Origin of the sequence: Streptomyces sp. NPDC101165 (assembly GCF_044768135.1) — a bacterium.
GTDB lineage: Bacteria > Actinomycetota > Actinomycetes > Streptomycetales > Streptomycetaceae > Streptomyces.
In genome coordinates this window covers 1-56,474 of sequence record NZ_JBIWPG010000032.1, presented here as the reverse complement: position 1 = coordinate 56,474, position 56,474 = coordinate 1, and the positions used below count along the sequence as shown (strand labels likewise).

General features: G+C 70.9%; 50 protein-coding genes and 4 tRNA genes (1 of these 54 running past the window's edge). 19 read left to right on the top strand and 35 right to left on the bottom strand.

Going from position 1 to position 56,474, the window contains the following annotated elements:
- The 8 genes from ACIRVH_RS43070 to ACIRVH_RS43035 all read right to left on the bottom strand — a co-directional run.
- On the bottom strand, positions 1–127 hold the start of the coding sequence (locus tag ACIRVH_RS43070; RefSeq protein ID WP_403965540.1) for a low temperature requirement protein A. 1,073 nt of this gene lie to the left of the window's left edge; only the first 127 of its 1,200 coding nucleotides appear in the window; its start codon is at positions 125–127; its stop codon lies beyond the left edge, outside the window.
- A 38-nt stretch (positions 128–165) separates the two neighbouring features.
- On the bottom strand, positions 166–552 hold the full coding sequence (locus ACIRVH_RS43065) for a nuclear transport factor 2 family protein (protein WP_403965539.1): 387 nt from the start codon (positions 550–552) through the stop codon (positions 166–168).
- A 52-nt stretch (positions 553–604) separates the two neighbouring features.
- On the bottom strand, positions 605–1,210 hold the full coding sequence (locus ACIRVH_RS43060; protein WP_403965537.1) for a DJ-1/PfpI family protein: 606 nt from the start codon (positions 1,208–1,210) through the stop codon (positions 605–607).
- Between the two features lie 4 nt (positions 1,211–1,214).
- On the bottom strand, positions 1,215–1,640 hold the full coding sequence (locus ACIRVH_RS43055; protein ID WP_403965535.1) for an ester cyclase: 426 nt from the start codon (positions 1,638–1,640) through the stop codon (positions 1,215–1,217).
- 94 nt (positions 1,641–1,734) lie between these two features.
- The gene (gene mftG / locus ACIRVH_RS43050; protein ID WP_403965534.1) at positions 1,735–3,243 is read right to left on the bottom strand and encodes a mycofactocin system GMC family oxidoreductase MftG; all 1,509 of its coding nucleotides are present in this window, start codon (positions 3,241–3,243) and stop codon (positions 1,735–1,737) included.
- Positions 3,244–3,280: 37 nt separating this feature from the next.
- On the bottom strand, positions 3,281–3,754 hold the full coding sequence (locus tag ACIRVH_RS43045) for a VOC family protein (RefSeq protein ID WP_403965532.1): 474 nt from the start codon (positions 3,752–3,754) through the stop codon (positions 3,281–3,283).
- Positions 3,755–3,776: 22 nt separating this feature from the next.
- Positions 3,777–4,070 carry a putative quinol monooxygenase gene (locus tag ACIRVH_RS43040; protein WP_403965531.1) on the bottom strand — a complete coding sequence of 98 codons (294 nt, stop codon included), beginning with the start codon at positions 4,068–4,070 and terminating at the stop codon, positions 3,777–3,779.
- A 31-nt stretch (positions 4,071–4,101) separates the two neighbouring features.
- On the bottom strand, positions 4,102–4,809 hold the full coding sequence (locus ACIRVH_RS43035) for a DJ-1/PfpI family protein (RefSeq protein WP_403965529.1): 708 nt from the start codon (positions 4,807–4,809) through the stop codon (positions 4,102–4,104).
- A 298-nt stretch (positions 4,810–5,107) separates the two neighbouring features.
- Between ACIRVH_RS43035 and ACIRVH_RS43030 the strand changes: the two genes are divergently transcribed.
- From ACIRVH_RS43030 to ACIRVH_RS43010, 5 genes are all read left to right on the top strand, one after another.
- Positions 5,108–6,499 carry an MFS transporter gene (locus tag ACIRVH_RS43030; RefSeq protein WP_403965527.1) on the top strand — a complete coding sequence of 464 codons (1,392 nt, stop codon included), beginning with the start codon at positions 5,108–5,110 and terminating at the stop codon, positions 6,497–6,499.
- A 61-nt stretch (positions 6,500–6,560) separates the two neighbouring features.
- Complete coding sequence (locus tag ACIRVH_RS43025) at positions 6,561–7,724, top strand: ferritin-like protein (protein WP_403965525.1); 1,164 nt, start codon at positions 6,561–6,563, stop codon at positions 7,722–7,724.
- 22 nt (positions 7,725–7,746) lie between these two features.
- Entirely contained in the window at positions 7,747–8,430 is a 684-nt protein-coding gene (locus tag ACIRVH_RS43020) for a type 1 glutamine amidotransferase domain-containing protein (protein ID WP_403965523.1), read from the top strand.
- Positions 8,427–10,037 carry an MFS transporter gene (locus ACIRVH_RS43015; RefSeq protein WP_403965521.1) on the top strand — a complete coding sequence of 537 codons (1,611 nt, stop codon included), beginning with the start codon at positions 8,427–8,429 and terminating at the stop codon, positions 10,035–10,037. Before ACIRVH_RS43020 ends, ACIRVH_RS43015 begins: the two co-directional genes overlap by 4 nt.
- On the top strand, positions 10,037–11,005 hold the full coding sequence (locus ACIRVH_RS43010) for an aldo/keto reductase (RefSeq protein ID WP_403965519.1): 969 nt from the start codon (positions 10,037–10,039) through the stop codon (positions 11,003–11,005). The genes ACIRVH_RS43015 and ACIRVH_RS43010 overlap by 1 nt, the downstream gene beginning before the upstream one ends.
- A 13-nt stretch (positions 11,006–11,018) precedes the next feature.
- Here the strand turns inward: ACIRVH_RS43010 and ACIRVH_RS43005 are convergent, their stop codons facing one another.
- From ACIRVH_RS43005 to ACIRVH_RS42935, 15 genes are all read right to left on the bottom strand, one after another.
- Positions 11,019–11,936, bottom strand: coding sequence for an NAD(P)/FAD-dependent oxidoreductase (locus tag ACIRVH_RS43005; RefSeq protein WP_403965517.1), 918 nt, complete (start codon positions 11,934–11,936; stop codon positions 11,019–11,021).
- A gap of 15 nt (positions 11,937–11,951) precedes the next feature.
- Entirely contained in the window at positions 11,952–12,386 is a 435-nt protein-coding gene (locus ACIRVH_RS43000) for a CoA-binding protein (protein ID WP_403965515.1), read from the bottom strand.
- Positions 12,383–14,617 carry a 1,4-alpha-glucan branching protein GlgB gene (gene glgB, locus ACIRVH_RS42995; RefSeq protein WP_403965513.1) on the bottom strand — a complete coding sequence of 745 codons (2,235 nt, stop codon included), beginning with the start codon at positions 14,615–14,617 and terminating at the stop codon, positions 12,383–12,385. Before glgB ends, ACIRVH_RS43000 begins: the two co-directional genes overlap by 4 nt.
- On the bottom strand, positions 14,614–16,662 hold the full coding sequence (locus ACIRVH_RS42990) for a maltotransferase domain-containing protein (RefSeq protein WP_403965512.1): 2,049 nt from the start codon (positions 16,660–16,662) through the stop codon (positions 14,614–14,616). Before ACIRVH_RS42990 ends, glgB begins: the two co-directional genes overlap by 4 nt.
- A 217-nt stretch (positions 16,663–16,879) precedes the next feature.
- Entirely contained in the window at positions 16,880–17,674 is a 795-nt protein-coding gene (locus tag ACIRVH_RS42985; RefSeq protein ID WP_403965510.1) for a MinD/ParA family protein, read from the bottom strand.
- A 20-nt stretch (positions 17,675–17,694) separates the two neighbouring features.
- Positions 17,695–18,930 carry a PP2C family protein-serine/threonine phosphatase gene (locus tag ACIRVH_RS42980; RefSeq protein WP_403965508.1) on the bottom strand — a complete coding sequence of 412 codons (1,236 nt, stop codon included), beginning with the start codon at positions 18,928–18,930 and terminating at the stop codon, positions 17,695–17,697.
- Between the two features lie 10 nt (positions 18,931–18,940).
- Positions 18,941–19,450, bottom strand: a complete 510-nt coding sequence (locus tag ACIRVH_RS42975; protein WP_403965506.1) for an ATP-binding protein — start codon at positions 19,448–19,450, stop codon at positions 18,941–18,943.
- Positions 19,451–19,462: 12 nt separating this feature from the next.
- The gene (locus ACIRVH_RS42970; RefSeq protein WP_403965505.1) at positions 19,463–19,774 is read right to left on the bottom strand and encodes an STAS domain-containing protein; all 312 of its coding nucleotides are present in this window, start codon (positions 19,772–19,774) and stop codon (positions 19,463–19,465) included.
- A gap of 52 nt (positions 19,775–19,826) precedes the next feature.
- Positions 19,827–21,971, bottom strand: coding sequence for a glycogen debranching protein GlgX (glgX, locus tag ACIRVH_RS42965; RefSeq protein WP_403965503.1), 2,145 nt, complete (start codon positions 21,969–21,971; stop codon positions 19,827–19,829).
- Positions 21,968–22,309 carry an STAS domain-containing protein gene (locus tag ACIRVH_RS42960; protein WP_403965501.1) on the bottom strand — a complete coding sequence of 114 codons (342 nt, stop codon included), beginning with the start codon at positions 22,307–22,309 and terminating at the stop codon, positions 21,968–21,970. The genes glgX and ACIRVH_RS42960 overlap by 4 nt, the downstream gene beginning before the upstream one ends.
- On the bottom strand, positions 22,306–24,144 hold the full coding sequence (locus tag ACIRVH_RS42955) for an AGE family epimerase/isomerase (RefSeq protein ID WP_403965499.1): 1,839 nt from the start codon (positions 24,142–24,144) through the stop codon (positions 22,306–22,308). Before ACIRVH_RS42955 ends, ACIRVH_RS42960 begins: the two co-directional genes overlap by 4 nt.
- A 145-nt stretch (positions 24,145–24,289) precedes the next feature.
- A complete protein-coding gene (locus tag ACIRVH_RS42950; protein WP_403965498.1) occupies positions 24,290–25,738 on the bottom strand; it encodes a maltokinase in 1,449 nt (482 codons plus the stop codon).
- A gap of 469 nt (positions 25,739–26,207) precedes the next feature.
- Entirely contained in the window at positions 26,208–27,485 is a 1,278-nt protein-coding gene (locus ACIRVH_RS42945) for an IS701 family transposase (protein ID WP_403965496.1), read from the bottom strand.
- Between the two features lie 192 nt (positions 27,486–27,677).
- A complete protein-coding gene (locus ACIRVH_RS42940; RefSeq protein ID WP_403965494.1) occupies positions 27,678–28,373 on the bottom strand; it encodes an SDR family oxidoreductase in 696 nt (231 codons plus the stop codon).
- Positions 28,374–28,421: 48 nt separating this feature from the next.
- Entirely contained in the window at positions 28,422–29,765 is a 1,344-nt protein-coding gene (locus ACIRVH_RS42935) for a sugar phosphate nucleotidyltransferase (RefSeq protein ID WP_403965492.1), read from the bottom strand.
- 471 nt (positions 29,766–30,236) lie between these two features.
- On the opposite strand from ACIRVH_RS42935, the gene ACIRVH_RS42930 reads away from it, so the two are divergent.
- Entirely contained in the window at positions 30,237–31,082 is an 846-nt protein-coding gene (locus ACIRVH_RS42930) for a LuxR C-terminal-related transcriptional regulator (RefSeq protein WP_403965490.1), read from the top strand.
- 149 nt (positions 31,083–31,231) lie between these two features.
- Here the strand turns inward: ACIRVH_RS42930 and ACIRVH_RS42925 are convergent, their stop codons facing one another.
- Both ACIRVH_RS42925 and ACIRVH_RS42920 read right to left on the bottom strand, forming a co-directional pair.
- Complete coding sequence (locus ACIRVH_RS42925) at positions 31,232–32,035, bottom strand: hypothetical protein (protein WP_403965488.1); 804 nt, start codon at positions 32,033–32,035, stop codon at positions 31,232–31,234.
- Positions 32,036–32,263: 228 nt separating this feature from the next.
- On the bottom strand, positions 32,264–32,998 hold the full coding sequence (locus ACIRVH_RS42920; protein ID WP_403965486.1) for a methyltransferase domain-containing protein: 735 nt from the start codon (positions 32,996–32,998) through the stop codon (positions 32,264–32,266).
- 303 nt (positions 32,999–33,301) lie between these two features.
- On the opposite strand from ACIRVH_RS42920, the gene ACIRVH_RS42915 reads away from it, so the two are divergent.
- Positions 33,302–35,230 carry a helix-turn-helix domain-containing protein gene (locus ACIRVH_RS42915; RefSeq protein WP_403965485.1) on the top strand — a complete coding sequence of 643 codons (1,929 nt, stop codon included), beginning with the start codon at positions 33,302–33,304 and terminating at the stop codon, positions 35,228–35,230.
- Between the two features lie 84 nt (positions 35,231–35,314).
- Here the strand turns inward: ACIRVH_RS42915 and ACIRVH_RS42910 are convergent, their stop codons facing one another.
- From ACIRVH_RS42910 to ACIRVH_RS42900, 3 genes are all read right to left on the bottom strand, one after another.
- On the bottom strand, positions 35,315–37,456 hold the full coding sequence (locus ACIRVH_RS42910; RefSeq protein ID WP_403965483.1) for a DEAD/DEAH box helicase: 2,142 nt from the start codon (positions 37,454–37,456) through the stop codon (positions 35,315–35,317).
- Positions 37,457–37,671: 215 nt separating this feature from the next.
- Complete coding sequence (locus ACIRVH_RS42905) at positions 37,672–38,178, bottom strand: hypothetical protein (protein ID WP_403965481.1); 507 nt, start codon at positions 38,176–38,178, stop codon at positions 37,672–37,674.
- A 99-nt stretch (positions 38,179–38,277) separates the two neighbouring features.
- A complete protein-coding gene (locus ACIRVH_RS42900) occupies positions 38,278–38,628 on the bottom strand; it encodes a metallopeptidase family protein (RefSeq protein ID WP_145885161.1) in 351 nt (116 codons plus the stop codon).
- Positions 38,629–38,722: 94 nt separating this feature from the next.
- Between ACIRVH_RS42900 and ACIRVH_RS42895 the strand changes: the two genes are divergently transcribed.
- The 9 genes from ACIRVH_RS42895 (at position 38,723) to ACIRVH_RS42855 (ending at position 45,802) form a co-directional block, all read left to right on the top strand.
- Positions 38,723–40,291: a metallophosphoesterase gene (locus ACIRVH_RS42895; RefSeq protein ID WP_403965479.1), complete on the top strand. Its 1,569-nt coding sequence runs from the start codon at positions 38,723–38,725 to the stop codon at positions 40,289–40,291.
- 81 nt (positions 40,292–40,372) lie between these two features.
- Positions 40,373–40,445, top strand: a tRNA-Glu gene (locus tag ACIRVH_RS42890).
- Positions 40,446–40,483: 38 nt separating this feature from the next.
- A tRNA-Asp gene (locus tag ACIRVH_RS42885) sits at positions 40,484–40,558 on the top strand.
- Positions 40,559–40,582: 24 nt separating this feature from the next.
- Positions 40,583–40,656: transfer RNA gene (locus ACIRVH_RS42880), tRNA-Phe, on the top strand.
- A gap of 63 nt (positions 40,657–40,719) precedes the next feature.
- Positions 40,720–40,902 (top strand): hypothetical protein, encoded by a 183-nt coding sequence (locus ACIRVH_RS42875; RefSeq protein ID WP_403965477.1) that lies wholly within the window; start codon positions 40,720–40,722, stop codon positions 40,900–40,902.
- A 78-nt stretch (positions 40,903–40,980) separates the two neighbouring features.
- Positions 40,981–41,292, top strand: a complete 312-nt coding sequence (locus ACIRVH_RS42870) for a hypothetical protein (protein ID WP_403965476.1) — start codon at positions 40,981–40,983, stop codon at positions 41,290–41,292.
- Positions 41,293–41,350: 58 nt separating this feature from the next.
- On the top strand, positions 41,351–45,295 hold the full coding sequence (hrpA, locus tag ACIRVH_RS42865) for an ATP-dependent RNA helicase HrpA (protein WP_403965474.1): 3,945 nt from the start codon (positions 41,351–41,353) through the stop codon (positions 45,293–45,295).
- Positions 45,296–45,391: 96 nt separating this feature from the next.
- Positions 45,392–45,466 (top strand) — tRNA-Asp (locus ACIRVH_RS42860).
- 141 nt (positions 45,467–45,607) lie between these two features.
- Positions 45,608–45,802: a DUF6274 family protein gene (locus tag ACIRVH_RS42855; RefSeq protein WP_403965473.1), complete on the top strand. Its 195-nt coding sequence runs from the start codon at positions 45,608–45,610 to the stop codon at positions 45,800–45,802.
- A gap of 461 nt (positions 45,803–46,263) precedes the next feature.
- Here ACIRVH_RS42855 and bldC read toward each other — a convergent pair whose 3' ends face one another.
- Both bldC and ACIRVH_RS42845 read right to left on the bottom strand, forming a co-directional pair.
- Positions 46,264–46,470, bottom strand: a complete 207-nt coding sequence (bldC, locus tag ACIRVH_RS42850) for a developmental transcriptional regulator BldC (protein ID WP_003949541.1) — start codon at positions 46,468–46,470, stop codon at positions 46,264–46,266.
- 519 nt (positions 46,471–46,989) lie between these two features.
- Positions 46,990–47,832, bottom strand: a complete 843-nt coding sequence (locus tag ACIRVH_RS42845; protein WP_403965471.1) for a hypothetical protein — start codon at positions 47,830–47,832, stop codon at positions 46,990–46,992.
- A gap of 200 nt (positions 47,833–48,032) precedes the next feature.
- On the opposite strand from ACIRVH_RS42845, the gene ACIRVH_RS42840 reads away from it, so the two are divergent.
- Entirely contained in the window at positions 48,033–49,127 is a 1,095-nt protein-coding gene (locus tag ACIRVH_RS42840) for a Leu/Phe/Val dehydrogenase (protein ID WP_403965469.1), read from the top strand.
- A gap of 306 nt (positions 49,128–49,433) precedes the next feature.
- The gene (locus ACIRVH_RS42835) at positions 49,434–49,685 is read left to right on the top strand and encodes a DUF3073 domain-containing protein (RefSeq protein ID WP_393474305.1); all 252 of its coding nucleotides are present in this window, start codon (positions 49,434–49,436) and stop codon (positions 49,683–49,685) included.
- Between the two features lie 66 nt (positions 49,686–49,751).
- Here the strand turns inward: ACIRVH_RS42835 and purM are convergent, their stop codons facing one another.
- From purM to ACIRVH_RS42810, 5 genes are all read right to left on the bottom strand, one after another.
- Positions 49,752–50,846 (bottom strand): phosphoribosylformylglycinamidine cyclo-ligase, encoded by a 1,095-nt coding sequence (gene purM, locus ACIRVH_RS42830; RefSeq protein ID WP_403965466.1) that lies wholly within the window; start codon positions 50,844–50,846, stop codon positions 49,752–49,754.
- 34 nt (positions 50,847–50,880) lie between these two features.
- The gene (purF, locus tag ACIRVH_RS42825; protein ID WP_386580405.1) at positions 50,881–52,410 is read right to left on the bottom strand and encodes an amidophosphoribosyltransferase; all 1,530 of its coding nucleotides are present in this window, start codon (positions 52,408–52,410) and stop codon (positions 50,881–50,883) included.
- Positions 52,411–52,611: 201 nt separating this feature from the next.
- Complete coding sequence (locus ACIRVH_RS42820) at positions 52,612–53,052, bottom strand: META domain-containing protein (protein ID WP_403965464.1); 441 nt, start codon at positions 53,050–53,052, stop codon at positions 52,612–52,614.
- A 92-nt stretch (positions 53,053–53,144) separates the two neighbouring features.
- Positions 53,145–53,942 carry a sterol carrier family protein gene (locus ACIRVH_RS42815; protein WP_403965462.1) on the bottom strand — a complete coding sequence of 266 codons (798 nt, stop codon included), beginning with the start codon at positions 53,940–53,942 and terminating at the stop codon, positions 53,145–53,147.
- Positions 53,943–54,031: 89 nt separating this feature from the next.
- Positions 54,032–54,670: a TetR/AcrR family transcriptional regulator gene (locus ACIRVH_RS42810; RefSeq protein ID WP_403965461.1), complete on the bottom strand. Its 639-nt coding sequence runs from the start codon at positions 54,668–54,670 to the stop codon at positions 54,032–54,034.
- 96 nt (positions 54,671–54,766) lie between these two features.
- On the opposite strand from ACIRVH_RS42810, the gene ACIRVH_RS42805 reads away from it, so the two are divergent.
- The gene (locus ACIRVH_RS42805; protein WP_403965459.1) at positions 54,767–56,302 is read left to right on the top strand and encodes an MFS transporter; all 1,536 of its coding nucleotides are present in this window, start codon (positions 54,767–54,769) and stop codon (positions 56,300–56,302) included.
- Positions 56,303–56,474 lie beyond the last annotated feature (172 nt).

Below are 56,474 nucleotides of genomic sequence, written 5' to 3'. Positions count from 1 at the left end.
CCACGAAGACCAGGTCGAAGAACAGCTCCAGGGGCGAGGCGGCCCGGTGGTGCCCCTCCTCCGGCACCCTGAGCCGCACCCGCCCCCGGTGCAGGTGCACCTTGCCGGTGTACGTGCCGCGCGCCACACCCGCCTCCGGCGCGCCCGCCGCCCCCCGCACGCCGATCAACCCCCGGCGACCTGGGTGTGGGCGTCGTCGTGGTAGCCCTTGATCTCGGTGATCAGGCCGTCGTCGCCGACCCGGAAGGTGTCGATGCCGCGGTCCTCGACCACCCCGCCGTCCTTCTTGTGGGCGGTGATGTGGAAGGTGAACGCGGCCTCGTCCCCGGTGATCACCAGGTCGGTGACGCGGAACTCCACGCGGTCGATCACCTCGAAGACGCCGTCGAAGAAGGCGGTCACCGCGGCCCGGCCACGGTTGGCGGGCCCGCCGACCGGCTCGTACTGGACCACGTTCGCGGCGAGCAGGGCGGCGAACCGCTCCCGGTCCTGCTTCGTGAAACTCTCCGCGTACCCCTCGACGGCGGCGCGGATCTGCTGCTGCTCTGGCATGACACTTCTCCGTACGTGATGACGTGGGTACGTGGGTGTGGGGGTGTCGGGGTCAGGCGGCCGCCTCGATCTCGCGCACGAAGGCGGCCATGAACTCCCCCGTCACCTGCGGGTGCTTGGCCGTGATCAGGTCGCCGTCGATCACCAGGTCCGCGGTGCCGTTGCCCGCGTAGACGATCTCGGCGCCGGCGTTCTCCACATCGCAGACGATGTTGTGGGCGCAGGTCACCCTGCGGCCCGCCAGCAGGGCGCGGTCGGCGCACAGCAGCCACAGCGAGTGGCAGATGGTGCCCACCTTGAAGCCCGGCGCGGCCATCGCGGCGCGCAGGAACTCCACGGCGGGTGCCTTGTTGCGGCTGCCCGGACCCGGCACCTCGACCTGGTAGCGCAGCCGGTCCATGGCGTACGCGCCGATCAGGATCACGCCCGCGTAGTCGGCCAGGTCCAGCGAGCCCACCTCGATGGTGACGGTGACGTGCTCCTCGACATAGCCGTTGTCGGGGTTGCTGCCGAAGGTCAGCGAGGGCTGGCCCCACAGGTGGGAGACGTAGTCGACGGCGTAGCCCTGCGCGGGGAAGTACGCGTTGAAGTCACGGAACTCCGACGGGTCGAAGTGCTCCTCGATCAGGACCGCGATACGGCCCTTGGGCGCCGGCACCGGTTCACGCCCCCAGGCCGAGCGGGCCGAGCAGCTGGCGCGGGTCGAAGAAGGCGTGGACCTCCTTGATGCGCCCCTCCTCGATCCGGAAGATGTTCGCGCCGCGGACCGTGATGTGCTCGCCGGTGGGGGCCGCGCCCATGAACACACCGTTGTGGGTGCCGGTGATGGTGAAGGACGCGGCGACCTTGTCCCCCTGCTCCAGCAGCTCCTCGATGGTGAAGACACGGTCCGGGAAACCGCCGTACCAGCGCAGCGCGAACTCCTTGTACGCGGGCAGGCCGTGGATGCCGTCCGGGGAGATCGGGTTGTCGAACACCACGTCGGCGGCGAGGATCTCGTCCGCGATCTTCAGATCGCCCGGAGCGGTCAGGAACTGCTCGTAGTACGTCCGGACGAGCTTGGAGCCCTCGTCGGAAACTTCGGCCATGGGTCAACTCCTTTGGCTTCATGGGGTCACCGGGTCCGGACCGTCCGGGACTGCGCCGGCGGTCCGGACCCGGCCGGGTGGTCCGGGCGCCCGCTCAGGCGTCCGCGAGGAACCACTCGGCGGCGCGCTCGCCGATGACGTAGCAGGTCAGGTTGGGGTTGGCGCTGACGTGCGTCGGCATCACGGAGGCGTCGACCACGCTCAGGTTCTCCAGGCCGTGCACCCGCAGCCGCTGGTCCACGACCGCGCTCTCGTCGCTGCTCGGGCCCATCTTCGTGGTGCCGACCGGGTGCCACAGGGTGGCGGAGTTCTCCCGGATGTACTGCAGCAGCAGGGCGTCGTCGTTCACCTGGCGCTGCGTCAGTTTCTCGGACAGGCCGCTGGAGAGGTCGCGGATCTGCTTGGAGTTGGCGATGTCCCAGGCCTGCCGGACCCCGTCCAGGGCGATCCTGCGGTCGGCGTCGGTGCCGTAGGAGTTGAGGAAGATGTCCGGCTGCACCGTGGGGTCGGCGCTGCCGAGCGAGACCCGGCCGCGGCACTCCGGCTTCTGCAGCACGCTCATCACGCTGATCGGCCGGTGGGTGACCTCGACATAGCGGCTGACGAAGTACATCTGCATGTCGTTGAAGTTCTGCGAGCCCGGATTGGTGTACCGGACCAGGACCTGGACGTCCGGGTCGTCCGGGTCGGTGACGCCGTCCCTGGGCAGCAGGCCCACCGTGATCTGCTGGTGCTCGATCAGGTTCTCGCCGACGTTCGGCTGGTCGAGGACGACCTCGATGCCGAGGGCGCGCAGCTGCTCCTTCGGGCCGACGCCGGAACGCAGCAGGATCGCGGGCGAGTTGAGGGCGCCGGCGGAGAGCGTGACGTGGTCGGCGCTGATCTTCTCCAGTCGGCCGCCGGTCTCCACCTCGACGCCGACCGCCCTGGTGCCCTCGAAGAGCACCCGGTGCACGGTCGCGCCCGAGCGGATGGTGAGGTTCTTCCGCCTGCGGGCCTCGGTGAGGTAGGCGACGGCGGTGGAGACCCGCAGGTCGCCGCGGCGGTTCATGGGGATCATGCCGACACCGGTGGACTCCGGGTCGTTGTGGTCCTCGACGTAGCCGAAGCCCTGGTCGATGCAGGCCTCCAGGTAGGCCGCCTGGAAGGGCACCAGCTGGTCCCGGGTGTGCCGGACGATCGGAGTGGGGCCGCCCTTGCCGTGGAACGGGCCGTCGAAGTCCTGGTCGTCCTCGATCCGGCGGAAGTACGGGAGGAGTTCGTTCCACGACCACGAGTCGTTGCCCAGCTGGGCCCACTCGTCGTAGTCCGCCGGGATGCCGCGCAGCGCGATGGCGCCGTTGACGGCCGAGCAGCCGCCGGCCACCTTGCCGCGGGCGTACGTCAGCGAACGGCCCGGCACGGCCTCGGCCGTGTAGCCCCAGTCGTGCTCCTCCACGGACACGGTCCGCGCGTTCGTGATGTCGCCGGGGATCTGGGAGACGTCCGCCCAGTCGGGTCCGGCTTCGAGGAGCAGGACGTTGACGCCGGTGTCCTCGGTGAGTCGGCTCGCGAGCACGGCACCCGAGGAGCCCGCGCCGACGACTATGTGGTCATACTTCATGGGTTCTCCCTCTCCGAACCGCTACCGGGGTCCGGGTTCACAGGCCCGGGAACTCATCGGTCTCGATCCAGGTCTCGATGGCCGGCTTCTCGGCGAGATCGACGTACTCGTACCGGACCCCCAGGGCGTCGGGCTCCGTGATGATCCAGCCCGGGGTGGCGCCCTCCGCGCTCCGGGAGGCCGCTTCGACGGCGATCCCCTCGGCCTGCAGGGCCTCGAGCCGGCCTTCCATGTCCGGCTCCCAGAGCCCCAGGTAGAGGATCCGGCCCTCCTTGTCGGACGAGAAGATTCCCTCGTCCCCGTCGGACTCGATCAACTCGTAGTACGGCGGGCCCTGTTTCGAGAAGGCCACATGCACGACCTGCTCGTGCGGGTGCGGATCCTCGAGTCGCGGATTCGTCACGTGCGCGGGCTTGGTGAATTCGAGCCCGTGTATCCGCGAGTAGTATTCGATCGCCGCCTCCAGATCGGGCACGACCACACCGATGTGGAAGTAGGGCTGCTCGCTCATCTCCGCTCCCTGAATTTCCCGTTCACTGGTCGACCGGGTCGTACGCGTCGAGCTGCGGCGGCTGCGCGAGGTACGTCAGCATTTCCGGGACGATTTCCTTGAGGTATTCCTTGGCGCTGTGCTCGGCGAGAGCCGCGTCGTCCACGTACTGCTCGACGACGAGATACCGGCGGGGCGTGGTCCGGTGGCGTACGAACTCGAACACCGGAGTGCCGGGCTCGTTCTCCCTGACCTGCTTCACCAGGAGCCTCAGCACCCTCTCGAAGGGCTCCTCACTGCCCTCGGCGACGTCCAGGACGGTGGTGCACGTGATCACTGGTCCTCCAGTCTGCTCGGCCGGCGGGGCGTCAGTGCAGCGGCGGCAGCAGGATGTCCGCGGTCTCGTCCTGGATCTTGGCCTCGGCCTCGGGGTATCCGAACAGCTCGGTGCCCACCGGGCCGAACAGGGCGTGGCCCTCGGCGGCGCGGGTGTCGAACCACATCGACATCTCCTTGCCGACCTCGTCGCCGAACAGGTGGTTGACCATCGCGAGGGTGCCGGCGTTGATCGACGCGGCACCGGCGGTGGTCCAGATGCGGTCCTCCGGCGCGCCGAGCCACATCCGGCGCGGCTCCACGACGTTGGCGCCCTCCTCCTTGAGCCGGCGGGAGATGGGCGGGCTGCAGGTCACCGGGGTCTTGCCGAGGATTCCGGCGCGCTGCAGGATGCCGACGCCGACGCAGTTGGCGCCGATGAACTTTCCGTTGACGTGGTGGTGCCGGATCGTGTCGAGGATCCGCTCGTTCTTCGTGGCGACACCGGAGCCGCGGCCACCCGGGATGTACAGCACGTCGTAGAGGTCGTCGTCCTGGAGCACCGCGTGCGGCTCGACCTTCGCGCCCATCTGCATGGTGACCGGACCCTCTTCCAGGGCCACCAGCTTGACCTCGATGTCCTCGCCGGTCGTTTCCTTCAGATAGACCGCGACACCGATCAGGATCTCCCAGGGAATGATGGTGTCCGACTCGCTGCAGCGGTCGTACGCGAGCACACCGATGCTCTTGATCTCAGTCATGGAATCCTTCTCCGCTCCACTCCGGATTACCGGCCCGCGGCATTCGCCCAATGTCCCGGCGCTGCACGGAATTCCCGGTCTCTGGTGGCGAAGCTAGCGCGCCCCGGAATATCCTCAGAGCCTCCCGCGGCTACTTCCTGAACTCGGCTGCGCTTTCTGGTCCGCACAGTTCGCAGCCGCATCCGGTACGGCGGTCGGAGCTGCGGCGACGGCTGCCGACGGCACGCGCATCAGGCCGAGTTCACGAAGTCCATCCGGGTTTCTGGCCGCCCGCACGCGGGCCGGGAAGCCTGGCGCCATGACTTCTGAGAGCTCTGAGCTGCTGACTCGGCCGGCCGGCGAGAGCCGGCGGGCACGACGGAGCACGCGCACGGCGGGTCGCTTCGCAGGCATCGTCGTGGGCAACTTCCTGGTCCTGCTCGACGCCTCCATCCTGAACGTGGCGGTGCCGGACCTGCGCGCCGACCTGCACGCCTCGGCAAGTGCGCTGCCGTGGACGGTGGACGCGTACACCGTGGTGTTCGCCGGCCTGATGCTGGCCGCCGGTTCCATCGCGGACCGCTGGGGACCGCGCCGGATCTACCGTGCGGCCCTGATCTCGTTCGGCGTCGTCTCGGCGCTGTGCGCGGCGGCGAACTCCGCCGGGCTGCTCATCGCCGGACGTGCGCTGCTGGGCGTCGCCGCGGCGGGGCTGGTGCCCGCCTCGCTGGCCCTGCTCGCCGGGCTGTACCCGGACCCCGCCAAACGCTCCCGCGCCGTCGGTGCCTGGGCGGCGATCAGCGCGCTCGGTCTGGTCTCGGGACCCGTGCTCGGCGGTGCCCTGGTCGCCCTCGGCGGCTGGCAGCTGGTCTTCCTCGTCAACCCGCCGATCGCGCTGATCACCGTGGTCCTGGCGCGGAACCTGTCGGCCGACCGGCCCGCCACCCACCGCCCGATCGACTACCCGGGCCTGCTGCTGTCCGTCGTCGGCCTGGGCTCACTCACCTTCGGCCTGGTCGACGGCGGCACCGACGGCTGGGCGCGCGCCGTGCCGGTGGCCGCCATCGCGATCGCGGTGCTGGCCTTCGTCGCGCTCGCCTTCGTGGAACGCCGTGCCCAGGACCCGGCGCTGCCCCCGGCGCTGCTCTCGCTGTCCCGGGTGCGAGCCGACCTGGTGGCCGGCTCCGCCGCCTCGTTCGCCTTCTACGGGCTGCTGTTCGCGATGACCCAGTGGATGGTCGAGGAACGGCAGATGTCGGCGCTCCGGACCGGGCTCGCGTTCCTGCCCATGACGCTGCCGCTCGCAGTGCTGCCGTTCTTCACCGGCCGCCTGGTCGCGAAGATCGGAACCCGGCCGCTGATCCTCTTCGGTCTCTCCGCCGGTGCCCTCTCCGGCCTGATCCTGTCCTTCTCGGGGACCGAGACCCCCCTCGCGCTCCTCGTCGCGGCCCAGCTGGCCCTCGCCCTGTGCGCCACCACGTCGATCCCGGCCTCGACCGCCGACATGGCGACGGCCGCGCCGCAGCAGTTCGCCGCCACCGCCCAGGGGGCGCTGAACGCCTCCCGCCAGGCCGGCTCGGCGCTGGGCGTCGCCGTACTCGGAACGCTGGTCTCGATGCACCGGATCGGCCTCGCCGTCCTCGTGCTCGGCCTCGGCTCGCTGCTCCTGGTGGGCCTGCTCAGCCGGGCGAAGGCCGCGCAGGACGCCTGAACGACCGGGCGGCACACGCCCCTTCCCCTCGCCCGACCCACCCGATGAAAGGAAGCGCGCCATGACCACCGCCCAGGACGAGCCCGTCAAGGCCCCGGTCCGGCACAACGTCGCCTGGATCCGCTCCGCACTCCAGACGGCGATCGAGCTGGAGCACTCCACCCTGCCCATCTACACCTCGGCGATGCTCTCGCTGGAGGTGCAGAACTTCACCAGCTACAACACGATCCGCAGCGTGCTGATGGAGGAGATGGTGCACATGTCCATCGCCGCCAACATGCTCGCCGCGATCGGCGGCCGGCCCAGGATCAAGGACCTCGACCCGAAGTTCCCGTCGCACGGCCTGCCCGGCGGTGTGGAGCCGGACCTGCACATCGGGCTCGCCAGGCTCTCCAAGCCGCAGCTGCGCAACTTCATGCGGCTGGAGTCCCCGCTCTTCCTGCTGCCGGAGGAGTACGGCCACGAGGACTTCCCGACCATCGGCAAGCTCTACGCCCAGATCAAGAACGCCATCGTCGCCAACGCCGCCGAACTCCGCGCCGCCGTGCAGGGTGGCGGGGTGGCCAACCAGGTCGGCGACAACATCGGCTTCAAGACCATCGTGCCGACGCCGGGGGTCGACCCGGTGGACCAGCTGCTCGAGGGCATCGACGAGATCCTGCAGCAGGGGGAGGGCGCGACCAGCGGGACGATCCGCACCGGCGCCGCCTACCAGCACGAGGAGTCCCACTACGGGAAGTTCGCGGAGCTCTGGTACGGGCGCACCTACCGTGAGCCCGAGCCGGCGGTCGAGCTGACTCCCGAGACCGAGGCCGTGCACTTCCAGGGCGCGAAGATCGACTGGCCCTCGGTGATCAACACCCTCGCGGTCCCGGCGGACGGCTACGACAAGCTGCTGGCCGAGGACCCGGACGGCAAGGAGGTCACGGAGGCGCTGCTCGTCTTCGACCAGGACTACACCGCCATGATGGCCCACCTCGACGCGATGTGGAACGGCGATCCCGAGCAGCAGTGGCCGACCTTCGGCGAGGCGGTCCACAACATGATGAAGCTGCGGGTGTTCTCCTCCTTCACCTTCATGCAGCGCCAGATCCCGCCCGCGCTCATCGACGACCTGCCGCGCCTGTACCCGGCCGAGTTCGGCTTCCTGCACAACTACACCGACCTCGACCGGCCGGTGTTCTACGGCCCCCGTTTCCGCAACCTCGCCGCTCCCCAGGCCTGACGTCCCCCTCAGGAGACCGACCATGTCCCGTACGAAGACGGTCCTCATCGTCCTCACCAGCCACGCGGAGCTGGGCGACACCGGCCGCGCCACCGGCTACTACATGCCCGAAGTCGCTCACCCGTGGCGGGTGTTCAGCGAGGCCGGCCACCGCGTCGACCTCGCGTCGGTGCGCGGCGGCCGCCCCCCGGCCTCCGGCGTCGACATGGACGACAGGGTCCAGAAGGCCTTCCTGGAGGACCCGGAGATGAGCGCGAAGCTGGCCGACACGCTTCGCGCCGAGGACGTGGACCCGGCCCGTTACGACGCGGTCTTCTTCGCGGGCGGCCACGGCACCATGTGGGACTTCCCCGGCAACGAGGCCCTGGCGGAGCTCGCCCGGGACGTCTACGAGGCCGGCGGCGTGGTCGCGGCCTTGTGCCACGGCCCGGCGGCACTGGTCGGGGTGCGGCTCTCCGACGGCCGCCCGCTGGTCGAGGGCAAGCGGCTGACCGGGTTCAGCAACGCCGAGGAGGCCGCGATGGGCCTGACCGGCGTCGTTCCCTTCGCGCTCCAGACCGCCCTGGAGGAGCTGGGCGGCAAGCACGAGAGCGCCCCCGAGTTCGCCGCCCACGCGGTGACCGACGGCCGTCTGGTCACCGGTCAGAACCCGGCCTCGGCCACGGACACGGCCGTGGCGACGGTCCTGGCCCTGGCGTCCGCATGACGGCACCGACGACCGGGGAGGCGGTCGGGGCAGCCGATCCGGACGCGCCCCTCACCGCCGCGCCCACCGGCCGCGCCCGCTGGTTCGTCCTCGCCGTCGGACTCACCTGCACCTTCCTGGTCGTCGGCGGAGTGTCCATCGCCAACCTCGCGATGCCGTCCCTCCAGGCGACCCTGCACGTCGGGTTCGGAGCCGTGCAGCTCGTGGTGGCCGGGTACGGGCTGGTGTACGCCGTCTTCCTGATCACCGGCGGCCGGCTCGGTGACGTCATGGGCCGCCGGCGCGTGCTGCTCGGCGGACTCGTCCTGTTCACCGCCGCCGTGCTGGTCAGCGGCCTCGCGCCCAACGCGCCCGTGCTCATCGGGGCCCGGCTGGTGCAGGGCTTCGGCGCCGCGCTGATCTACCCGCAGATTCTGTCGATCATCCAGGACACCTTCGAGGGCGCCGAACGCAACTTCGCGCTCGGCCTGTTCGGCGCCACCATCGGCGTCGCCATCGTCGTCGGCCAGCTCGTCGGCGGCGCACTGATCCAGCTGAACCTGGCAGGGCTGGCCTGGCGCCCCGCCTTCCTGGTGCTGGTCCCGCTCGGCACCACCGCGCTGCTCACCGGCCGCCGGGTCATGGCCCGGGACAAACCCGCCGGCCGCCCCCACATCGACCTCGCCGGCACCGGCCTGCTCGGCGGCGCCCTGCTGCTGCTCGTGCTGCCGCTGCTGATCGGTCCCGGCGTGGGCTGGGCCTGGTGGACCTGGGTGATGTTCGCCGCCGCCGTCCCCGGGTTCACCCTGTTCGTCCGGTACGAGCAACGCCTGGACCGGACCGGCCGCACCCCGCTGCTGCGCCCGTCCCTGTTCCGGCAGCGGGCGTTCGGCGTGGGCATCGCGATCGGCGTCCTGTACTTCATCACCATCGTCGGCCTCGCCGTCTACACCTCGCTGACCTTCCAGGTCGGCCTCGGACTCGACCCGCTCCAGGCGGGGCTCGCGTTCGCCCCGGTCGGCATCGCGTTCTTCGCCTCGTCCCTGGTGGTGCCCCGGCTCGTCCCGCGACTCGGCCGGTCCGTGCTGGTGCTCGGGCACGTGCTGCTGCTCGGCGGTCTGATCGCCGCGTGGGCCACCGTGCACCGCGCCGGCACCGGCCTGTCGGCGGGCGAGCTGGCCCTGCCCCTGCTGCTGATCGGCACCGCCCAGGGCCTGACGATGTCCCCGCTGATCGGTGTCGTCCTGACCGGTATCCGTCCCTCCGACAAGGGCTCCGCCTCGGGTGCGCTGACCACCGCGTTCCAGATCGGCCAGGCTCTCGGGGTGGCCGGAATCGGTACGGTCTTCTCCGTCCTCGGCGCCCGTCCGGGCACGGCCACAGCGTCAAGCCGTTACCAAGTCGCCTATCAATCGGCCCTGTTGCTCATGGCGGCGCTTAGTCTGGTGTCGTTCGTCCTGGTCTATGCACTTCCGAACCCGCACGACAGCCGGCCCCACCACCACTTCCTGTGGGTGCGGCACGGCCGGCGGACCGGGCTCGCGCACGCGTTCTACCTGCTGACCGGCGGCCACGCGGTGGGCCGCCGGCTCAGCCACTGGTTCCATCACCACGAAGGGAAACACTGATGCGTCAGGTCGCTCTGGGCAGCCAGGGTCTGCGGGTCTCCGCACAGGGACTCGGCTGCATGGGCATGAGCCAGTCGTACGGAGTCGGCAACGACGAGGAGTCGATCAGGACCATCCACCGGGCCCTCGATCTGGGCGTCACCCTGATCGACACGGCCAACGTGTACGGGGCGACCGGCCTGTACGGCGTGGGCGCCAACGAGAAGCTGGTCGGGTACGCGCTGCGGGAGCGCCGGGACGAGGTGACCCTCGCCACGAAGTGCGGCATCGTCGACGTGAAGCCCGGCACGGGCATGGTGCTGCGGGCCGACCCGGACTACATCCGCGGCTGCATCGACGAGTCGCTGGAGCGCCTCGGCGTGGACCACGTCGACCTGTACTACCTGCACCGGGTGGACCCGAAGACGCCCATCGAGGAGTCCATCGGCACCATGGCGGAGCTGGTGCAGGCCGGAAAGGTCCGCTACATCGGCGTCTCCGAGATGTCCGCGGACGAACTGGAGCGCGCCCACGCCGTGCACCCGATCACCGCCCTGCAGAGCGAGTACTCGCTGTGGAGCCGCGAGATCGAGGCGGAGATCCTGCCCACCGCCCGCCGGCTGGGCATCGGCGTGGTCCCGTTCTCCCCGCTCGGCCGGGGCTTCCTGACCGGCGCGGTCACCAGCCGGGAGACCATGGCCGCGAACGACATGCGCCGCAACATGCCGCGGTTCTCGCAGGACAACCTGGACGCCAACCTGAAGGTCGTCGACGTGATCCGGGAGATCGCCGCCGCCCGCGACGTGCTGCCCGGCCAGATCGCGCTGGCCTGGGTGCACGCCCAGGGCGCCGACATCGTTCCGATCCCGGGCACCAAGCGGATCAGCTACCTGGAGCAGAACACGGCCGCCGCGGACCTCACGCTGGCCGCCGACGACCTGTCCCGCCTGGCCGGGGCGGCCGCCCAGATCCAGGGCGCCCGCCGCTGACCCGCACCCGTGCTCAGTCCGCCTTCAGCTCCGGCGGATGCAGGAAGTAGTGGGCGGCCGACGCCGCCTGCGCTCCCTCGTGGACGGCAGCCGTCACCTGGTGGGAGTGCAGCGCGGTGAGGTCGCCGGCCGCGTAGACGCCCGGCACGCTGGTCTTCTGCTCGGAATCCACCTGGACATACCCGGTGGCGGCGAGCCGGACGCCCAGCTGCCGGGCGAGCGTGGTCTCGGGGGTGGCGCCCTGGAGGGAGAACAGCGCGTCCAGCTCCAGCCGCCGGCCCTCGCGGGTCAGCACGGCCGACAGCATCCCGTCCGCGCCCTCGACCTCCCCGATCCGGTCGTGCACGACCGGGATGCCGGCGCGCTCCAGACGGCGCCGGAACGTCGGGCTGATCTCGTCGCTCCCGCTGTTGGTCAGCACCCGCACCCGGTCGGTGAGGCTGTGCAGCTGCATGGCCTCACCGGCGGCCGCGTCGGTGTGCCCGACGACCAGGATGCTCCGCCCCCGGTTCTCGTACCCGTCGCAGGTGATGCACCAGAACATCGACCGGCCGACGTACGACTCCCAGCCCTCGAAGTGGGGGAAGTGGTCGAGGACGCCGGTGGCCAGCACCAGCGCCCGGGCCCGCCAGGCGTGCCCCTGGGAGCGGACCGTGAAGCCCCGCTCGGCGTCGCCCTCGGCGTGTGTGACCAGGTGGTGCAGGACCCGGGCGTTGGCGTAGCGGCCGAGCTGCTCCCGGCCGAGTTTGCGCAGGTCGACGGTGGGGATGCCCTCGGGGAAACCGAGGTAGTTGTGGTTGGTCTGGTGGTGCGTCGAGCGCCCGTGGCCGGTGTCGAAGACCAGGACCTCGCGGTTGTAGCGGGCCAGGTAGAGCGCCGCGGACAGACCGGCCGGGCCGCCCCCCACGACGATGGTGTCGACGAGCCTCATACGTCCGTCCCCTTCTCAGGTCGTCCGGCTCAGTGCCCCGGCCAGCTCCAGCTCCGCGTGCACCGCCCCGAGGCAGCGGTTCATGACCACGCGCAGACCGCCCGCCTCGGCGATGTCACGTGCCTCGTCGGAGACGATGCCGAGCTGCAGCCACAGGGCCCGCGCCCCGATCTCCAGGGCCTGCCGGGCCACGGCGGGGGTCTGTGGCGCCGGCCGGAACACGTCGACGACGTCGACCGGTTCACCGATGTCGAGCAGCGTGGCGAAGGCCGGCCGGCCCAGCACCTCGCGGTGGTGCGGGTTGACCGGGATGACGTTGAAACCCTTGCCCTGGAGGTAGGCCGGGATCTCGTGCGCGGCCTTGCCGGGCTCCGCCGAGGCGCCCACCACGGCGATCGTGCGGGCCCCGCCGAGAATGCGCCGGTACTCGTCCCACAGGTAGTCGCTCATGCGTACGTCCCCTCTTCGTTTCGTTCCCCGCCCGCGGCCCGGCGCCGCGGCCGCAGCCAGATGACGCCCAGGGGCGGCAGGGTGACCTCGGCGCTCCACCCCTGGCCCTGCCAGGGGACCGGACCGGCCTGCAGCGGCTCGGAGTTGACCACGCCCGAGCCGCCGTAGCGGTCCGCGTCGGTGTTGAGGATCTCGGTCCACTCGCCGCCGGCGGGCAGGCCGATGCGGTAGCCGTGGCGCACGCTCGGCTGGAAGTGGTGCACGCACACCAGGGGGGTGCCGTCGGCGTCGTGGCGGACGAAGGAGTACACGTTGTCCTCGGCCGCGTCCGCGTCCAGCCAGCTGAATCCCTCGGGGGCGGCGTCCAGGTCCCACAGCGCGGGGAGCTGGAGATAGTGCGCGTTGAGGTCGCGCACCAGGTCGCGCACGCCCGCGTGGGGAGCGTGGCCGAGCGCCGTCCAGTCGAGCCCCGTGTCGTGCGACCACTCGCTCGCCTGGGCGAACTCCTGCCCCATGAAGAGCAGATGCTTGCCGGGGAAGCCCCACATGAAGGCCAGATAGGCCCGCACGTTGGCGAACCTCTGCCAGGGGTCACCGGGCATCTTCCCGAGCAACGAGCCCTTGCCGTGCACCACTTCGTCGTGGCTGATCGGCAGCAGATGGTTCTCCGCGTAGGCGTACACCATGGGGAAGGTCAGCGCGTGGTGGTGGTACTGCCGGTGCACGGGGTCCTTGCCCATGTAGACCAGGGAGTCGTGCATCCAGCCCATGTTCCACTTGAACCCGAAGCCGAGCCCGCCGTGGTCGGTGCGCCGGGTCACGCCCTCCCAGGCGGTGGACTCCTCGGCGACGGTGACCACCCCGGGGCAGCTGCGGTAGACGGCGGCGTTCATCTCCTGCAGGAACTCCACCGCCTCCAGGTGCTCCCGGCCGCCGTACGCGTTGGGTAGCCAGCCGCCCTCGGGACGCGAGTAGTCGAGGTAGAGCATGGAGGCGACGGCATCCACCCTGAGGCCGTCGATGTGGAACTCGGTGCACCAGTACAGGGCGTTGGCGACCAGGAAGTTGCGCACCTGCTCGCGGCCGTAGTCGAAGACGAGGGTGCCCCAGTCGGGGTGTTCGCCGCGCCGCGGGTCGGGGTGCTCGTACAGGGCGGCGCCGTCGAACCGGGCCAGCGCCCAGTCGTCCTTCGGGAAGTGTGCCGGCACCCAGTCGAGGATCACGCCGATGCCGGCCCGGTGCAGCGCGTCGACCAGGTACCGGAAGTCGTCGGGGGTGCCGAGCGCGGCCATGGGCGCGTAGTACGAGGTGACCTGGTAGCCCCAGGAGCCGCGGAACGGGTGCTCGGCGACGGGCAGGAACTCCACGTGGGTGAAGCCCAGCGCCTTGACGTAGCCGGGCAGTTCGGTGGCCAGCTGCCGGTAGGTCCGGCCCGGCCGCCAGGAGCCGAGGTGCAGTTCGTACACGCTCATCGGCGCCCGCTCGGCGCGCCGCCGGCCGCGTGCCGCCATCCATTCGGCATCCGTCCACCGGTGGCGGGAGGCGAAGACGACGGAAGCGGTGCCGGGCGCGGCCTGAGCCGAGCGGGCGAGCGGATCGGCCTTCTGCCGCCAGGTGCCGTCGGGTCCGAGGATCTCGAACTTGTACCGGCAGCCGTCGCCGACGCCCGGCACGAACAGCTCCCACACGCCGGAGGTGCCCAGCGACCGCATCGGGTGCCCGCTGCCGTCCCAGTGGTTGAAGTCCCCGACGACCCGGACGGCGCGGGCGTTCGGCGCCCAGACCGCGAACGCCGTGCCGGTGACGGAACGGTGCTCGCGCACCTGCGCGCCCAGCACCGTCCACAGCCGCTCGTGCCGGCCCTCGGCGATCAGGTACAGGTCCAGCTCCCCCGGCACGGGCGGGAAGCGGTACGGGTCGTCCGTCTCGCAGTCGCACTCGGCGTACCGCACCCGCAGCCGGTAGTCGGAGCTGCCGTCGGGCAGCAGCCCGGAGAAGACGCCGCCGCCCTCGTGGTCCAGTTCGGCCAGCACGTCCCCGGCCGGGCCGATCGCCCACACCGCCTCCGCGAGCGGCTTGAGGACGCGCAGGGTCACACCCTCGGGTCCCTGGTGCGGGCCGAGCAGCGCGTGCGGATCGCTCGACTCGCCGGTGGTCAGGCGTTTGAGGTCGGTGGCCGGCAGCCGTGCGGGGGCCGTCCGGACGGGGTGGGGGGAAACCGGCGGATTCACGAGAGGTGGGTCCTGTCCGTGATGATGTGGGCGACCTGGTGCTCCGGATCGAGGCGTACGTAGTTCTCGCGGCCCCAGCGGTACGTCTCGCCGGACAGCGCGTCGTGCGCGTCGAAGGTGTCGGCGCGGTCCAGGCCGAGGGCCGGCAGGTCGAGATGGACCGTCGCCTCCCGCACGCTGTGCGGATCGAGGTTGAGGACCACCAGCACCCAGTCGTCCCCGACCCGCTTGGAGAAGCAGACCACCGCGTCGTTGTCCGCCCGGTGGAAGCGCAGGTTGCGCAGCTGGCGCAGGGCGGGGTGGTCGCGGCGCAGCCGGTTGAGCGTGGTGATCAGCGGGGCGAGGGTGTCGCCGGAGGCGTCGGCCGCCTTCCAGTCCCTGGGCCGGTACTGGTACTTCTCCGAGTCGAGGTACTCCTCGCTGCCGGGTCCGGCGGGCACGTTCTCGTACAGCTCGTAGCCCGAGTAGACGCCCCAGGCCGGGGCCGCCGTCGCGGCGAGCACGGCGCGGACCGCGAAGGCCGCGCGGCCGCCGTACTGCAGGAAGGCGTTGAGGATGTCCGGGGTGTTCACGAAGAGGTTCGGCCGCAGGTAGGCCGCGCTCTCCTCGCTGCCGAGCCCGGCCAGTTCGGAGAGGTAGGACTCGACCTCCTCCTTGGAGTTGCGCCAGGTGAAGTACGTGTACGACTGGTGGAAGCCGACCCGGGCCAGGCTGTGCATCATCGCGGGACGGGTGAACGCCTCGGCGAGGAAGAGCACGTCGGGGTCGGTCGAGTGCACCTCCTCGATGAGCCGCTCCCAGAACCACACCGGCTTGGTGTGCGGGTTGTCCACGCGGAAGATCCGCACCCCGTGGGCCATCCAGTGGCGCAGCACGCGCAGGCACTCCGCGTACAGACCCTCGGGCTCGGTGTCGAAGTCCAGGGGATAGATGTCCTGGTACTTCTTCGGCGGGTTCTCGGCGTAGGCGATCGAGCCGTCGAGCCGGTGCCGGAACCACTCCGGGTGCTCGGTGACCCAGGGGTGGTCCGGCGAGCACTGCAGCGCGAAGTCGAGCGCCACCTCCAGGCCGAGTTCGGCGGCCCGGGTGACGAAGTGGTCGAAGTCGTCCAGGGTGCCGAGGTCCGGGTGGACGGCGTCGTGGCCGCCGTCCGGGGAGCCGATCGCCCACGGCGATCCCGGGTCGTGCGGGCCCGCGGCCAGGGTGTTGCCGCGGCCCTTGCGGTGGGTGGTGCCGATGGGATGGACGGGCGGCAGGTACACCACGTCGAAGCCCATCGCGGCGACGGCCTCCAGCCGCTCCGCCGCGGTGCGCAGGGTCCCCGAGCGGGGCGGCTCCAGTACACCCTCGGCATTCACCGTGGCCGGCACGGCCCCCTCGGAACGCGGGAAGAACTCGTACCAGGACCCGGACAGCGCCCGCTCCCGGTCGACGCGCAGCGGCAGTTCCTCGGAGCAGGTCACCAGCTCGCGCAGCGGATGAGCGGACAGAGTGCCGGTCACCTCGGCGCCGAGTGCGGCGGCGAGCCGGTCGTCGGGGGCGAGTCTGCCGTCCAGGAGCCGGTCGCGCGCCGTCTCGAGCGCCTCACGGGCCCGCTCCGGAGCGCCGGCCGGCAGCTTGTGCAGCGCCCGCTCCAGCAGCAGCGCGCCCTCCGCCAGGACCAGCTCCACATCGATCCGGGCCGGGATCTTGATGCGTGCGACATGCCGCCAGGTGGCCACGGGATCGGTCCACGCCTCGACCCGGTACGTCCACTCGCCCTCCCGGCCGGCCGAGACCTGCGCGGCGTACCGGTCGGTGCCGGGGGCGAGCAGCCGCATGGGCGTCCAGGGTCCGGGCACACCGTCCGGACCGGTCAGGACGACGTTCGCGGCGACCGCGTCGTGTCCCTCCCGGAAGACGGTGGCGGACACCTCGAACAGCTCGCCCGGCACGGCACGGACGGGGCGGCGGCCCGCGTCCACCTGGGGGCGGACGTCCCGCACGGGTATCCGGCCGACGGTGGGGGCCGGCCGACGGACGTCGGGCTTGCCTTGCATGGTCATGCCTCCTGGCACCGAAGTAAGGGCCTGTGTCACATCACCGGCCGGATCAGCGCGCGGCGTCTGGTGCGTGCGATCGCAAGGCGCCGGAGCGCCCTCGTGGCGGAGCCACGTGGGCGGTTCGGCAACGCGGCGAGCGTGCGTGCCAGGCGTCGCGCGCCCGGCCGGGGATGTGGCACGGGCTCTGAGGTCGTGGACCCGGATGTGGCGCGGACCGGGGTCAGGGCAGGGAATGGGGATGCGGCGCGGGCCGGCGCAGCGCCGTGGTCCCGTTGCTCACGTCGGCGATGATGCGGCGGTAACCGGCCACCAGCGCGTGGTGCGGATAGGCCGTGCTGAACAGCCGCTCGCCGGCCAGTGACGCCATCTCGGGTGCGTAGGGCAGCGCCACGGTGATCCGGGTGCCGAAGGCGTTCTCCACCTTCGCGCGCAGCGGCTCCGGTGCCGTTCCGGCCGGCACCAGGTTCACCGCCACGCTCAGCTGCCCGCAGCCGAGGCGCTCGGCGAGCGACATCGTCTCGGCGGCGCCCGCCATGTCCAGCCGGTCCGCCCGGGTGACCACCACCAGGGCGTCCGAGCTGGCCATCGAGGTCACCGTCTCGTTGTTGAACCCGGCGTGGGTGTCGAGGAGCAGCACGTCGAGGGCGAGCGAGTCGATCAGCCGGTCGAACCCCTCCCGGAGCAGCCCGACGTCGTAGCCGCGCCCCATGATCTCGTTGATGCCCGCGGCCCGGCTGCGGGCCGGCACCACGAAGAAGCCGTCGTGCCCGGCGTCCGCCTCCGCGGCGTAGGCGGCGTCCTCGATCTCGCAGCGCCCGATCAGGTAGTCGCTCAGGGAGTGCCGGACCGTGCCGAGCGCGTCGCCGAACATGACGTCCAGGGCAGGCGTCTGGATGTCGGTGTCCACCAGTGCGACCCGGTGTCCGGAGGAAGCCAGCAGCACCGCCAGATTGGCGGCCGTGCTGGACTTCCCCGTGCCGCCCCGGTACGAGTGCACGGTGATGATCTGCGACATGGTCTCCACCCGGGATTGAGTCAGGAGGCGCGTCGGTGCACGGCCATCATGGTGATGTCGTCCGACTGCTCGGCGGGGCCGACGAACTCGTTGAGCACGCCGTCCATGTGGTCGAGGAGCTCCTCGCCGCGCACGGCCGCCTCGGTCAGCTGTTTGAGCATCAGCTCGTTCCCGAAGAACCGTCCCGTCCCGGAGCGCGCCTCGGTGACCCCGTCCGTGTAGATGAAGAGGGTGTCGCCCGGGCTGATCTGCGCGTAGCCCAGCGAGAAGGTGACGTCGGGGATGACGCCGACGGCCGGCCCGGTGGGCTCCAGGAGCACCGGCTCGGACCCGTCGGCGCTGACCAGGACCGGCGGGTTGTGGCCGCCGTTGATGTAGACGAGGTTGCCGGTGAGCGGGTCGAGGACACCGAAGAACAGGGTCGCGAAGTAGCCCTGTCTGATGTGGTTGCGGGTCAGGTAGTTGTTGGTGCCCACCACCGCGTTCAGCAGCGGGGTGGCTCCCACGACGGGGATCGCGCGGGTCTGCTCCTCCCAGACGGTGGACTCGTTCAGCACGTCGGCGGCGATCAGGCTCTGCAGCCCGCTCTGCTCGGCGGTGTGCCGCAGCAGGCTGCGGATCAGCGCCATGAACAGGGCGGCGCCCACGCCCTTGTCGCAGACGTCGGCCACCACGAGGGCCAGCCTGCGCCGGTTGACCAGTTCGAAGACGTCGTAGAAGTCCCCGGCGACGGTGCGGGCCGGCCGGAAGCGGACGTCGATCTCCCAGCCGTCGGGGCTGGGCAGGGCGTCCGGCAGGAACCCGAGCTGGATCTCCCGGCCGATCTCCAGCTCCCGCTCGTAGCTGAGCAGTTCGGCGTGGGCGGCCACGTCCTCCAGGGTGCGGCTGAACTCGGCGCGCTCATGGCAGTTGCGCAGCCGGGCGCGGACCAGCTCGGGATGGAACGGCGGTACGAGGTAGTCGGAGCCTGCCTGGACGTGCCCGCCGAGCAGGTGCAGATCGTGGTCGGCGAAGGCCACGACGGTCGGCTGCCGGCCCTCGTCGTCCAGCCGCCGTACGACCGCTCTCACCGTGGCCGGTGGGAGCCGGGCGGAGACGAGCAGCACCTCGGTCTCGCCCAGCTCGCCCGGCGCCAGCGCGAGCGCCTCGCCCGGGGTACGCCGGCGGATCTCGAACCGCAGCGCCTCCAGCGTGGCCAGCAGCTCGGCCGGGGCCTGGCGGTGTTCGTCAAGGAGCAGCACCTTCGTGTGTGACATCTCGTCTCATCTATCCGTGGTGGTCGCGACGGATCGTCAGCGTGCTGACGTTGCGTCCCGCCACCAGCTCGTAGTCGAAGCGGTCCACCGCCGTCAGCGCCAGGAAGACCCCCAGTCCGCCGACGGCGCGCCGGGCCAGCGGCATCTCCAGGTCGGGCGCCTTCATGCCGCCGCGGGGATCGAAGGGCGGGGCGTCGTCGGAGAAGCGCACCCACACCCGGTCCGGGGTGACCCCGCCGTCCACGCAGATGGCGCCCGGTGCCCCGCAGTAGCCGTGCATGACGATGTTGGTCGCCAGCTCGTCGGCCGCCAACCGCAACCGGTAGGTCTCGCTGCTGGTCAGCCGGCCCGACCGCCCGAGTTCGAGGACGAACCGGGCGACCAGGTCCAGGGATTCGAGGTCGGCCGCGATCCTCAGCCCCGCCGTGGTCCCGGCGAGCGGCTGACCGGCGCAGCCCGCCTCGCACCACTCCTGTCCTGCGGTGGGTTTGGCCGAGGCGGCTCCGGAGTCGATCGCCATCTTGCGCCCCTCTCAGGCGTCGATCAGCTCGATGCTGTGGTCGAAGCCCGCCAGCCGGATGGTCCGGCTCACCGGCTCCGTGGCCCCGATCACGGCGATGCGCACCTCGTCGCCCATCTTCTGGCGGGCGAAGACCAGGGAGCGCAGGCCCGCGCTGGCCAGGAAGTCGAGGTGCCGGGCGTCTATCTCCAGCCGCACCGCGCCCTGCTCGGCGGCCTGGTCGACCAGGTCGTGGAAGCGGGGCGCGGTGGACGCGTCGAGTTCGCCCTTGACCTCGATCGTCGCGATGCCCTCGGACACACTCAGCGTTCCGTCGAACGACATGAACAGCTCTCCTTCTGTGAGGCCTCCGTCTGCGAGGCGTGCGTGCGGCGGATCAACCGGTGCGCCGGTCGCGGCCGACGAGGATCACCAGCGCGTGCGGGCCGAGGTGGTAGCGGCCCGGATGGTGCAGCTCGCGCTCGCCGCCGACCTCGGCGAGGCCGTGCGGGGCGGCGAGACCGGTGTCGGCGAACAGATGCCACGCCTGCCCTTCGGGCAGGCCGGGCAGCTCCAGGTCGTGCGACTCCCAGTGGGCGTTGACCGCGAGGTAGACGTGGTCGTCGGCGACGGTGCCGCCCTTGGCGTGCCGGCCGCACCGCATCAGCCCGAGCACCCTGCTGTGCGCGGACCAGTCCGGGTGCCAGGCCCGTACCCCGTGCCAGCTGATGTCGGGGTAACCGCTGCCGACCCGGTCGGAGCCGACCGGGTGGTCGGCGGAGCGCAGGACCGGGTGGGCGTGCCGGAAGGCGATCAGGCGCCGGGAGAACTCCAGCAGTTCGGCGTTGGCCTCGACGAGTCCCCAGTCGAACCAGGAGAGTTCGTTGTCCTGGCAGTAGACGTTGTTGTTGCCGAGCTGGGTGCGCCCGACCTCGTCCCCGGCCAGGACCATCGGAACGCCCTGGCTGGTGAGGAGGATGCCCAGCAGGTTCTTCATCTGGCGCGTCCTGAGGTCCCGGACGTGCGCGGAGGCGCTGGGCCCCTCCTCGCCGCAGTTCCAGCTGTGGTTGTCGTTGCCCCCGTCGCGGTTGCCCTCGCCGTTGGCCTCGTTGTGCTTGTCGTTGTACGACACCAGGTCGTTGAGGGTGAATCCGTCGTGCGCGGTGACGAAGTTGACCGACGCCGAGGCGGTGCGGCCCCGGTACAGGTCGGGGGAGCCGGCCATCCGGGTGGCCAGCTCGCCGACCAGGCCCGGCTCGCCCTTGACGAAGCGGCGCACGGTGTCCCGGTACTTGCCGTTCCACTCCGACCAGCGGCCGTAGTTCGGGAACGCGCCCACCTGGTAGAGGCCGGCCGCGTCCCAGGCCTCGGCGATCAGCTTGGTGTGCCGCAGGATCGGGTCGTGGGCCAGCTGTTCCAGCAGGGGCGGGTTGGGCAGCGGGGTGCCGTCGGGCGCCCGGTCGAGGATGGCCGCGAGATCGAAGCGGAAACCGTCGATGTGGTACTCGGACACCCAGTAGCGCAGACAGGACAGCACGAAGTCGCGGACCACGGGGTGGTTGCAGTTGACGGTGTTGCCGGTCCCGCTGAAGTTGTAGTACTCGCCCCGCGGCGTGAGCATGTAGTACGTGGCGTTGTCCAGGCCGCGGAACGAGATGGTCGGGCCGTGCTCGTTGCCCTCGGCGGTGTGGTTGAACACCACGTCGAGCATGACCTCGATGCCGGCCCGGTGCAGCTCCCTGACGAGCGTCTTGAACTCGTCGGCCTGCATCCCGAACCGGCCCGTGGCCGCGTACCCGGCCTTGGGTGCGAAGAACGAGACGGTGTTGTAGCCCCAGTAGTTGTGGAGCCGGCCGCCGTTGGCCGGGTCGGTGCGCGGGTTGTCCAGCTCGTCGAACTCGAACACCGGCAGCAGCTCGACGCAGTTGACGCCGAGGTCCTTCAGGTAGGGGATCTTCTCCCGCAGGCCGGCGTAGGTGCCCGGGGCGCTCACCCCGGACGAGGGGTGGCGGGTGAAGCCGCGGACATGGGTCTCGTAGACGACCAGGTCCTCGGTGGGGATGCCGAGCGGAGTGTCGTCGCCCCAGTCGAAGTCGTCGTCGAGCACCTTCGCGCGGTAGGGGTAGACGTCGTCCCAGTCCGGCTCCCGCCCCCACACGTCCCGGCCGGAGACCAGCCGGGCGTAGGGGTCGCTGAGCACCTTGCCCGGGTCGAACCGGTCGCCGGCCTCCGGGTCGAAGGGGCCGTCGGCGCGGAAGCCGTACTCCAGGTTCTCCGCGTCCAGGTCGAAGACCGTCATCGCGTACACGCTGCCGATGCGGAACTCCGGCGGGAACTCCAGTTCGGCGGTGGGCCGGCGGGCGCCCCGCTCGAAGAGGACCAGCCGCATCGCGGTGGCCCGGTCGGAGTAGACCGAGAAGGTGATTCCCCCCGGTACCGGATGGGCGCCGTACGGGAAGGGCCGTCCGGCCCGGACCCGGTAGCCGCCGATCCGGCGGGTGGGGAACGCGTCGACGCGCTCACGTGTCTCCTGGACGGTCATCGGCCCGTGTGTTCCCGTGCGGCGTCCAGGTCTTCCTCGATCTGGAAGAAGTCCAGGAACCCGGTGGCGGACATCACGAACCGGACCTCCTCCGACAGGCCCACCAGGGTCACCGCGGTCTGCATCTGCTGGGCCCTGCGGTGCACGATCAGCAGGGTGCGCAGGCCCGCGCTGGAGACGTAGCTGACCCCGCTGAGGTCGATCAGCAGCCGGCTGCCCTGCCCGACGAACGGCAGCAGCTGGGCCTGGAGCCCGCCGGACGTGGTGGAGTTGATCTCTCCTTCGAGGACGACCACCGCGGTGTCGCCCTCGGTGCGGGAACTGAGCTTGACGGTCATGCCGCCACCTCCGTCCGGGCCACCGGGGCCAGCCGGACCTTGACCTTGACCCGCCCGGACGTCTCGGGCAGGTGCACGAGCAGGCCCTCGGCGTCGAAGGCGCTGTGCGGTTCGCCGTCGATCTCGACGGACTCGATGCGTACGGATCCGCGCGGCAGCAGGTCCGGCGCCACACGCAGCACCCGGCCCTCGATCAGCGCGGGGTCGGGCTTGAACCAGAAGTCCATGGCGCTGCCCCCCAGCAGCAGGTTGTTGTAGACGGCGGCGAGGTAGCACAGCTCGGCCGAGTGGTACATCGACATCGAGTGGCTGCCCTTGAGCCGCTCGACCCCGAGCAGATACGGCAGCCCGTTCGCGAGCACGTTGAAGTAGACGGCGCCCTCGTCGTGATCGAGGAAGAAGGCGTTGTAGAAGGCCTGGGCGTCCCGGGCCTCGCCCTGGAAGTCCGCGCGGTCCGTGATGCCGTGCAGGATGAGGTAGGCGAGGATCGCCTGCTCCTGCTGCCACCACGCCTTGCGGTCGTGCCAGGTGAACCGGTGCCGGTCCTCGCCGGCCACGCGGATCCGCTCCACCACGTCGTACCAGCCGCCGCGCTGCCGGTCGGCGCCCCACTCGGGCATGGTCTCGCCGAGGGCGGTGGCCAGCTCCAGATAGCTCTGCTTGGGACGCAGCGAGTGCATCCGCAGCAGGTTCCAGGCGATCTTGAGGTTGTGGCCGACGACCGCGCGGTTCTGCTGCCAGCCGTGCGTGGTGTCGTGGGACCAGTCCTTGTGGAACCGTTCCTGCACGAAGGGGCTGTGCTCCGGGTCGGGGAAGCGGCCGACGATGGTGTCGAAGGTGTACTCCAGCATGTCGGCGTAGGTCTTCTCACCGGTGGCCAGGTACAGGTTGATCAGGTAGGCCGGTGCGTGGTCGCCGACGGAGTTCCAGTTCTTGCGGCCCTGGTTGGGGCCGAGCGACTCGTGCTCCGGGCTGAGCAGGATCGGGTCGATGTGCGAGAAGTACCCGCCGTGCTCCGGGTCCAGGTAGAACCGGTCGAAGAGCCGGATGGTGGCGTCCGCGTCGGCCTTGATGCGCGGGTCGCCGGTGATCCGGTACGTCTGGATCGGGCCGGCCAGCGCGTAGATCTGCTCGTAGGCGGGCAGCGCGTCGTAGTCGTCGGAGAACTCCGAGGTGAAGAGCTTGGTCTCGATGTCGCCGTCGACCTTGAGGCCGTGGTACCAGTACACGACGTTCTCGTCGGCGTCCACGAACCGCATGTGCTCGCGCAGGTACTCGGTGCCCCGCTCGGCGATCTCCAGGTACTCGTCGTCGCCGGTCAGCAGGAACGCGGAGGCCATGCCGTAGACCAGCCGGGAGATGGTGTCCGTCTCCTGGACGTGGCTCGCGGTCTTGTCACCGCTGAGCCGGATCTCGGTGCGGTACTGCGCGAAGTCGATCGGCCCGTCGCCGAACTGGGCCTTGCGGTAGAAGCCGGCGATCTCGCGGATCTGCCGGATCCACCAGCCGGCCTCCTCGAACCGGTGGTCGTCCGTCTGCCGGCCGGTGAAGATCAGCCGCTTGGCCTCGAACCGCAGCCCGTCGGCCTGCGGGTAGAAGATGCCGTACGCCAGGACGTAGCGGCCCTCCTCCAGCAGTGAGTCGATGTGGCCGGAGGCGTCCTGGTAGGGCTCCCCGAGGTTGTGCAGCAGCTCGGCGCCGGGCCCGCCGTCCAGGGAGACGTCGAAGTGGCGGCCGTCGGCGGTGACGAGGGTGAAGACGCGCGCCTCGCGGTCGAATCCGGCCACCCGGCCCGCGATGGTGTCGGAGAACGTGAAGTTGACGGTGTCGGACATGGTCACACCCTTCGCATTATGATTTTGAATTCGTCCGGGACTGATGAACCATCGAATCTCCCGTTCTTGACATTTCGCGAACGTGTCACATCTTCAGCGGGCCCGTATCGCACCGACAAAGAGCGGTCGCGGACTTCCTGAACTTTCAATTCTGCTGCCGGATTTCTTCGGTCAGCCGGCGGACGGCGAGGAGCGGGATGGGCAGCCATTCGGGCCGGTTGTGGGCCTCGTACACCGCCTCGTACACGGCCTTGTCCGCCTCGAAGGAACGCACCAGCAAGGGGTCGCGGCGCGGGTCCTGGCCGCCTCCGGCGGCATAACCGGCGCAGTACGCCTGCCGGTTGTGCACCGCCCAGGCCGTGGCCCGGCGGGCCAGCCGGGCCGCGTGCGGGTCGTCGGGCGGTGTCTCGGCCGGCGGGCGGTCCAGCACCTCGGTCAGGGCGTGGTGGGCCGCGTAGTCGAAGGAGCGCAGCATCGCGGCGACATCGCGCAGGGCCGGCTGCGGTCGGCGGCGCTCCTGCGGCGAGTGTCCGGGTTCGCCCTCGAAGTCGATGAGCACCCAGCCCTGTTCGGTGCGGAGCACCTGTCCCAGGTGCAGATCGCCGTGGATGCGCTGGACCATCGGCGGCCTGCCGCCCAGGACGCTGCTGCGCAGCTCCTCGTGCAGCTCCCACAACGCGGCTGCGTACGGGGCCAGTTGGGGCACGGACCGCAGTCCCTCCGCCAGGCGCTCGCCCAGCAGGTCGAGCAGGGCGGCGCTCTCCGGCCCGGTGAGCGGCCGGCTGCCGAGCTGCTCGGCGAGCGCGGTGTGCACCCGGGCGGTGGCCAGGCCCAGCGCGTACGACTCCTCGGCGAAGCCGCCGAGCGGCGCCTCGGTGCCGCGCCCGGCCGCCAGGCACGCGCGGGCCTGGCCGGTGGCCGCCGCCCAGCCGTCCCCGCGCGAGCGCACGAACTCCTGCACGATGCCGAGCGTGAAAGCACCCACCGGGGACTCGCCCGTGGTGCGCACCTGGGCCAGCGGCGCCGCGCTCGGCACCGAGCCGGCCCGCTGCAGCGCGCCGAGCAACTCCAGCTCCGGGCTGGTCCCGGGCACGGGCCGGCGCAGCACCTTGAACATCGCCCGGTCGGCGAAGGCCACCGAGGTGTTGGACTGCTCCGCCGTGCTCGCCGCTCCGGGCACCCCGAAGGGCAGGTCACTGCCGGGCAGCCGCTCGAAGCGCACCGGCCCCTGCTCGTCGGTACCGAAGCGCTCCAGCAGCCTGGTCATCAACTCCGGGTCCTGCGTGGCCTCGTACAGCGTCAGGGCCGGGCCGCCGGGCGCGGTCAGCCGGCCGATCACCGCCTCGGACGGCGCCGGGGCCGGACCCCGGCGCATCCCGATCAGCGCCTGGTACGGGCCGTCGGCGCCGGTGTCGAACACCGCGACCAGGAGCGCCGGATCGCCCGGCAGCACCCGCTCCAGGAGCCGGGTGGTGACGGCCGGCGCCCCGGTGTCCTTACCCGCGAACCAGCGCCGGCCTGGCAGCCACGCAGCGAGCAGCCCGTCCAGCGCCGTACGCACCCGCTCCAGCTCCGTGTCCACAAGAACGCTCATCCGACCCGCACCCCCACCCGACACACCCGCATCCACAACGGCAGCGGCGAGACTCGGGCACACGCACCCACGCACCGGCACCCACGCGGCAACCCGCCGAGCCCGGTGCACGCCCGCTCCCCTTCCGAGCCCACAAGAACGCTCACGCGGCCCGCACCCGACACACCCGCATCCCCATCCGCATCCGCATCCGCATCCGCATCCGCATCCGCACCCACAGCGGCGAGACCCGGGCCACGCACACCCGTCAGCCGGCACCTGCGCGACAACCCGTCGAGCCCGGTGCGCAGACGCCTCCACTCCGCGCCCACAAGACCGCTCAGGCGGCCCGCACCCCCACCAGAGCCCGACACACCCGCATCCCCGGCGGCCGGCGAGACCCCGGCACGCCCACCCGCCAGCCGGCACCCGCGCGGCAACCCGTCGAGCCGGGTGCACACCCGCTCCCGCTCCGCGTCCACGAGAACGCTCATGCGGCCCGCACCCCCACCCGCTCGTGAGGCGCCGGAATCCGCACCGGCGGTGGCCAGGCCTCGGTGCGTGGTGCCGCGGACAGGACCGTGGCCGCGTGGGCCAGCGACACCATCGTCATGTGGTGGTGCCAGCCGCGGAAGGAACGGCCCTCGAAGTCCCGGATGCCGAGCCCCCCGCTGACCTCCGTCAGGTCGCGCGTGACCCGGCCTGCGAGCATGGCGGTGCGGTAGACCGTGCCGAGCTGGGACTGCGGCAGGTTCGACAGCCAGTACTCGCTGGGGGTACGCCGCCCCGGGTCCCGCCAGGCGCCGACCAGGATGAGTTCCTGCTGGTCGGCGGGGACCGGCCGGGGGGCGTCGGGGCCCGTCCGGCGCAGCAGGACCCGGGCGGCGCCGACCGACGTCGCCCGCAGGGCGTCCGCCTCGTGGTCGTACCACTCCACCGGCAGGCACTGCCGGCTCAGCTCCGGGACCAGGGCGAGCGGCGAACCGGGCGGGCACGGTGCGCCCGTGTCCTCGGACACCGGCTCCGGCAGTCCCGGGCGCGGCGCGGGCCGCAGCGCCCGCAGCGCCACTCCCCGGGCCGCGGGGTCGATCCGGACGACGAAGGGCATACGGCGCTCCAGCAGCACCGAGCAGATGCCGTACGCATCGCTCTCCCGCAGGTCCATCACCACCGGCCGGTGCGGCAGACCCCAGTCCCCGGCCATCGCGGACACGGCCTCCACCGCGCATTGCTCGGGCGGGCAGGAGCCGACGTCCTCCGGGATGCAGGCCCGGCGCCGCAGCGCCGCCTCGCCCGCCCAGCTCTCCGGCAGGGCGAGTCGCCAGTCCACCGGACACGACGCCCGGTCGGCGGCCAGCCACACCCCGATCGCCTGCTGGCAGTTGACGACCCGTCCGAACTCCGAGACCCACCGCCGCTCCACGCCGACCGAGTGCTGCCCCACCTTGGCGATCACCAGGGGTTGGACCACCCAGGCGCGCGGCTCCAGCCGCAGCAGCAGGTCCGCCAGCTCCCGGCGGACCGGCTCGGCGGCCCACGGGGACTTGGTGATGAACTGGTAGAGGCTCTGCTCCACTCCGCCGCCGGCACCGTCGGCGATCGCCCGCATCGTCTTCCTCCCGGAAACCGAAAGCAGGCCTCTCACATAAAGCTCGCCCCAACGCCTCTGGTCACTGCGCGGAATTGATCTGAACGTACGGGAAATGATCTCGGAGACCACGTTCTCGGAAATCTCGGCGGACTCCACGACTTGACGTTCGCCGGGCATGACTCAGCCCTCTCTGGAATACGTGAGGTTCTTCGCCCGGGGCCGGCGCCGCGGACGCGGTGTGCGTCCGCCGGGGCGCCGGCCCCGGCAGGGGCCCGTCGGCCGGGGGGAGCCGACGGGCGTGGGGACGGGGCGGGCGGTCGGGGGTGGACCCGCCACGTCGTCCGTACGGCCCGGGACCGGGCCGTGGCGCTACGGGCGCAGGGCCAACAGGGGGTCCGGGGTCAGCCTGCGGAACAGTGGTTCCCAGTCCGTGGGCGCCGCGCCCGGCTCGTTGTAGACCTCGAACGTGCGGCCCGCGGCCGCCGCGGAGCCGAGCGCCCGGACACAGGCCTCGGCCACCGAGGCGCGCGAGACCCAGCCGTCACCGCGGTCGTCCTGCTCCAGCCGGACACCCGCGCCGGCGCTGCCGTCGTCGGTCAGCCAGCCGGGCCGCACCACGGTGTAGGCGAAGCCCGAGTCCCGTACCGCGTCCTCGCCGCGCAGCCGCCAGTCCAGCAGCCGCCCGTAGGCGTTCATCGGGTGCTCGCGCCGGGTCACGAAGATCTGGCTCACCAGCACGATCCGGGGCCGCAGCGCGGACTCCGCGGCCGCCGCCAGCACGTTGCGCACACCGCTGTAGACCGTGGTCTCCGGGCTGTCAGGACCGGAGTCGGCGGTACCCGGCTCCACGCTGAACACCACGGCGGCACAACCGCGCAGTGCGGGCCCCAGCGTGTCCGCGTACCGTACGTCCGCCTGCCACGGCTCGGTGCCGGGCGGCGGGGTCGCTCCTCGCTCCGGGTGCCGGCTCACCACGCGGACCCGCTCGCCCGCCTCGGCCAGTCTCCTGGTCACGAGGGAGCCGAGCCGGCCCGCTCCGCCGATCACCGCTATGGGGCCGTGCATGTGCATGATTCCCCCTATGTGTTCTGAGGCCTGCCGTCCCCGGCCGGGTCACACCCAGCGCAGGACGTCGTCGGCGCTCGTCAGCTCGGTCGCGGCGGGCACGCCGGTCAGCGTGGGCACCCTGAGCCGCGGATAGACGGTGACCCCGCGGAACCGGGACCCGGGCCGCAGCACGGCCCCGTCGCCGATCGCTGTGTGCCCTTCGAGCCGGGTCGGCCGGCCGCGCTCCGAATGGATCACCGCCATCGGTCCGACGTAGGACTCCGAGAGGTCGGCGTGGGAGCCGATCACCGCGGACTCGCCCACGGCGGAGTGCACGAGCGTGCTGCTCTCACGGATCTCGGCCCCGTCGCCGACGTCCGTGTGCTCCAGCCGCACGCCCGGCCCGATCTCGACGTCGTGACCGATGCGCACCCCGGGGCCGATCAGCACCGACCCCTCCTCGATCTTCTGGGCGAGGGTCGTGCCGGTCAGGTCGTCCTTCGTCAGCAGGCTGCTCTCGTGGATCCAGCCCGGCGATCCGGCCTGCCCGGACCGCGCCATGAGCCGGTTCATCTGCTCGTACGCGCCGTCGAGCACGAGTCCCAGCGTGTGCAGATAGTCCTGTACGTTGCCCAGGTCGCCGAGCCTGCCGATGGCATGGGTGGCGACCGGGTGGTCGTGCCCGGCCAGCCAGGGCAGCAGGTCCCCGCCCCAGTCGAGCCTTTGGTGGGACTGCCGAAACAGCTCCGGCTCCCGGGCCAGCAGCCGCAGCCGGCCGCAGTCCACCAGGTACATCCCGGCGTTGGTGGGCAGTGTCGCCCGCTCGTCCGCGACCGCGTCCGGGAACAGCTCGCGCAGCCGGGCGACGGCCGGCTTCTCGACGAAGCCCGTCACCAGCCCCCGCGCGTCGGTGCGCATCACGCCGTACTTGCCGGCGATCTCCCGCGCCGTCCGTTCCACCGCGGCCACCGTCACCACGGCGCCGCGCGCCTCGTGCGTGGCCCGCAGTTCCCGCAGGTCGAAGTCGAAGAGCGAGTCGACCGGCAGCACCAGGGCCTGGCCCTGCAGGTCCCACTGTTCGAGGTTGTGGAGGGTGGCTCCGGCCGAGCCCACGTTGTAGCGGTCCAGGCGCGAGCGGGAGTACCTGACGTCCACTCCGTGCCGCTCGCCGTGGCCCAGCAGCAGCTTGATCTGGTTACGGTTCTCCAGACCGTGGGCGACCACGTAGAAGCGGCGGATGCCCTGGTCCCGGCAGGCTTCGACGACCCATTCGACGAGCCGCCTTCCGACGAACGGAATAAGAGCCTTGCTGCGAATGTAGTCGGACGATTCCAGAGTGATGGGCTTCGCCCGCTCGCCTCTGCCGCCCGCGAGAATGATTCCTACGGTCTCCGGATTCCGACGAGGCACTTTCGCTTTCCCCCTATGAGTTCGTCGGACGTCCCCCGGGCCTTCGGTCAGCCCCATTCCGGGTCGTGGTCGGGGATGTTGGCCGACTGGGCAACCGACTTGCCGTGCAGGGTCTGCTCGGCCTCCTGCGCGCCGAGTCCGAGGAGGAGCATGAGGGCGAATATCGCGCTGAATCGCTTGGTAGTCGTTCCCTTGGAATTCATGTGGATTCCCTCCCAGATGGCTGATAGGCGCTGTCGCCTCCGCCGCAAGAAGCATGCCGCAGCCAGCAGCCGGATTTCTTCGCTTGGTAGCCTCGTGATCGCGCATTGCGCATTTCTGAAGGGGGAACGAATGTGCAGGAAGTCGGACAATCTCTCCCATACCAATGTGGTCAGGCTCTGCGACGAAGGTCTGGCCCGTTACCGGGAAGCGCTCTCAAAAGGTCCGATTGATGGCGATGTACCGGACTGCCTCGTCGAGTTGGGTCTCATGCGCCCCTTGGCCGAAAACCCGCTGATCATGGGCGTGGTGCCGCCCGACATCGCGGTGAGCGAGTTCTGCCGCCCCATCGAGCGCGCCATTCTCGTCCAGCAGCAGGCCGTGGCGGCCGTCCGCGAGGCACTGAGCGCCGCGGAGGACGTCTACCGCGAGGAACAGGGCACCGCCTCCGCCGACATCCGTCTGCTGCACGGCGAGGACGTCATCAGCGCGGCGCTGCAGAAGTCCGCCGACGCCTGCCGCGCGGAACTCCTGACCGCCCAGCCCGGCGGCGGCCGGGCCACCGCACTCCTCAGCAAGGCGCTGCGCCGCACCCTGGAACTGTCCGAACGGGACATCCGCCAGCGGACGCTCTACCAGCACTCGGTACGCACCCATGGCCCCACGCTCGCCTACATCGAGCAGGTCACCGCGGTCGGCGTCGAGGTACGCACCCTCAACGAACTCTTCGACCGCCTGATCATCTTCGACCGCAGGACGGCCTTCATCCCCGACCCCCGGCACGACCTCAGGACAACGGCCCTGACGGTCGAACACCCCGCGATCGTCCACTACTTGGCCACGGTCTTCGACCACGCCTGGCAGCGGGCGGAACCCCTCAGCATCACCCAGGAGCAGGCGCGCCCCCCGCTGATGACCGACGAGACCCGGCGCACCGTCCTGCGCCTCATGATCGAGGGCCACACCGACGCGGCGATAGCCAAGCGCCTGGGCATCAGCGCCCGCACCGTCTCCACCCACATAGGCCGAGCGTCAGAGCTCCTCAACAGCAAGAGCAGGGCCCAACTGGCCTACGCCCTGGCCCAGTCCCGCCTCCTGGAGGACATGGACGGCTGACCGCACCCCCTCTCCCCACCCCCACACGGACCCGCAGCCGCCGACGCCCGATCCGCCTCGCAGGGGGCCACCCGCGGTCGACGACGAAAGCAGCACGGGTGGTGCGGCGGGAACACGGATCGGGGCCGAAGGCGAAGCCGAGGCACTCGCTACGCCGCGGCAGCGGCCAGCACCTGCTCCACATCCGCGCGCCCGGCCCGGAACGGCGCCGGAACCCCCAGCACCGCACCCCCCGGCAACCGCGGCTGCAGCGCCTCCAGCACCGGCCCCAGCAGCCGGGGCGCGGCGGTCACCACCGACTTCCCCGTCCACGAGGCGAGTTCCACGGCCGCGGCGGACAGCCGGGCGTCGTCCAGATAGACGAGGTGCGCATGCCCGAGCCCGGGCGCGGCCGCACGCGCGGCGAGCGCCAGCCGGGTGCCGGCCTCACCGACGGAGATCAACCGCGCCGTGGCCACCGAAGGCTCGCTCGGTTCCCAGAAGAGGTCCGCCCCCGGCCCCTCCCCGAGCACCAGGCAGTGCGGCCGCGAGGACCGCGCGGCGTGCCGCACCACCGCCCGCGTCTCCTCCTCCCCGCAGGGCACCGCGAGCGGTACGCCGGACATCCGCCGCACCTCGTCGTACCCGTCGGGAAAGCCCTCGGGCGACATCACCACGGTCGCCCCGGCCTCCAGACAGTCGCGCCACAACGACCGGGGCGCCACCGACCGCCCCTCCGCCGCGCCCGGTGTGACGACCACGAACGGCCTGAACCCGGCCGCCCCCAGACCCGTCACCATCTGCGTCAGCACCGTGCCCACGTTCGGCAGCGAGAAGAAGCGGTCCGGGTGGGCCGCCTCGAACGGATGGTCCTTCTTACGAGCCAGCGTCTCCAGACAGACCACCCGGCGGTCCCGCCCGGCGACCTCGGTGAGTTCACTGCGAAAGGCGTCCCGCCCGGAGAGGGTCACCACGACACCACTTTCCCCCGTCGGCGGACCCCGGCGGTCGCTCCCCGCTCCACCGTGCCCGCGTCCAACTGCTCCCTGAGCGACCGTCACCGGGGCGGGCACACCCCCACCCCGGCGGTCACCGGGCCGCCTCCCGCGCGGCACCGGCGCCCGCCCCGGCGGCCGGCGGGCCACTCGCGGAGCCGGTCCGGACCGCGTCCTCGGCGGTCATCACCCAGACACCTCGCCCGGTCAGTCGCGACCGTCGCCGCCGTCCGCGACGCGGATCTCCAGCAGCAGGTGTTCGACGGCGTCGGCACCGTACTCCTTCTCCACCAGCTCCACGGACCGCACCACATGCAGCTCCCGACCGTACTCCCGGGCGATCTCGTGCAGTTCCCCGAGGACGCCGCGGCTGCTGAAGTGCAGCAGCGCACGGCCGCCCGGGGCGAGCATCCGCGGGGCCTCGGCCAGATAGCGCCGGTGCGTGCGGTAGCCCGGATCGACATAGGCCCGCTCGTGCATGGACCGATAGGCATAATCCTCGGGCGCGCGCACGTAGTTGGAGCTCCAGAAGACCATGTCGAAACGTTCCTGCTGAAGTGCGGAGAACAGATCGCTGCGCACGGCGCGCACCCGGTCGCCCACCCCGTGCCGCGCGGCGTTGAGCGCCGCGTTCTCGACCGCCCGGGGGTTCACGTCGGCGGCGACCACCCGCTCGCACCCGGCGAGCGCGCTGCGCACGGCGATGACCCCGGTCCCGCAGCCGATCTCCAGGAAAGAGCCCGACCGGTCGCCCGGACCCGCCTCGGCGAGGCCCAGCAGATCGAGCGCCACCGCGGTCGACGGCGAGAACACTGGAGCAAACACTTCGTCAAGAAGATCCCATCGCAAGCCCAACAGCTCGAACTCGCCCGGCCGGTCCGGACGCGTCAGCGACAACCGGCTGCGCTCCAGCGACCGTACGAAACTCTGCGTTCCCGACATACCTCTGTCCCCCCGCCGGACACTCCGTGACCGCGGCGCCGTCCGCTTCCCGGCGCGCTGTCAGGGCTTATTGTCGGGTTACCGAACGCGACGGGGGAATGTGCAGGGGTAACCGCTACGCACCGGCCGAGCGGTGCTCCGGTCACCGTGCGGCAGGCTCTGGCATGTGGTTTCGGCCAAAGGTCACTTCAACAGTACTGGTTCAAGCCATCGTTGACGCCTGTCGTGCACGCAATCTAGGTTCGCGAAGGCTCGGCAGAGCCACGCGCCGCAGGCGCCGCAGATCAACTGGGGGTGAGGTCTATGCGGCACACGGACGACTTCGTACAGGACGAACTGCTCAGACTTCTCGAACTGCTCGCCACCGAGGCTCCGCCCCACCGCTTCGAACGACCACCCCCCGACGCCGACTCCGGCGAACCGGTGCCGGCCGAGTCCCTGGCCCTCCTCGACCGCGCGCGGGCCCTGGCCCTGGACATCCACGGCCTGTTCGCCCGCCGCCAGCAGCGCGAGGCCGCCCTGGCGGCACTCGTGGACACCGCACGGGAACTGACCCTTCCGTACGAGGTCGACGCGCTGCTGCAGGTGATCACCCGCCGGGCCCGGCTGCTCCTCAACTTCGACATGTCGTGGATCACCCTCAGGGACCCCGTCGACGGCCGCTCCTACGTACGCATATCCGACGGCCACGCCTCCACCATGACCCCGGGGTTCGTGGTCCCGGCCCAGGGCGGCGTCGGCAACGCGGCGTTCGACCGCTCCGCGCCCTTCTGGACCGCCGACTACCTCACCGACGACCGCTTCCCGCACTCCACGGCCACCGACGAGGTGGTCACCGCGGAGGGCCTGCACGGTCTGATGGCGGTGCCCCTGAAGGAGGGCAGCGACACCTTCGGCGCTCTCTACGGCGCCGACCGCTCGGTGCGCCACCTCACGCCCGACGAGATCACGCTGATGTCCTCACTGGGCGACCTCGCCTCGCTGGCCATCAAGAAGGCCCGGCTGCTCGCCCAGACCCGTTCCGAACTCAGCGAACTGGAACTCGACGTGTCCCGGGCACTGGACTCCTCCACCACGGAGCGTCTGGTCAGCGGCGTCCACACCCGGCTCATCGACATGGTGCTGAGCGGCCACGGACTGGACGAGGTGGCAGCCCGCGCCGCGGCCGAACTCGGCGGAGCCCTGATGGTGCGCGACGCCACCGGCCGCACCCTCGCGGTCACCGAGGGCTTCCCGGACTTCGACGAGGCGGAACTCTTCCAGCGGACCCTGGACGCCCACACCGAGCTCGCCCCGATCCGCTCGGCGGACGGCCTGTGGCTGTGTCCGGCCACCGCGGGCCGCGAGGTGCTCGGCACCCTGATCCTGGCCGCGGAGGGCCCGGCCGTCGACTACCAGCTCCGGCTGCTGCGGGCCACGGCCCAGTCCACCGCGGTCCTGCTGCGCATCCAGGCCGGCGCCGAGACATCTCCCGACGGGGGCCGCAGCCGGCTGCTCCAGGACCTGATCGGCGACTCGCCCCGCGCGCCCGAGCAGCTCGCGGTGCACGCCCGGCGCCTCGGCGTCGCCCTCGACGACCCGCACGTGGTGCTGATCGCGCGGCCGGACGGCGGCGCGAGCGGCCGGGCCCTGGTCTGGGCCTCGTCGTACGCCCACCGCATGGCGGGACTGCAGACCATCATGGACGACTGCCTGGTGCTGCTGGTCCCGGGCACGGACTCGGGGGACTCGGGGCGGGCGGTCACCGCCGAGCTGTCCACGGTGACCGGCCGCCGGGTGACGGTCGGCTCGGCCGGGCCGGTCGCGCATCCGGGCTCGGTCCACGGCACCTACCAGGAGGCCAGACGCTGTCTGGAGGCGCTGACCGCACTCGGCGCCGACGGGGGCAGCGCCTCGGCACAGGAACTGGGCTTCCTCGGGCTGCTGCTCGCGGACAGCCCCGACATCACGGCCTTCGTGCAGACCACGATCGGCCCGGTGATCACCTACGACAGCCGGCACTGCACGGATCTGGTCCACACCCTGGAGGCCTGGTTCGCGTCCGGCGGCAGCCCCCGCCGGGCCGCCGAGGCCCTCCATGTGCACCCCAACACCGTCTCCCGGCGCCTGGAACGGATCACCGACCTGCTCGGCCCCACCTGGCAGGAACCCATGCGGGCGCTGGAGGTGCAGCTCGCCCTGCGCCTGCAGCGCACCCGGCACGCGATCCGCTCCCCCCTGTCCACCTGCTGACGGCGAAACGGCTGCGGGCCCCGGAAGTTCCGGGGCCCGCAGCCGTGTTCGGTCACCGGCGAAGGTGCCGGTCACTCATGTTCGTCAGCCGTTGCGCTTCCAGCGCGGCTTGTCGTCGCGGCGGCCGAAGGAGCCGGTGCCGCGGTGGTCGTCACGACGGCCGTAGGGGCGGTCGTGACCGGCGGAGCGGAAGCCCGGGCGGTCGTCACGACGCTCACGGTTGAACGGACGGTCGCTGCCCCGGTGCCCGGCGGCACCGCGCTCGTCCCGGCGGAAGCCACCACGGTCGTCACGGCGCTCGAAGGAGCGGCCACCACGGTCGCGGTCACCGAACGGACGACGCTCGTCACGGCGCTCGAAGGAACGCCCGCCACGGTCACCCCGGTCACCACGCTCGTCGCGGCGCTCGAAGCCACGGCCACCGCGGTCGTCACGGCGCTCGAAGCCACGCTCACGGTCCCGGTCACCGAACGGGCGACGCTCGTCACGGCGCTCGAAGGAACGCCCACCGCGGTCACCCCGGTCGTCACGGCGCTCGAAGCCGCGCTCACGGTCCCGGTCGAAGGGACGACGCTCGTCACGGTCACGGCGGAAGCCACCGCGGTCACCGCGGTCGTCACGGCGCTCGCCACGGTCCCGGTCGAAGGAACGCCGCTCCCGGCGCTCGTACGGCGCCGAAGCCGCCGGACGCTCCTCGCGCTCGGTCTCGCGCTCCGCCGGCTCCTGGGCCGCGGCCGCCTCGACCACGGCCTCCGCCGCGGCCGCCTGGGCCTCGGCCACCGCGGTCTCCGGGTCCTCGCCACGCTCGCGGGCGACCCGGGCGACCAGCCGGTCGGCCTCCTCGCGCAGCTCGGTGGCCCGGCGCTGGGCGCGCTCCAGCTGCTTGGTGAGCTGGGCGACCTCGCGCTCGGCCTGCTGGGCGGAGTTGCCCGCGGACTCGGCCTGGACCTCGGTCATGGAGCGGGCGCCGGTGATCTCGGCGACCTCCGGGTCGAAGGCGGCACCGCCCTGGATGATGTGGCGCGCGGCGTCGACGCCGGCGTCCTCCATCAGACGGAAGATCTGACGCCGCTGGTGCGGCAGGGACAGCGAGACGACCGTGCCCGTACGACCGGCACGTGCGGTACGGCCCGCACGGTGCAGGTAGTCCTTGTGGTCGCCGGCCGGGTCCACGTTCAGGACCAGGTCGATGCCGTCGACGTGGATACCGCGCGCGGCGACGTCGGTCGCGACCAGCACGTTGACGTAGCCGTCCTTGAAGTCGGCCAGCGTCCGGGTGCGGGCGCCCTGGGTCATGCCGCCGTGCAGCGCGTCGGACTTCACACCCGCCTCGCGCAGCTGCTCGGCGACGCGGTCGGCGCCCAGCTGGGTGCGGACGAAGATGATCGTGCGGCCCTTGCGGGAGGCGATCGCGGCGGTGACCGGCGCCTTGTCCTTGGGCTTCACGATGAGGATGTGGTGCGACATGGTCGTCACCGCGCCCTGGGCCGCGTCCACCTCGTGGGAGACGGGGTTGTTCAGGTAGCGGTCGACGAGGGTCTGGATCTCGTTCTCCATGGTCGCGGAGAACAGCATCCGCTGGCCGCCGGCCGGGACCTGGTCGAGCAGCTCGGTGACCTCGGGCAGGAAGCCCAGGTCGGACATCTGGTCGGCCTCGTCCAGGACGGCGATCTGCACGTCCTCGAGGGAGCAGGCGCCGCGGTTGATGATGTCGCGGAGGCGGCCGGGCGTGGCGACGAGGATGTCGACGCCGCGCTCCAGGGCGTAGATCTGGTTGCCCATCGACGTACCGCCGCAGACGACCTTCATCTTCAGGCCGAGGACGTCGCCGTAGGGCTGCAGGGCGTCGGCCACCTGCATGGCCAGCTCACGGGTCGGCGTGAGGATGACGGCACGCGGCCGCTTCTTCTCGGTGCGGCCGCCGGCCAGCGTGGCCAGGGTCGGCAGACCGAAGGAGAGGGTCTTGCCGGAGCCGGTGCGGCCACGGCCGAGGATGTCCTTGCCGACCAGGGCGTCCGGGATGGTCGCGGCCTGGATCGGGAAGGGGGTGGTGACGCCGTTCTGTGCGAGCTTGCGCACGATGCCCTCGGGGAGGCCGAGGTCGGCAAAGGTGATCTGGGGGGTGGTGTCAGCGGCCTCGACGGCCTCGGTGACCTCGGTCGTCACGTCCACGAGCTCGTTGTCGTTCTCGGGCATGACGATCTGATCAGTACTGGACACGGACATGCGAATGCGAAACCTTCCGGAGTCTCTTCGGCACGCGCCCGTCAACTCCGTGAATCGCTCACGACCGCCTCAATGCGGTCCGCCACGGCAAGGGAGAGTACGCGCCACACGGCGCGCTCTGCAGTGGCGCCGGGCAAATGGGATCAAACGATCTACCACCATACGCACCCAACGCCCCCCAAGGCAAACCGATCCCAGGAGACGCTGGTCACGTCCTACGCCGGAGTCCCCGCCGCAGGCGCCGGCTCCCGCTGGGCCAGCTGGGTTCCCGTCTCCTCGTGGGCCGAGGAGGACGGCTCGGCCGACGGCGGCGGGGGCGAGGCGGGCGTCGGCTCCTCGGTGGGCGTCGGCTGCGGCTCGGCCGTCTGGGTGGGGGTCGGCACGACCGTGTGCGTGGGGGGCGGATTCGTGGTCTTCCCCGGCTTCGGCGGTGCCGCCGAAACACTGCCCGGCGTGGACGGCGTCGCCGAGGGCGAGGCCGACTCCCCCCGCTTCTTCTTGCCCCCGTGCTCGTGTTTGCCGTCCTCGGGACCGCCACCGCCGGAGCCGAGGCCGCCGCCGCCCTCCACCGGACCCCCGTCGGGCGCCTCGCCGCCCCGCTGCCCCGCCGAGTGCGAGGGCCTGGCCCGGCCGGCGTCGTCACCCACGCTCACACAGCCGGCGGCGGCCGTGAGGGCCAGCACCGTGACGACCAGACGGACGGGTACGTACAAGGGGCGCACGGCGGCCACCTCCGGAGGCGAGGTTGGGAGTCAACCTGCCCAACTCCCGCCGCCCGCAAGAGGACACGCGGCCCGCCCGCATCGGAGCACCCCGCCCGGTCACCCGTACCCGAGCGCGTGCAGCCGGGCGTCGTCGATGCCGAAGTGGTGGGCGATCTCGTGCACCACGGTGACCTCGGTCTCGGCGACGACGTCCGCACGGCTGTCGCACATCCGCAGCGTCGGCCCCCGGTAGACCGTGATCCGGTCCGGCAGCACACCCGCGTACCACTCGCCCCGCTCGGTCAGCGGCGTCCCCTCGTACAGCCCGAGCAGCTCGGGATCGTCCGCGGGCGGTTCGTCCTCGACGAACACCGCGACGTTGTCCATCAGCCGCGTCAGCTCCGGCGGGATCCGGTCGAGCGCCTCGGCGACCAGTTCCTCGAACTCCTCGCGCGTCATCTCCAGCACACGGTCATTGTCCGGTACGAACGGCCCGTACGAGGCAGGCGAACCGTCGCATATCCGCCGCATATCCGCGCCCGGCCGTGGGCATACGCCCCCAATGGCCAGCGCCCGCGCCACCGTCGCAGCCCTCCGCACCCTGCACACCCGCCGTGCCCGCAAAGCCGCCCCCGCCCTCCCGGCCCTGGAACTGGCGGCCCGCCCCAACCCCTGGCTGCGCGCCCTCGGCCTCACCGCGGTGGTCCTGGTCGGCGCCTGGCTTGGCCTGCTGATCGTCGGGAACGTCCGGGTCCCGGTCGGCCCCATGGACACGACGATGGCGCTGCGCCCGTCCCTCACCGGCGGCACGAAGATCAACGTCTCCCCGCTGGGCGCGCTCACCCTGGACAGCCATGTCGCCCCGGTCCGCCTGGACGTCAACGTCGACCAGCTCGACCCGCTCCGCTCCCAGGCCCTCGTCGACCACCCCGAGCGGCTCTCCGGGCTCCAGGACGAGGTGGCCCGGGACGTCGAGCACGGCACGCTCGACCTGGCCGTACGCTCCTGCGTCGCCGTGGTCTCCGGTGCGACCGCCCTGGGCCTCGCCGTCTACCGCCGCCCGCGCCGCGCCCTGGCGGCCGGCGCCCTGGCACTGGCCCTCCTCGCCGCCTCCGGGGCGACGGCCTACGCCACCTGGAACCCCAAGTCGGTCCTGGAGCCGAGGTTCTCCGGCCTGCTCTCCTCCGCACCCTCCCTGGTCGGCAACGCGCGCAGCATCGTCACCGAATTCGACGTCTACCAGAAGGAGTTGGCGCGCCTGGTGACGAACGTGACGAAGCTGTACGACGTCACGTCCACGCTCCCCGCCTACCAGCCGGACCCCGCGGGCCTGCGGGTCCTGCACGTCTCCGACATCCACCTCAACCCGGCGAGCTGGAAGATCATCGCCTCGCTGGTGGAGCAGTACAAGGTGAACGTGATCGTGGACTCGGGCGACACGATGGACCACGGCACGGCCGCGGAGAACGGCTTCCTGGACCCGGTCGCGGACCTGGGCGTGCCGTACGTCTGGGTCCGGGGCAACCACGACTCCAGGACCACCCAGCGCTACCTGCAGCACATGAGGAACGTGCACGTCCTGGACGACGGCCGGGCGGAGACGATCGCGGGCCTGCGGTTCGCGGGCATCGGCGACCCCCAGTTCACCCCCGACCGCTCGGTGTCACCCGGCGGGGACGCGGCCGAGGTGCTGGCGGGCGACCGCCTGGCCGGCGCCCTGCGCGACCAGCGGGCGGCGGGCACCCCGGTCGACGTGGCGATCGCCCACGAGCCCTCCGCCGCGCGCGAGACGGACGGCGCGGTCCCGCTGGTCCTGGCGGGCCACCTCCACCACGAGGGCACGGAGGTCATGAAGTACGGCACACGTCTGCGCATCGAGGGCTCGACGGGCGGCAGCGGCCTGCGCGCCGTGGAACGCAAGTACCCCGACCCGATCGAGGCCTCGATCCTCTACTTCGACCGCGACACTCGCCGCCTCCAGGCCTGGGACGAGATCAGACTGGGCGGCCTGGGCCTGACCACGGCCGAGGTCAGCCGCCACCTGCCCGAGGAAGTGTTTGATCAGCGGCTCCGCCACGGGCTGCCGAGCGCGAAACCGTCCCCGGCCACGCCTTCGCCGTCAGAGCCGTAAAACCGTTTTGGCGATACTCCCCGCCATCCCATATGCTTCTCACGTCCCCGACGCGCTGAGAAGCGCCCAGGCGGGCCGATAGCCCTCATCGTCTAGCGGCCTAGGACGCCGCCCTTTCAAGGCGGTAGCACGGGTTCGAATCCCGTTGGGGGCACGCAAGATCGTGTGCGACACTGTTGCACACAAACGCTTGGTCCTGTGGAGCAGTTTGGAGTGCTCGCCACCCTGTCAAGGTGGAGGCCGCGGGTTCAAATCCCGTCAGGACCGCTGAGGTTTCCTCGGAAGCCTCGTGGCTGGGTAGCTCAGTTGGTACGAGCGATCGCCTGAAAAGCGATAGGTCGCCGGTTCGACCCCGGCCCCAGCCACAGTCAGAAGGCCCCGTTCAGCAGAACGGGGCCTTCGCCGTTTCCGCACTGGGGGAGGCAAGGGTGGCAGAGCACTTCCGGGGCTTCGACATCGTGCGGCGGGGATACGACCGGCCGCAGGTCGACACCTACCTGGCCGGGCTGGCCGCCGGCACGGCCCCCGCCGCACCGCCCGCGTTCGACATCGTCCGACGGGGGTACGACCGGGCCCAGGTGGACACCCGGCTGGCGGAGCTGCGGAGCTGACCAGGCGGACTCCTTGGCAGGTGGCCCCGGCAGCGCTACGTTCTGGATGATCGGGCGGGACCGTCGGGGGGCAGGACGATGAGCCGGGACGAGGCCAGAGCCATTCGGGACACCGAGTTGGAGAAGGACCGGGCGCGGTACGGGCTGCTCGCGGTCGTCGTGAGCAATCTCGCCATCGCCGGAGTCGCGATCTTCGGGGTGTGGCGGCTGGGCGGGGACAAGGCCGTGATCGTCGGCGTGCTGACCGCCGCCTTCACCGCGGTGAGCAGCCTGACCACCGCCTATCTGGGCATCAAGGCCGTGTCCAACACCGCGAAGTCGATCGCCCTCGGGGACACGTCGGGCAGGCAGCGCACGGAGCCGGCGCCACCCGCTCAGCGCACGCCCTGAGCGCCCCGGGGCAAATCGTTCGCCAGTGATTTCCCCGAGGTGCGATCCTGGACCGCGTATGTCTACGCACCCAGCCCCCGCCCTCGGCACCCTCGCCCCCCGCCTGACCGAGCTGTCGCTGCGCGAAGCGCACCGCCTCGGCCGGCGGCTCGAGGGCGCGCGCAAGATCCGTAAGCCGGAGGCCCGCGACGCCGTCCTCGTGGAGATCGAGGCCGAGATCGCCAAGGCCGAGGCCCGGATGGACGAGCGGCGCTCCCGCGTGCCCGCCGTCACGTACCCTGAGCAGCTGCCCGTCAGCCAGAAGAAGGACCAGATCGCCGAGGCCATCCGCGATCACCAGGTCGTCATCGTCGCCGGCGAGACCGGGTCCGGTAAGACCACGCAGATCCCCAAGATCTGTATGGAGCTGGGGCGCGGCGTCCGCGGCATGATCGGCCACACCCAGCCCCGCCGCATCGCCGCCCGCACCGTCGCCGAACGGGTGGCGGAGGAGCTGCAGACCCCCCTCGGCGAGGCCGTCGGCTGGAAGGTCCGCTTCACCGACCAGGTGAACCCGGACGCCACCTTCGTCAAGCTGATGACGGACGGCATCCTGCTCGCCGAGATCCAGACCGACCGCGAGCTGCGCGCCTACGACACGATCATCATCGACGAGGCGCACGAGCGGTCCCTCAACATCGACTTCCTGCTGGGCTACCTCGCCCAGCTGCTGCCGAAGCGGCCCGATCTCAAGGTCGTCATCACCTCGGCGACCATCGACCCCGAGCGCTTCTCCCGGCACTTCGGCGACGCCCCGATCGTCGAGGTCAGCGGCCGCACCTATCCGGTCGAGGTCCGTTACCGGCCGCTCCTCGAAGAGGACTCCGAGGACGCCGACCGGGACCAGATCACCGCGATCACCGACGCCGTCGAGGAGCTGATGGCCGAGGGGAAGGGCGACATCCTCGTCTTCCTCTCCGGTGAGCGGGAGATCCGGGACACGGCGGACGCGCTGACGAAGAAGCAGTATCGCTTCACGGAGATCCTGCCGCTCTACGCCCGCCTCTCGCACGCCGAGCAGCACCGCGTCTTCCAGCCGCACACCGGGCGCAGGATCGTTCTGGCGACCAACGTCGCCGAGACCTCCCTCACCGTCCCCGGCATCAAGTACGTCATCGACCCCGGCTTCGCCCGGATCAGCCGGTACAGCCACCGCACCAAGGTCCAGCGGCTGCCCATCGAGCCGGTCTCCCAGGCCAGCGCCAACCAGCGCAAGGGCCGCTGCGGCCGTACCTCCGACGGCATCTGCGTCCGGCTGTACGCCGAGGACGATTTCCTCGCCCGCCCGGAATTCACGGACGCCGAGATCCTCCGCACGAACCTCGCCTCCGTCATCCTCCAGATGACCGCGGCCGGCCTCGGCGACATCGAGAAGTTCCCCTTCATCGACCCGCCGGACCACCGCAACATCCGCGACGGCGTGCAGCTGCTGCAGGAGCTGGGCGCGCTGGACCCGGCCCAGAAGGACCCGCGCAAGCGGCTCACCGACAACGGCCGCAAGCTCGCCCAGCTGCCCGTGGACCCGCGGCTGGCCCGGATGGTCCTGGAGGCCGACAAGAACGGCTGTGTCCGCGAGGTCATGGTCATAGCGGCCGCGCTGTCCATCCAGGACCCGCGCGAGCGCCCGGCCGAGAAGCAGGCCCAGGCCGACCAGCAGCACGCCCGCTTCAAGGACGAGACCAGCGACTTCCTCGCCTACCTGAACCTGTGGCGGTACGTCCGCGAGCAGCAGAAGGAGCGCGGCTCGTCGTCCTTCCGCCGGATGTGCAAGCAGGAGTACCTGAACTTCCTGCGCATCCGCGAATGGCAGGACATCTACACCCAGCTGCGCACGGTCGCCAAGCAGATGGGCATCCACCTCAACGAGGACGACGCCCCCGTCGACCGCGTCCACGTCTCCCTCCTCGCCGGCCTTCTCTCCCACATCGGGATGAAGGACGTGAAGGACGGCAACAAGAACGAGTACCTGGGCGCCCGCAACGCCAAGTTCGCGATCTTCCCGGGCTCGGCGCTGTTCCGGAAGCAGCCCCGCTTCGTGATGTCCGCCGAGCTGGTGGAGACGTCCCGCCTGTGGGCCCGGGTCAACGCGAAGATCGAGCCGGAGTGGGTCGAGCCGCTCGCCGGCCACCTCCTGAAGCGGACGTACAGCGAGCCGCACTGGGAGAAGGACCAGGCGGCCGTGATGGCGTACGAGAAGGTCACGCTGTACGGCGTCCCGATCGTCGCCCAGCGGAAGGTGAACTACGGCCGGGTCGACCCCGAGGTCTCCCGTCAGCTGTTCATCCGCAACGCGCTCGTCGAGGGCGACTGGCGCACGCACCACAAGTTCTTCGCCGACAACCGCAGACTCCTCAGCGAGGTGGAGGAGTTGGAGCACCGGGCGCGGCGCCGGGACATCGTCGTGGACGACGAGACGCTGTTCGACTTCTACGACCAGCGGGTGCCCGAACACGTCGTCTCCGGAGCCCACTTCGACTCCTGGTGGAAGCGGAAGCGGAACGAGCAGCCCGAGTTCCTGGACTTCGAGCGGGAGATGCTCATCCGGGAGTCGGCGGAGGCGGTCACCAAGGCCGACTATCCGGACAGCTGGCGGCAGGGGCAGCTCAAGTTCCGGGTGACCTACCAGTTCGAGCCGGGCACGGACGCGGACGGCGTGACCGTCCACATCCCGCTCCAGGTCCTCAACCAGGTCACGGACGAGGGCTTCGACTGGCAGATCCCCGGTCTGCGCGAGGAAGTGGTGACGGAGCTGATCCGCACCCTCCCCAAGCCGATCCGCCGCAACTACGTACCCGCGCCGAACTACGCGAAGGCGTTCCTGGAGCGCGCGGTGCCGCTGCAGGAGACGCTGACGGTCACCATGGCCCGGGAGCTGAAGCGTATGGTCGGCGTCCCCTTCGAGGCGGACGACTTCGACTGGGCGAAGGTCCCCGACCATCTGAAGGTCACCTTCCGGATCGTGGACGAGCGGCGGCGGGGGCTCGCCGAGGACAAGGACCTGGAGGCGCTGAAGCTCCGGCTGAAGCCGAAGGCGCGCAAGGCCCTGTCCCAGGCGGCGGCCGCGACCGCCTCCCGCGAGGGCGGGGAGTCCCTGGAGCGGGGGGGCCTCACCGACTGGACGATGGGCACGCTCACCCGGGTCTTCGAGACCCGCCGGGCCGGGCAGCCGGTGAAGGCGTACCCGGCGCTGGTGGACGACGGCGACACGGTCTCGGTCCGCCTCTTCGACACGGAGGCCGAGCAGGCGGAAGCCATGTGGAAGGGCACCCGCCGCCTCATCCTGCGCAACATCCCGGTGAACCCGGCGAAGTTCGCATCCGAGAAGCTGACGAACGCCCAGAAGCTGGCGCTCTCCGCCAACCCGCACGGCTCGATCCAGGCCCTCTTCGACGACTGCGCGATGGCCGCGGCCGACAAGCTGATCGCGGACTTCGGCGGGCCGGTGTGGGACGAGGAGTCGTACCGGAAGCTGTACGACAAGGTGCGGGCGGAGATCGTCGACACGACGGTCCGTGCGGTCACCCAGGTGCAGCAGGTCCTCGCCGCCTGGCAGGCCTGTGAGCGCCGTCTGAAGGCCGTGCGCAGCCCCGTCCTGCTGGCGAACCTGACGGACGTCCGCAAGCAGCTGGACGCCCTCGTGAAGCCCGGATTCGTGACCTGGGCGGGGATCCGCCGCCTGCCCGACCTCATGCGCTACCTGGTGGCCGCGGACCGGCGTCTGCAGCAGATGCCGACGGGCGTCCAGCGGGACACCACGCGCATGGAGAAGGTCCACGAGATGCAGGACGAGTACGCCTGGCTGCTGGAACAGCTCCCCCAGGGCCGGCCGGTACCGCAGCAGGTCCTGGACATCCGCTGGATGCTCGAGGAGCTCCGGGTCAGCTACTTCGCCCACGCGCTGGGCACGGCGTACCCGGTCTCCGACAAGCGGATCGTGAAGGCGATCGACGCGGCCGTACCGTAACCGCAAGCGTACAGAGGGTGAGTTCGACCGGGGCCCTCACCCTCCTGTACAGTCCTTCTCGCAGCGCAAAGCAGCAAGCCAAGCGCCGCGAAGCCTGGTCCTGTGGAGCAGTTTGGAGTGCTCGCCACCCTGTCAAGGTGGAGGCCGCGGGTTCAAATCCCGTCAGGACCGCAACAGAGAAGGCCCTCGTCCGATCCGGATGGGGGCCTTCTTCTTGCGCCCAGCCTGCCCCCTGGGGGATTGACGACGTCACATTCCGCCGGTACCCAGAAACCAGGGACCGCCCCCCTGCGCGGCCCCTGGAGGTGGCGTATGGCGGCATCGGCCAGGCACGAGACGCGGGCGCTGCTCAGGGCGCATCTGTCGGCCGCTACGTCCTACCGGCGGCACCTCACCCGCCACTGCCCGATCTGCCATCACCTGTTGCGGCTGGCGATGGACACCGGCCCACGACCCGAGGACGCGAGCGAAGAGCTTCTGGAGGACGAAAGTCCCCGAAGCGCGTGACCGGCGCCGGGCCCAACACCCGCCCGGACGTGGCACGCTGGAAGAGGTGGTTCCACTACCGCACCCATGCCAGAGGCAACAAGATCCCTGGCATGTGACGGGAGTCACCGCATGACTTTTTGAAACGGCGGAACTTACCCCCCTCCTACAACTGGTCAATTTAATATGTGCAATTGCACCCGACTCGGGGGTCGTGCACAGGAGTTCCGACAGCCCTACCCAGACTCCGACAAGGCCGCTCACAGCGCCCCCGGCACCCTCACGACCAGCGCACAAAAAAGATCGCGCTGGACCCGGCGGAGTCCAGCGCGATCTACGACGCACCCTGTGTCGCTGCCTACAACGTGCTCTTCGGCTTGGGCGTGGGCCCTGTTGGGGCAGGTCCCGCGTCGCTTGAAGCTAGGGTTCCGGGCACCTCGGTCAGTTGGGGGACCAGCCGGTTTGCCCGGTTATTCAGTTGTTCAGGCCTCGCTGCGCTGCTGCGGGATGCCCGCGAGCAGAGCGCGGACCTCGGCCTCGCGGTAGCGGCGGTGCCCGCCGAGCGTACGGATCGAAGTGAGCTTGCCGGCCTTCGCCCACCGCGTGACCGTCTTCGGGTCCACGCGGAACATCGTGGCGACCTCAGCCGGGGTCAGCAGCGGCTCGGCATCAGGGGTGCGAGCGGTCATGAGCGGCCTCCTCGGGAGAACCGAACCTTCTCGGTTCTTTCCTCTAAATTCTGCACCTTGACCCACGTTGCCCGAAATGGCGGACGCAGGCCGAGTCGGTTATAGGACGAACGGCTTGTCCTCGGCACTACAACTACACCATCTGTCCAGCCACGTCGGCCAAACCGATGGAATTGCCCTCCCAGGTGTTCATCAGCCGCGGAAGCCGATGGACCATGCCATAGCGGACAGTCACGCCACTGTGACGATCAGTCACAGGGCGATCAGGAGGCACCAGACCCCCCAAAGCTCGCAATGCTGGGATTCCGCCCAGAGTGGAGCATAGTTGGGCGGACGGAGCCCTCCCCGGACTCCTTGTCCTATTTTGGCACGAGGGGCGGCAAGCGGCGCAAGGGCCGTGTAAGTGCCGTCCATCACCCTTAGGGACAAAAGCCCGGATCGGGACCAACGTCCCGTCAGGTGTTCAAGTGCGGTAGACCGTACGTCGTTCAGGGCTGTTTTGACCGTGACGTGCGTCACTCAGTTCGCAGAGCGCCGGTCACGTACCGCCCGCCACCGCTCCACCAGCCGCCCGTAGGCCTCCCCGGCGGCCGTCCCGTCCCCCCGGCGCAGGGCCTCGATGCCGTCGGCGACGTCCGCCGCCGAGTGGTCGTCCTCCAGTTCGCCGGCCGGCACCGCGTGCACCAGGCCGCCGTAGTCCAGCTCCACCAGCGAGCGCGGGTGGAACTCCTCCAGCCAGCGGCCGACGTCCACCAGGCCGTCGATCAGCGGCCCCTCCGCGATGGTGTCCCTCAGCGTGCGCAGCGCCCGCGCCACCCGGCGCCTGGCCTGCACCATCGGGGTGCGGTAGCGCAGCATCGGCGGCACCTCGCCGGCCCCCTTCTCGTACCGGCGCTCCTCGTCGGAGACCAGCACGAACCAGTTCAGCGGGACCTGCCAGGTCGCCGTGCGGATCCAGGGGCGGGCGTCCGGGTTGCGGGCGAGCCAGCGCTCGTAGTCCTGGGCGGCCTGGTGGCGCACCAGCGGCGGCAGCACCGCGTCCAGCACCGAAGCGGGCAGCTCCTCGGCGAGCTCGCCCAGGGCCAGCCAGCCGCGCAGCCGGGTCCGCCAGGGGCAGACGCAGACGACTCCGTCGACGTCCAGCACGAAGGCGTCGCTGCTCTCGTGGACCGGCACCGGGATCGGCGGAGTGGGCAGCAAGTCGGCCAGCGAGCGGCGCAGTTCGTCCTGGTAGGAGGGACGGTCGGGACGCCGGGCGTAGCGCGCCCAGTGGGTGCGCTCAGGCTCCGGGAAGGCGGCCAGCGGCTCGTAGACGCGCAGGTACGCGGCATAGGGGACGACCACCGAGGACACCTTGGGCACGCCTGCTCCCTCCCCATCGGACCCGGCTCGAAACCACTGCAAATCGTCCCACGGTCATGCGTGCACCAAAGGCACGGCAGAGTGATCCTGAACACTGCGAGGATGGCTGGTGGGCACAGGCTCTACGCTCATGCCACAGCACCCGCCACCCGCACGGGAGCTGAGCCCCACTCGCCGCTATTTACACAGGAGTCACCACAGTGACCGACGTAACCGGCGCATCTGCTGATGTCCTGCACACCCTGTTCCACTCGGACCAGGGCGGCCATGAGCAGGTCGTGCTCTGCCAGGACCGCGCCAGCGGTCTCAAGGCCGTCATCGCCATCCACTCCACCGCCCTGGGCCCGGCCCTCGGCGGAACGCGCTTCTACCCCTACGCGACCGAGGCCGAGGCCGTCGCCGACGCCCTCAACCTCGCGCGCGGGATGTCGTACAAGAACGCCATGGCCGGCCTGGACCACGGCGGCGGCAAGGCCGTGATCATCGGCGACCCGGAGCGCGACAAGACCGAGGAGCTGCTGCTCGCCTACGGCCGCATGGTCGCCTCCCTCGGTGGGCGCTACGTCACCGCGTGCGACGTCGGCACCTACGTCGCCGACATGGACGTCGTGGCCCGCGAGTGCCGCTGGACCACCGGCCGCTCGCCCGAGAACGGCGGCGCCGGCGACTCCTCGGTGCTCACCGCCTTCGGTGTCTACCAGGGCATGCGCGCCTCCGCCCAGCACCTGTGGGGCGACCCCTCGCTGCGCGGCCGCAAGGTCGGTATCGCGGGCGTCGGCAAGGTGGGCCACCACCTGGTCCGGCACCTGCTCGACGAGGGCGCCGAGGTCGTCATCACGGACGTACGGCGCGAGGCCGTCGGACGGATCTCCGACCAGCACCCGACCGTGCAGGTGGTCGCCGACACCGACGCGCTCATCCGTGTCGAGGGCCTCGACATCTACGCCCCCTGCGCCCTGGGCGGTGCCCTGAACGACGACACCGTGCCGGTGCTGACCGCGCAGGTGGTCTGCGGTGCCGCCAACAACCAGCTCGCCCACCCGGGCGTGGAGAAGGACCTCGCCGACCGCGGGATCCTCTACGCGCCGGACTACGTGGTGAACGCCGGTGGCGTGATCCAGGTGGCCGACGAGCTGCACGGGTTCGACTTCGAGCGGTGCAAGACGAAGGCGGCGAAGATCTTCGACACCACGCTGGCCATCTTCGCACGTGCGAAGGAGGACGGGATTCCGCCGGCCGCCGCGGCCGACCGGATCGCCGAGCAGCGCATGGCCGAGGCTCGCGCGGCACGCTGACAGCCGCGATCGGGTGTCCGATCGCACGCATGAGCGGTACCCGCCGGCGGGAACTTCGAGAGAACTCTCACTTCCACCGGCGGGTCGTACCCCGATAAGTGGTTAAAATCGCCACTGACCAGCGAGGACAGGGCACCTCGAGGGTCCTGTGCACACGCGCGTGCTGCGGGCGACGTACCGTATGGGCGCGGGCTCAGGTACCGTGGAAGCCCTACGGACCGGCCTCTCTGCGGAGGGTCCGTTCCGGATCATGAACGCGTGTCAGACTCTGGGGCCGTCAAGCCCCGTCACCGAGGGGGTCGAGCCATGGGGCGCGGCCGGGCCAAGGCCAAGCAGACAAAGGTCGCCCGCCAGCTGAAGTACAACAGCGGTGGGACTGACCTGTCACGTCTGGCCAATGAACTGGGCGCATCGACTTCGAGCCAGCCGCCGAACGGCGAGCCGTTCGAGGACGATGAGCATGACGAGGACGATCTTTACTCTCGGTACGCCGACCTCTATGAGGACGACGACGAGGACGAGGACGAAGGTCCCTCACAACACCGTCGCGGCGCTTGACCTTGCATTGAGCACTCACCCGGTCGGTGGCAGAGCCACCGACCGGGTTCTGTGCTACCCGCAGGTTCAGACGGCGTAGTCCCCGACCAGCTCCGCGCCGGTCTCCTTGTCGCCCCGGTCGGTGATCTCGCCCGCGACCCACGCGTCGACCCCGCGGTCGGCCAGGGTCGCGAGGGCCACGTCCGTGGACTCCTCCGGCACGATCGCGATCATGCCGACGCCCATGTTCAGGGTCTTCTCCAGCTCCAGGCGCTCGACGTTCCCGGTCCTGCCGACCAGGTCGAAGATCGCGCCCGGGGTCCAGGTGGCCCGGTCGACGGTCGCGTGCAGCTCGTCCGGGATGACCCGGGCCAGGTTGGCCGCGAGGCCGCCGCCGGTGATGTGGCTGAACGCGTGCACCTCGGTGGTGCGGGTCAGCGCCAGGCAGTCCAGCGAGTAGATCTTGGTGGGCTCCAGGAGCTCCTCGCCGAGCGTGCGGCCCAGCTCCGCGACCTCCGCCTCCAGGGCCAGGCCCGCGTGGTCCAGCAGGACGTGACGGACCAGGGAGTACCCGTTCGAGTGAAGCCCGGAGGACGCCATGGCGATCACGGTGTCACCCGTACGGATACGATCCGCGCCCAGCAGCCGGTCGGCCTCCACGACGCCGGTACCGGCGCCGGCGACGTCGAAGTCGTCCTCGCCCAGCAGACCCGGGTGCTCGGCCGTCTCGCCGCCCACCAGGGCGCAGCCGGCCAGCACACAGCCCTCCGCGATGCCCTTGACGATCGCGGCGACCCGCTCGGGGTGGACCTTGCCGACGCAGATGTAGTCGGTCATGAACAGCGGCTCGGCACCGCACACCACGATGTCGTCCATGACCATGGCGACCAGGTCGTGGCCGATGGTGTCGTAGACACCCATCCGACGCGCGACGTCGACCTTCGTCCCGACGCCGTCCGTGGCGGAGGCGAGCAGCGGGCGCTCGAAGCGCTTGAGGGCGGAGGCGTCGAAGAGCCCGGCGAAGCCGCCGAGGCCGCCCAGGACCTCGGGGCGCTGGGTCTTCTTCACCCACTCCTTCATCAGCTCTACGGCGCGGTCGCCCGCCTCGATGTCGACGCCCGCGCTCGCGTAGCTGGCACCAGTGCCCGCGTGCAGGGCACGCTGATCAAACTCAGCTGACATGACCTTGAGAACTTTCGTGTCGTCCTACGGGGGCTTACGGGCGACGGATCGCGTCGGCCGCGGCCGTGGCGGCCGGACCTGCGGCCAGCTCGGTCTCCAGCAGCTGCTTGCCGAGCAGCTCCGGGTCCGGCAGCTCCATCGGGTACTCGCCGTCGAAGCAGGCGCGGCACAGGTTCGGCTTGGCGATGGTGGTCGCCTCGATCATGCCGTCGATGGAGATGTACGCCAGGGAGTCGGCGCCGAGCGAGGTGCCGATCTCCTCGATGGTCATACCGTTGGCGATCAGCTCGGCGCGGGTGGCGAAGTCGATGCCGAAGAAGCAGGGCCACTTCACGGGCGGCGAGGAGATCCGGATGTGGACCTCGGCGGCGCCCGCCTCGCGCAGCATGCGGACCAGGGCCCGCTGGGTGTTGCCGCGCACGATCGAGTCGTCGACGACGACCAGACGCTTGCCCTTGATGACTTCCTTCAGCGGGTTCAGCTTCAGGCGGATGCCCAGCTGACGGATGGTCTGCGAGGGCTGGATGAAGGTGCGGCCCACGTAGGCGTTCTTGACCAGACCGGCGCCGAAGGGGATGCCGGAGGCCTCCGCGTAGCCGATGGCGGCCGGGGTGCCGGACTCCGGGGTCGCTATGACCAGGTCGGCCTCGACCGGGGCCTCCTTGGCGAGACGGCGGCCCATCTCGACGCGGGAGAGGTACACGTTCCGGCCGGCGATGTCGGTGTCCGGGCGGGCCAGGTACACGTACTCGAAGACACAGCCCTTGGGCTTCGCTTCCGCGAAGCGGGAGGTGCGCAGACCGTTCTCGTCGATGGCGACGAACTCGCCCGGCTCGATCTCGCGGACGAAGCTGGCACCGCAGATGTCGAGGGCGGCGGACTCGGAGGCCACCACCCAGCCGCGCTCCAGCCGGCCGAGGACCAGCGGGCGGATGCCCTGCGGGTCACGGGCGGCGTAGAGGGTGTGCTCGTCCATGAAGACGAGGGAGAAGGCGCCCCGCACCTTCGGGAGGACCGTGTGGGCGGCCTCCTCGATGGTCAGCGGCTTGCCGTCCTCGTCGACCTGGGCGGCCAGCAGGGCCGTCAGCAGGTCGGTGTCGTTGGTGGCCGCGACCCGGGTGGAGCGGCTGTTGTTGTCGTTCGGGAGCTCGGCGACCATCTCGGCGAGCTGCGCCGTGTTGACCAGGTTGCCGTTGTGGCCGAGCGCGATCGAGCCGTGCGCGGTGGCACGGAACGTCGGCTGGGCGTTCTCCCACACGGAGGCACCGGTGGTCGAGTAGCGGGCGTGTCCGACCGCGATATGACCCTGGAGCGAACCGAGAGAGGTCTCGTCGAAGACCTGGGACACCAGTCCCATGTCCTTGAAGACGAGGATCTGGGAGCCATTGCTGACCGCGATTCCCGCGGATTCCTGACCCCGGTGCTGGAGGGCGTAGAGCCCGAAGTACGTGAGCTTTGCGACCTCTTCACCCGGAGCCCAGACACCGAAGACGCCGCAAGCGTCCTGGGGGCCTTTTTCGCCGGGAAGCAGATCGTGATTGAGTCGACCGTCACCACGTGGCACGGCACCGAGTGTAGGCGAGGTCGACCACTGGTCCGAATTGGGGATACACGGCGTTAACGGATCAGGGCTTGCCGATCACCTTGGTGGTTTCTTCGTTTCCGCAGGTCAGCTAGGTTCTGAGGCGGCCTGAACGGCCGTCGGCGGCCCTGTGGACGGCGGCCCGGGACTTGTTCGCCGTATGCATGAGTGAGGTGTCGCACATCATTCTGGTGCGCCGCGGCTGAGGTGGACGACATCGCCGTCGCCGTCCGTGAGCGTCAGCTTCCCGTCGTCGGTCCGGGCGGTGAGCGTGCCGGTGGTGAGGGTGCGGGCGAAGGCGCGCTCGAAGTCCATCCGCTCCGGGGCGCAGGCCATCTTGGTGGCGCGGACGTCCCCGATCGTGATGCGGTCGCCGCGCACGGTGGCCCGGGCGCTGAACTGGTTGCAGCCGAGGTTGCCGGCCGCGAGGCCGTCCGCGATCCGGATGTGGGCCGTGGTGGGCGCCTGCCGGGTGGTGCCGTCGGCGGTGAGACCGTCCACCCGCCAGTCGACGCCGGTCACGGGCTGCCGTGCGCCGGGCGGGCCGCTGTCCGCCTGCCCGCCCTGGCTGCTGCCGCAGGCCAGCGTGAGCGGGACGAGCACGGCGGCCGCCGTCAGGGTCATGCGCCGCTTGTGCGGGTTCGGTCGGTTCTGCCGGTTCAGTTGCTTGTACCGGTTCATACGGATTCGACGGCCCGCCCGAGCCGCCGGTTCCGTCACGACATGAGCGGCAGCAGGTCCCCGATGTCCGCGCGCTCCCCGCTCGCGCTGACCTCGGCCTCCTCGACGGCGTCCGTCCAGGCCACGCGGCCGGTGGCGAGCCGGATCCAGGTCAGCGGGTCGGTCTCCACGACGTTGGGCGGGGTGCCGCGGGTGTGCCGGGGCCCCTCGACACACTGCACGACGGCGTAGGGCGGCACGCGCACCTCGGTGGAGCCGCCGGGCGCCTTCACGGCGAGGGCGTCGGCGAGGAGCCGGGTGGCGGCGGCCAGCGCCTGGCGGTCGTAGGGCACCTCCAGGCCGGGGACGGCGGCGTTGAGGTCGTCGGTGTGGACGACGAGCTCGACGGTCCGGGTGACCAGGTAGTCGTCCAGGGGCAGCGCGCCAGCGTTGGTCTGCAGGAGCCTGCTGCCGGGGTGCGCGTCGAGCAGGGTGCGCAGGCTCTGGCCGACGTCGGCGAGGTAGGCGTCGAGGTCGGGGTGCTCGGCGGCGAGGTTCCGGGTGAAGTCGGCGATCGCGGCGGAGTTGGCTGCGGTGGCGAAGGGCCACTCGGCCACCGGGACGTCCTGCTTCGGCGGGGCCGGCAGGTCCAGGGACCGGTGCACGGCCGTGACGGCCATGCCGATGTGCGCGACCAGCTCCCGTACGGTCCAGTCGCCGAGCCGGGTGGGCAGGGCGAGCTGCTCGGGCGTGAGACCGCGTACGGCCTCCCGTACGGTGCCGAGCTGGGCGAAGACCGCGGCGCGGGTCTTGGCGGGGTCGTAGCTGCGGGCGCGCTTCTTGGCCGGTGGCATGCAGCGACCCTATGCCTGCGAAGGGCGCGGCTTCAGCCGGATTTCGCCCCCGCCGCGCAGGCCCTCCGGCTCTTCTCCGTGAGGGTCCTCTACTGCTTCACCGCGTAGTCCTTCAGGCCGTTCTCGGCCAGGGCGAAGGCGACGCGGGCGCGCTCGGCGGCGTCGGCGGCGACCTGGTCGGCGCTCTCGCCCTCGGCGATCCGGTGGTGGTGCTCCTCGATCAGGGCGTTGCGGGCGGCGCTGAGGGTGGCGGCCGCGATCGTGGCCTGCATCCGGTCGCCGGTCTCGGCGGCCAGCAGGGCGGCCAGCTCCCGGGTGCCCTTCTGCGCGGCGAGGAAGGCGCGCTCCATCAGCACCGGTGTCTCCCGCACGAGATGGCGCACCTGGCGGGCGAACGGCTCGGGGTTCAGCCCGAGCGAGGGGTCGCGGCTCTCCGCCATCTCCAGGAACTGCCGGCGGACGGCGGCGACGGCGGACTCGCCCGGCTGCCGCTCGCGCACGGCCCGGGCCACGTCGCCGAAGTGCTCCTCCATCGGCCGGAAGACCAGGTCCTCCTTGGTACCGAAGTAGTTGAAGACGGTCATCTTGGAGACCTCGGCGGCGTCGGCGATCTCCTGCACCGAGACGTTGTCGAAGCCCCGCTCGACGAACAGGCCGATCGCGACCTGGTAGATCCGCATCGCCGTCTGCAGCTTCTTGCGCTCGCGCAGCCCCATCGCCTCAGCCATGCGGACACCTTACCGCGATGAAGTTTATGTGGGGATGAAATTTTATCTGAGCCGAAACATTGACTCGGTCCATGAATGCACGGCATGGTGATGCCCATGACCGAAACCCAGCGCAAGATCGGCTTCCTCGTCTGCCTCGTGACGATCGTTCTCGCCGTCCTGGACCTGCAGATCGTGTCCGCGGCGACCGTGCCGATCGTCCGGGACCTCGATCCGGAGCACGGCATCGACAAGATCCCGTGGCTGGTCAGCGCCTTCTCGCTGGCGTCGGCCGCGATGCTGCCCCTGTACGGCCGGCTGTGCGACGTGCTCGGCGCCAAGCGGGTCTTCCTCGGCGCCCTGGGCGCCTTCCTGACCGGCTCGGCGCTGTGCGGCGCGGCCCCCTCGATCGGCTGGCTGATCGCATCCCGGGCCGTGCAGGGCGTCGGGGCGGGCGGACTGATGAGCGTCACGATGGTGGTGATCGCACAGCTGCAGGGGCCCGGGGAGAAGAAGAACAAGGGCGCGGGCACCGGCGGGATCGTCGCCGGCGGCGGCATGGCCGTCGGCCCCTGGCTCGGCGGCTTCCTCGCCGACCACGCGAGCTGGCGCTGGGCCTTCTACATCAACCTGCCGCTCGGCATCGCGGCCCTGGCCACCGCGGTCGTGGTCCTCAGGCTCCCGCGCGACACACACAGCCGCGCCATCGACTTCCCCGGCGCGGCCCTCGCCGCCGCGTTCTCCACCACGCTGCTGCTGGTCACCGAGTGGGGCGGCAAGCAGTACGCCTGGGCCTCGCCGCAGATCCTCACCCTGGGCCTGGCCTCGGCAGCCGCGCTCGCCCTCTTCCTGCACCGCCAGTCCACCGCCGCCGAACCGATCCTGCCGCCCTCGCTGTTCCGCGTCCCCGAGCTGCGCCTGGGCTTCGCGATCCAGGGGCTGATGGGTATGGCCATGGCCGGCGCGATGTACTACGTCCTGGTCTACCTCCAGGTCGCCCGTGGCGTCGCCAGCTCCTCCGCCGGGCTGTTCCTCATCCCGATGGCGGCCGGGATCATGGCGGTAGGCGTCGTCACCGGCCGGCTCACCGGACGCGGCTGGTCCGAGCGGACCTTCGTGATCAGCGGATCCGTCGTCACCGCGGCCGCCTTCCTGCTCCTCGCCACCACCGGCACGAACACCTCGCTGTGGCAGCTGCGCGCCGCCCTGCTACTGGTCGGCATCGGCTTCGGCCAGCTGCTCGGCCAACTGATCCAGCTGGTGCAGAACGCGGCGCCCCGCCACCAGCTCGGCGTGGCCACCACCGCGATCCGCTTCTTCCAGACCCTCGGCACGGCCCTCGGCGCCGCCCTCTTCGGCACCCTCCTCAACCGCCTGTACGACGGCCCCGGCGACATCGGCTCGCTCGTGGCGCTGCGGGGTGCCGCACACGCCCGGGGAGTGGCCGCGTACGTCTCCGCGATGGACTCGGTGTTCCTGTGCGGGGCAGCGGTGATGGCCCTGTGCCTGGTGCTGGCGCTGCGCCTGCCGCGGTCCCGGCCGGCGCAGGCTCCGGTCGCACCGCCGGAGACCGGCGCGGCCCGCGGGCTCCGCGTCGAGGGCCGGGTCCCGTCCGGCCCCACGGACGTCCGGCAGGGCACTCGAGCCTCGTGAGTCGGCAGCGGACGACCGGCGCCGGCTCACCGAGGTGACCGCGCGGCGCACCACACACGGCGAAGGGCCCGCCCGGACGGGCGCTTTCTAGGGGTCATTGCAACAGGTGGTTGTGTTGATCAGGCCGCGAGCAGTTTATGCAGGCGCTCGGCTGGGGTTTCCCAGCCGAGCG

Coding starts and splice junctions, on each gene's coding strand:
- ACIRVH_RS43065 (WP_403965539.1), bottom strand. CDS start 552: ATGCCAGAGCAGCAGCAGATCCGCGCCGCCGTCGAGGGGTACGCGGAG.
- ACIRVH_RS43055 (WP_403965535.1), bottom strand. CDS start 1,640: ATGGCCGAAGTTTCCGACGAGGGCTCCAAGCTCGTCCGGACGTACTAC.
- mftG (WP_403965534.1), bottom strand. CDS start 3,243: ATGAAGTATGACCACATAGTCGTCGGCGCGGGCTCCTCGGGTGCCGTG.
- ACIRVH_RS43045 (WP_403965532.1), bottom strand. CDS start 3,754: ATGAGCGAGCAGCCCTACTTCCACATCGGTGTGGTCGTGCCCGATCTG.
- ACIRVH_RS43035 (WP_403965529.1), bottom strand. CDS start 4,809: ATGACTGAGATCAAGAGCATCGGTGTGCTCGCGTACGACCGCTGCAGC.
- ACIRVH_RS43030 (WP_403965527.1), top strand. CDS start 5,108: ATGACTTCTGAGAGCTCTGAGCTGCTGACTCGGCCGGCCGGCGAGAGC.
- ACIRVH_RS43025 (WP_403965525.1), top strand. CDS start 6,561: ATGACCACCGCCCAGGACGAGCCCGTCAAGGCCCCGGTCCGGCACAAC.
- ACIRVH_RS43020 (WP_403965523.1), top strand. CDS start 7,747: ATGTCCCGTACGAAGACGGTCCTCATCGTCCTCACCAGCCACGCGGAG.
- ACIRVH_RS43015 (WP_403965521.1), top strand. CDS start 8,427: ATGACGGCACCGACGACCGGGGAGGCGGTCGGGGCAGCCGATCCGGAC.
- ACIRVH_RS43010 (WP_403965519.1), top strand. CDS start 10,037: ATGCGTCAGGTCGCTCTGGGCAGCCAGGGTCTGCGGGTCTCCGCACAG.
- ACIRVH_RS43005 (WP_403965517.1), bottom strand. CDS start 11,936: ATGAGGCTCGTCGACACCATCGTCGTGGGGGGCGGCCCGGCCGGTCTG.
- ACIRVH_RS43000 (WP_403965515.1), bottom strand. CDS start 12,386: ATGAGCGACTACCTGTGGGACGAGTACCGGCGCATTCTCGGCGGGGCC.
- ACIRVH_RS42990 (WP_403965512.1), bottom strand. CDS start 16,662: ATGACCATGCAAGGCAAGCCCGACGTCCGTCGGCCGGCCCCCACCGTC.
- ACIRVH_RS42985 (WP_403965510.1), bottom strand. CDS start 17,674: ATGTCGCAGATCATCACCGTGCACTCGTACCGGGGCGGCACGGGGAAG.
- ACIRVH_RS42980 (WP_403965508.1), bottom strand. CDS start 18,930: ATGTCACACACGAAGGTGCTGCTCCTTGACGAACACCGCCAGGCCCCG.
- ACIRVH_RS42975 (WP_403965506.1), bottom strand. CDS start 19,450: ATGGCGATCGACTCCGGAGCCGCCTCGGCCAAACCCACCGCAGGACAG.
- ACIRVH_RS42970 (WP_403965505.1), bottom strand. CDS start 19,774: ATGTCGTTCGACGGAACGCTGAGTGTGTCCGAGGGCATCGCGACGATC.
- glgX (WP_403965503.1), bottom strand. CDS start 21,971: ATGACCGTCCAGGAGACACGTGAGCGCGTCGACGCGTTCCCCACCCGC.
- ACIRVH_RS42960 (WP_403965501.1), bottom strand. CDS start 22,309: ATGACCGTCAAGCTCAGTTCCCGCACCGAGGGCGACACCGCGGTGGTC.
- ACIRVH_RS42955 (WP_403965499.1), bottom strand. CDS start 24,144: ATGTCCGACACCGTCAACTTCACGTTCTCCGACACCATCGCGGGCCGG.
- ACIRVH_RS42950 (WP_403965498.1), bottom strand. CDS start 25,738: ATGAGCGTTCTTGTGGACACGGAGCTGGAGCGGGTGCGTACGGCGCTG.
- ACIRVH_RS42945 (WP_403965496.1), bottom strand. CDS start 27,485: ATGCCCGGCGAACGTCAAGTCGTGGAGTCCGCCGAGATTTCCGAGAAC.
- ACIRVH_RS42940 (WP_403965494.1), bottom strand. CDS start 28,373: ATGCACGGCCCCATAGCGGTGATCGGCGGAGCGGGCCGGCTCGGCTCC.
- ACIRVH_RS42930 (WP_403965490.1), top strand. CDS start 30,237: ATGCGCCCCTTGGCCGAAAACCCGCTGATCATGGGCGTGGTGCCGCCC.
- ACIRVH_RS42920 (WP_403965486.1), bottom strand. CDS start 32,998: ATGTCGGGAACGCAGAGTTTCGTACGGTCGCTGGAGCGCAGCCGGTTG.
- ACIRVH_RS42915 (WP_403965485.1), top strand. CDS start 33,302: ATGCGGCACACGGACGACTTCGTACAGGACGAACTGCTCAGACTTCTC.
- ACIRVH_RS42910 (WP_403965483.1), bottom strand. CDS start 37,456: ATGTCCGTGTCCAGTACTGATCAGATCGTCATGCCCGAGAACGACAAC.
- ACIRVH_RS42895 (WP_403965479.1), top strand. CDS start 38,723: ATGGCCAGCGCCCGCGCCACCGTCGCAGCCCTCCGCACCCTGCACACC.
- ACIRVH_RS42870 (WP_403965476.1), top strand. CDS start 40,981: ATGAGCCGGGACGAGGCCAGAGCCATTCGGGACACCGAGTTGGAGAAG.
- hrpA (WP_403965474.1), top strand. CDS start 41,351: ATGTCTACGCACCCAGCCCCCGCCCTCGGCACCCTCGCCCCCCGCCTG.
- ACIRVH_RS42855 (WP_403965473.1), top strand. CDS start 45,608: ATGGCGGCATCGGCCAGGCACGAGACGCGGGCGCTGCTCAGGGCGCAT.
- bldC (WP_003949541.1), bottom strand. CDS start 46,470: ATGACCGCTCGCACCCCTGATGCCGAGCCGCTGCTGACCCCGGCTGAG.
- ACIRVH_RS42835 (WP_393474305.1), top strand. CDS start 49,434: ATGGGGCGCGGCCGGGCCAAGGCCAAGCAGACAAAGGTCGCCCGCCAG.
- purM (WP_403965466.1), bottom strand. CDS start 50,846: ATGTCAGCTGAGTTTGATCAGCGTGCCCTGCACGCGGGCACTGGTGCC.
- ACIRVH_RS42820 (WP_403965464.1), bottom strand. CDS start 53,052: ATGACCCTGACGGCGGCCGCCGTGCTCGTCCCGCTCACGCTGGCCTGC.
- ACIRVH_RS42815 (WP_403965462.1), bottom strand. CDS start 53,942: ATGCCACCGGCCAAGAAGCGCGCCCGCAGCTACGACCCCGCCAAGACC.
- ACIRVH_RS42810 (WP_403965461.1), bottom strand. CDS start 54,670: ATGGCTGAGGCGATGGGGCTGCGCGAGCGCAAGAAGCTGCAGACGGCG.
- ACIRVH_RS42805 (WP_403965459.1), top strand. CDS start 54,767: ATGACCGAAACCCAGCGCAAGATCGGCTTCCTCGTCTGCCTCGTGACG.